The following is a 57,671-nucleotide window of genomic DNA, read 5'->3' on the forward strand; positions in this document are numbered from 1 at the left end:
ACGCTAACGTCCCAACTCGATGAATGATTGTTATACTACCCGTCTGCCAACGCATTTGAGCTTGCGTTGCAAGTTGCTCTAAAACTTTTTCGGTCATGCCCGGATAATGCTCTAACCGCATGGACTCTAGTCTTGCATCAGGTAACTCACGCACTAGACCACTAAAGGTCACGATGGCTCCACAGCTTGAGTCTCGCGCCAGGATTTGGTACTCCTCAGACACTGAAAAGTCGTCAGTTTGAATACGAATGATGTTACTCATTTCAACCTCCAGTGACCGGTGGAAAGAACGCAAGCTCATCACCAGCATAGACACGATCTTGCCAACCGCAGAAGCTAAAGTTCTTCGTACAAAGAATATCTTTGTCTTGTAACTCGGAGGTCCAATCAGGGTTGATTTCTACTAGCCGAACACGCAGCGTTGCCAATGTCTCATTTGGTCTGCAATCTATGGTCAACTCTGGGCAATTCAAACGTTCGCGTAATGCAGCGAAAAATTTTACTTTAACCATGTGTAGTGTGCTCCCGTCGCCAATGACCAGTTTTCCCGCCAGTTTTTTCCTGTAATTGAATACCGTTTATCGTCAAGCTCGGGTCGACTGACTTGCACATATCATGAATGGTTAACGCGGCAACGCTGACAGCTGTTAAAGCTTCCATTTCTACTCCAGTAGAGCCCTCAACAGCACAGGTTGCTTGCACGAACACTTGCCCCTTTTCTGTCAACAGCTCAAACTCAACTGCAACCTTGGTTAACGCTAATGGATGACAAAGTGGAATTAAATCACTGGTTCGTTTCGCAGCCATGATACCTGCAACCCGCGCGACAGCGAGTACATCTCCTTTGCGCAGCGCTTGTAGCTCTATTTGCTCCACCACCGCCGGAGTCGTTTGCACGGTGCCAACAGCTACCGCCTGACGATACGTAGTCGACTTTTTACCCACGTCAACCATGTGAGCTGAACCCGCTTTATCCAGATGCGTAAAATTTGACTGATTCATGGTTCGAACTCCTAACCGTGCTTACCGAGCAAACGCCCAACAAAGTTACAGGGACCTTGACCGCTATCGAGCTGCGGCTCAATGATCTCGCACCAGGCCAATTCTGCGGCAGATCTAGAACCCGGGATTGCAAATATTAAGGTGTTATTCGCGAGTCCCGCTAAAGCTCGAGATTGTAAAGCAGAACTACCGATTTCTTGCCAGCTTCGCTGCCTGAAGAGTTCACCAAAGCCATCGATGACCTGATCAAGTAGAGGTACAATCGCCTCCGGCACACAATTATGTTCAGCAAATCCTGTACCGCCATTCAACAACACCACATTCAAATTTGGTTCCGCAATCCAACGCGATACCACAGCACGCAGAAGGTACTTGTCGGTTCCGATAATTTGCCGTTGGTAACGATGATGTCCTGCATCAACAATTGCATCCGCAAGCCAATCACCAGTTTCATCACTGCTCGGAGTGTGGCGGTCCGAAACCGTTGCCAAGGCAACGTGCAGGGCACGTGGCGTTGTTGCATTCACGATACTTCTCCTAAATATTGAAGGGCTTGGCGCCACTGTTGTGGAGTATTGGTGTTTTGAAGCTGATAGGTGAGTTGCCATTCGAGTGACCGCGCCTGCATGTATTCGAGCAGCCCCCGAACCGAGCGATTACCGTCTTCAGCAGAGATCTGTTGCAGCAGATAATCAGCTAGCTTCTCATTATTTGGCAGTAGACAAGGTAACGGCGTGCAGCTGAAATAGCTTGCACACTTTTGCTCGATCAAAAACCGTAAAACCTCCAACGTCAGCAGCGGCATGTCGACTGGAACAATTACTACGTAGTCATAATTGCAGTAGGGCAAGCTACTTAACACACCACCTAAAGGGCCGCGGTTGGCAATGGTATCTTCGATAAAGCCTTGGTCATTTCGACTCACAATGACCTCTTCACAACCACTTGATTTCAGTAGCTTCATAGTGCGTTCTAGTTGCGAACGACCGTCGATTTCAAGTAAAGCTTTATCTTGCCCCATTCGAGAGGACGCACCACCAGCCACAATAACTCCAGTAACTCCCGGCATGCTAACCTCCGATCATCGCCAAATGGCGTGTAGAACCACTTTGTCCTTGATGTAAAAAATGCGTAGCCTTTTTGGTCAGTACCATCTCTTGCAAGGCTTGTTGGAGAGGTCGGGTGTCATCTTGCTGAAGATAATCCCGCAAGTTTTGATGTTGTTCCGTAAATAGACAGAGAAATAGCTGCCCACGACTTGATACTCGCAAGCGGTTGCAGTCATCACAAAAATCGCTGCTGTACGGCATAATGAGACCTAGCTTACCTTGGTAGTCTTGATGCCAAAACTCTTGTGCTGGTCCTGAGGTGGGGCCTTTCTGACACTGAGCCCAGTTATTATGAAGTAATTGCTGTTTGATATTTTCACCACTGATATGGTGACGCTGATAATAACCAACATTATCTGAAGTGCGCATCAATTCGATAAATCTCAGACTTACTTTACGGGTGCGAATGAACTCAAGAAATTCAGGAAGTGCGCCGCCGTTATAGCCCTTTAGCAAAACGCTATTTATTTTAACTTTAGGGATGCCTATGGCGATGGCTTGGTCAATTCCATCAAGAATGCTAGGAAGACGATTTTGGCCTGTAATCAAGTGAAATGTGCTTGCATCAAGACTATCTACACTCACATTTATCGCGTCTACACCTGCTGCATGCCAATCGCTGATGTCACGCTGGAGTCGATACCCGTTGGTCGTGATAGCGACTTCCTCGATACCTGGTATTGCTTTAACCGTTTGAATGACTTCTAACAGATCTTTTCGTAAGCAAGGTTCTCCGCCTGTTAGACGCACCTTACGAGTACCGAGCTGAGCGAACGCTGTAACTAAACGTCGAATTTCTGGGAGAGTCAGTTCTTCAGAACGGGACGTACAATCGGGTCCGTTTGGCAAACAATAGTCGCACCGAAAGTTACAACTCTCAGTGAGTGATAGACGCAAATAGGTAAAACGTCGTGCAAAGCGATCAACTAGCATGTGCTACACCTTTCCAAATTCGGGAGGTAGCCACGTTTCCGTGACCACCCGGTGGTCAATCAGACCACGGCACACTGCGCATCATGTTGCATGTTTATGAAGCAACACCTTAGCGCGAGAGGCTCGGCGTGTATGTGTTGTTCATACTAGAGGTGTAACTGCTAGATTGTTATTGCCATGAAGGGGGTGAGGAACTACCCCATAAGGGATAGTTCACAAAAATAAACCGTCGATTCACATTTTTGAAGAGCTGCGCACGTCTTCGATGCGCAAGCTGCCGGAGCCGCTCTCAATAACGTTCAGGTCGCCGACACTACGCACTACAATACCGCCTGAACCATCGTCAATAGTGACCTTGCCGACTACTTGCTCAATATCCATTGAGCCAGAACCGTCTTCAACGTTAAGGTTGCCGCTGAGATTGCGTACAGTAATCGAACCAGAGCCGTCGTCGATGTCGACATTGCCGGCGTTTTCGACATTGATACTGCCTGAACCGTCTTCAATATCGATATCACCCATAATATCGCGCATGACAATTGAACCAGAGCCGTCATTCACTTCAACGTCGAGCTCGGCGGGCACACGCACAACCAAATTAATATAAGGGCTGTCGCCGCGATATGAGTTGCGATCAAAGTCTGCGATTAACACTGCATCATCACCAGCTTGCTCGAGTGATAAGCGAATTTCATCAGCATCGCGATAGTAAATTTCCGCAACCACATCGATTCGGGTACGTCCCGACTCACCGATAATTTCTAAGCTACCTGCACCGGTGTCTGCTTTGAGCTCATCAATACCGCTTGTACTTAACGACAGGTTCCGCGTTTCATGCTGCAAGTCACTATTACCCCACATGCCACGATCGTCAGAAACATCTGCGTAAACGACGCAGCCAGTTAACATAGTCGCGGTGACTAAAGCTAGTGCTGTTGCTTTCATTCTGGTTTCCTTCTGCAATTTCATATCACTTATTATGGTCAGATTCAGAGTAGACGCAACGAAAGTACGAAAGGTTTACTTGCCGCACGTATTTCACGATTCGCGAATGAGTTTGGTTATATACACTGAAGCTAAAGCGCGTTAGTTTTATGTAGTCAAATGAACGCCTTCGGGCAGTATGAGGAGAGAACTACATGATTGTGCGAACGCTGGAAGATTGCCGTAACTCAGACCGCAAAGTAGACGGTGAAACTTGGAACAGTGTCAGAATGTCGCTCAAAGACGACAATATGGGCTACTCCTTTCATATCACCACCATCTATGCCAATACCGAAACTCCCATTCACTATAAAAATCATTTAGAGACTGTTTATTGCATTAGTGGCGAAGGCTCGATCCTAGATTTAGCAACCGGTATTGAACACCCCATCAATCCTGGCACCGTGTATATGCTGAACAACAACGATAACCACATTTTGAAAGCCAAAACCGAATTGCAGATGGCCTGTGTATTCAACCCGCCCCTAAACGGCAAAGAAACGCATGGGCCAGACGGTGCATACCCGCTTGAAGCAGAGGCTGTGACCGACTGATGACTCTAGACCAGTGGCTTATACTAGCAATTTTGCTGGCGACCGTGGTGATGTTTTTGCTGGGGCGCTGGCGGCATGACATGGTGGCATTAGCGGCACTACTCGCCTGCGTAATTGCTGGACTGGTGGATGGCTCAGCCGCATTCCAAGGCTTTGGACACCCCGCTGTGATTACCGTCGCCTGTGTATTAATTTTAAGTCAGGGTTTGCAGAATTCCGGTGCAGTTGATGCCTTAACTCGTGTTGCCCTACCGGCCAATGCCGGAGCTATTGTGAGTATCAGCGCTCTCGTTGGATTGGGCGCATTGTTGTCTGGCTTTATGAATAACGTCGGTGCCATGGCGCTGCTTATGCCTGTTGCCGTGCATGTTTCGAAACGACTGGAGCTAACCCCCGGACAGATTTTGATGCCTCTCGCCTTCGGCACTATTTTAGGCGGCATGACAACCCTAGTCGGAACCCCACCTAATATCATTGTTTCTGGCTTTCGCGCCGAAGCAGGTTTAGGCAACTTCGGTATGTTCGACTTCACTCCTATTGGCCTAGCCGTGGCAGCCGTAGGTGTCATTTTTATTGCAGTGATTGGCTGGCGAATAGTGCCAGCGCGCAAACAATCAGGCGTCGAAGGCTTTGAGTCCGGCGCCTATATTACTGAGGTTCGAGTTGAAGAAGGCAGCAAATCAGACGGTTTGGCGCTGCATGAAATTGAAGCAGAACTAAAGGATATTGATGCGCAGATTATTGGCATTGTTCAGCGCGAGGTAAAGATCATTGCCGCTAACCCCGGTCGCCGAGTGCATGCGGGCGATATATTAATGCTCGAAGCGGAAGCCGAAGCGCTTAAAGACGTACTCTCCATACTGGGTCTAAAGCTCGAAGAGTCGGTTGAAGATGACGAGGAAGCTGAATCGAAAGACGAAAAGAGCGAAGACGATCAAGAAGATAGCAAACAAAGCGAAATCACATTACTAGAGCTCGTCGTCCAGCCGAGCTCACGACTTGTCGGATATTCCGCGAAAGATATCCTGCTAAGAACCCGTTACGGCATTAACCTACTCGCATTTTCTCGAGAGGGTAAGCGTTCGATGAAGCGGCTACGCGCGATTAACTTCCAGTCTGGTGATTTGCTGCTAATGCAAGGCCCACCGGAGGCCATTGCTGAGTTTGCAGCAGACAATGGCTGCGTGCCTCTAGCACAGCGCGAGCTACGGATTCCAAACACTGCCAAAATTTGGCAAGCCAGTTTGGTCATGATTGGAGCTATTGCAGTGGCGGCGCTAGGCTGGTTGCCTGCAGCAGTCTCTTTCGCTCTGGGTGTACTCGCATCCATGGCACTGGGAACTGTGTCGCTACGTAAGGTTTATGAAGCGGTAGACTGGCCAGTGATAGTGCTCCTCGGCGCGCTAATCCCAGTTGCGGGAGCTATGGATTCTACTGGAACGGCTGCGCTTATTGCTACCTTCCTGGTTGATAGCGTAGCTCAAGGCAACGCCATTATCGGCTTGCTGGCCATTTTGCTAGTAACAATGTTCTTATCTGACCTCATGAATAATGCAGCCACCGCCGCGGTGATGTGCCCCATTGCGATTAGCATTTCATCAGTACTCAACGTGAATCCAGACTCGTTCTTGATGGCGGTTGCGATTGGCGCTTCCTGTGCCTTCCTCACCCCTATTGGCCATCAAAATAATACGCTGATTCTAGGCCCCGGTGGCTTCCGCTTTGGCGATTATTGGAAGCTCGGCCTACCCGTTCAAATATTAGTAGTCGTGGTCTCTATGCCACTATTGCTCATCGTCTGGCCACTTTAGTTGCGGTCGTTGAGGCGTGAAAATGCGTAGCTCGCGCAATAGATGATTTTTATCTATAGTCATTTCTGTAATGAGGAGTGAGCGAAAAAGGATTATCAAACATGACTACCCCCCGATTAGCTTTTGCAGTTGTGGCCTTTATAGTCACGGCTCCTGCATATTCGCAAAGCTGCGACGATTCGATTGTCCCACAAGCGCTTGAGCTGGTTAGACAGCAACCCAAAACAGGACAAGAGTTCTCCGAGCGCCTATCTCAAATGGATTCTTATTATCAAACGTGCCCAGAACACCCATGGGTAAACGCACTTGCTGCGGTAACCGACACTCAGGCATATGAACTGATTACTCGCTCCAATAATGGTCAACCCAACCAACAAGCCATTAGCTTTTTGAGTCGTGCTCTATTGCGCTCAAACGTCTATTTTGACACGCCAACAGTTGAACGAAAGGAACGCTTTAACCTTCAGTTAAGTAACGGTATGGGCAACTTAAGACATGAAGATATTGCCAAGAATAGAAATACTATTTTTGATCACTTAATGACCTTAGGCCGAACCAATCGCATCCATCCTTACCTATCTGGAACCGAAGCATTGCAATGCACGAGTGGACGAGAAGGCGATACTCAGCGCATCGGATTTGCCATCAAATCTAAGAATGACCTAGTGTTTTTACCATTCATCGATCAATTTGCGGAGGCTTGTCGTGCAACAGGCGATCCCAAACGGACGTTAGCGATTGCAGTACAAGCAAGAGTGTACCGAGATGTGGTCAAGAACCAACTTGTGACCGATGAAGTCTTGATTCGAGATTACCTGCAGAAAGCGCAACAAGCAGAATCGAATTATTTGGCCTCTCACAACTATGATATTCACTGGAGCGAGCAAGACTCGAAATCACTGCGCATTCTATTACGCGACTACCAAATGACCAACACGATACCTAAAGCACGCTGGTTTACCCCAGACGCTATCGAGTCGGCAGAAGTAACGGAATCGATAGCGCTCGAGATGAATAATCGTTGGTTAGAAATTACGAAGAGCATTGAGGACGATAATCCAGCAACTTCTGCTGTCGCTGGCCGGCAATTCAGTCAATACGTATTTAGCCTGATGAATGCTGGCAAAGAAGCAAATATGAACGAGCCGGCAAAGGCCGCTATTCACAAAGCATTAACCGCATTTGTGGCCGGCGATATCCGAACCAGCGCAACGCAATACTTGCCAATGCCATCACAGATGTTTTTAAACGTGTTATTTAACTCACTGAAACCACAGTAGCGGCGCGGAAGACGGCTAGCCTGCTGCGGCGTATGCAGCTTTGAGCCAAGCGGCAACTTCGGCATCAACTTGCGCAGGATCGGTGAATTTAACGACATAATTGCACATTTTACCGGTGCCTTGTGGCTCTAATCGTGGTGATTCCGGGAGCGCTTTTATATTTAACCCAAGTTCCACTCGCGTGTTGGTCGCAGGACCAATCATGGCAAACTGTTTGCTGCGGCGATAACTGACGTATTTTTGCTTGGGTGCTGTTTCATAAGCACCGAGAGCTTCCAGTTGCGCGAGCAAGCGCTCGTGTATAGGACGTAACTCCGCCTTAGCTCCAACATAGAGTGTATCTAGTGGATTATCCGCCGCTGCCGGTGACTGAACCCCGTCATTCTTGGCTAAATGCGCAATGGTATTGGCATCGCCATGACCCATACCTAGGTCAGACTTCAGCATCTTCACAATTTCGCCGTGCTTGCTCAGCCCGCTGTTTTGGACGAGAGCTTTGAGTTCGTCTACGGTTTTGCCCGTGCGAGTTTCAATATTCTTGAGCTGCGTTTGTAATGCTTGTTGTGGATCTGCCATGTTCACCTCCAGACATTTCTTAGCTTGCTGAGTCAGAAGCCAAGGAAAAGAGTTCCTCTACGGGCACATTAAAGTAGCTCGCGAGCTTCAATGCAATAACGACCGATGGCGTGAAACGCCGGGTTTCAACGGTACTGATGGTTTTGCGCGACACGCCAATGGCGTCGGCTAGATCTTGCTGCGACATACCGTGCTGAGCACGGTATGCCGGCAAGGTGTTTAGCACTTGATCATCCATTCGCATCGTCTCCTTGGTCACGCATTTCCCATAATACTGAAAGCGACCAAACAAAGGTTCCGACAACAATCAGTGACAAACTGTAAGTACTCACCGTTACATAACTACCAATAGCTGTGTCTGCTAGGTTCTCGCCAATTAGCACACCAGGAATAAGCACCACAATGAGACCGACAAATGCTCGCGCATTGGCTTTACGACTAGTTTCACGGGTAAATTCGTCATTGTAGATGCCGAACATTTCACGCCAACCGCCCACGAGCTTATGATTCCCAACACTCATGCGTGCAACCACACCAATAAAGAGCAGCGCCACCAGAACCATGAGAATGTTGGGCCACTCGCCCGCATTGATACCTGCCAACTCTAACCATTTCGCCGTCAACATAATGGCGAAGTACACACCACTAATTAAAGATACATAAGCGCCATATTTAAGCGATTTCGCCTGCGCTTCAGCTGACCATTTTGACATAGGATTATCCTCCATATAGGTACCGATATGATACCCTTAGGTTTCATAATATAACCCAAAGGTATCATATTGCAACCCTAAGGTATCAAATAATATTCTGATATTCTTTTCAGCCAATGTCACTTGTGATAGCTCTTTACATTCCTAGTCGCTTCGGCAACGATGGCGTATCAACCGAGGAAGCCGCATGAATTATCTCACTGCCACTGAAATAGCCCGCGCCATCGAAGCCGGAGAGCTCCGCTCAGAAGACATTACCGAGCACTACCTACAACGTATTGAGCGCTTGAATCCTGAGTACAACGCCTACGTGCAAATCTATGCAGAGCAGGCACGAGAGCAAGCCAAAGCATTGGATGGCAGCAAAGCAAAACGCGGTCCGCTGCACGGTGTGCCGATTTCGATAAAAGAATGCTATTTACTGGAAGGCACCGCTACGACCATCAATTACCCGCCGCTGAAGAACTATCTTGGCAAACAAACCTCACCGCTGGTGCAACGTTTGATCGATGCTGGCGCAGTGATTCTCGGTAAAACTAACGTGCCGCAACTACTGGCCGATGGACAAACCTTTGGTCCGTTGTATCCAACTGCCAATAATCCCTTTGACCCGACACGTACTCCGGGCGGCAGCACGGGCGGTGGAGCGGCAGCGTTGGCGGCTGACTTGTGCGCTTTAGAACTCGGCAGTGACATTGGTGGCTCTATCCGCAATCCCTCCAGTTTTTGTGGCCTCTTTGGCTTAAAACCGACTGAGAACGGGCATAGCCATGACAGTCACGTGCCACCGTTGCCTGAGCATCAATTAGGGATAAGTGTGATGAACTGCACGGGGCCATTGGCGCGCAGTGTTGAGGACTTAGATCTCGCGTATCGCGTTCTATACCCAGAGCAAAAACTAGCGAAACTCAGTAAGCCGCTAAGTGGTTACACCTTCGGTTATTTTGACACTTTTCATGATTTGCAGGCGGGCACTTCGGTCACGAGCGGACTGGAAACCTTAAAGAAGCTGGCGGGCGCTCAAGGTGCGAGCTTGAAGCCAATTACCATAGACTCCAAACTTGCAGCACGAATCATGCAGCTATGGGCTGAATTATTTGGCTATTCCATCGCGCAAAACTTACCTTGGTTGATTCGCAAAATATTCTATTGGAAGTTTCGTGGGACCTTGCGCGATAGCAGTATGGACCTGATTCCGTCGCTGAAACGAGGCTTGAACCTCGACTTCAAAACATTCAGTCACGCGCTGTACGAGCGCCGCGAGGTGGCGTCTGAATTGATGCGTTGCTTTGAAGGATGTGATGCGGTGTTGAGCCCCACGTCGATGGGGCCTGCATTCCCTCACAATCATCAGCATCAACGCATTGCATTAGACGGACAGCAGATCCCCTATATGGATTACTGTTTTGCCTTTGTCGCGCTCTACAATTTGAGTGGACAGCCTGTGCTCACGGTTCCCACTGGCGTTGATAATAATGGTCTACCGGTGGGTATCTCGATTGCTGCCAAGCATCATCAGGAAGGACTACTGTTGCATATTGGCAAGCTGCTCAGTGCTGCGGGACTGCAATTCAGTGCCCCACAGCTCTGAGCTCGTGATTAGTTAGGCTTGCATTTGCTGGCGTAGGTAATCGTCGTAGGTCCCGGAGAAGTCGCGCATGCCTTGGTCGGTCAGTTCAATAATTCGGGTGGCAACGGACGACACAAACTCGCGGTCATGGCTGACAAACAAGATGGTGCCGTCGTAATTTTCCAGCGCCAAGTTGAGAGCTTCAATAGATTCCATGTCCAAGTGGTTGGTTGGCTCATCCATGATCAGCACGTTCGGCCGCTGCATAATGAGCTTGCCGAAAATCATACGGCCTTTCTCGCCACCGGATAAAATGGTGACCGGCTTTTTGATATCGTCTTGTGAAAACAACATGCGCCCCAAAACGCCACGAATGGCTTGCTCGTCATGATGCGGCTGTTTCCATTGGCTCATCCAGTCAAACACGCTGATCTTGTCTTTAAACCAATCCGCATGATCCTGTGCGTAATAGCCAATATTCACATTCTCAGACCATTTAATGACACCGCCATTGGGTACATATTGTCCCATCAAGCACTTCAATAAGGTCGACTTGCCGATACCGTTAGTTCCCAAAATAGCGACTTTTTCACCGACTTCGATCATCGCGCTGATATCTTTGAGTACCTGATTGTCATCAAAGGCTTTATTGACCTTTTCCATTTCCAACGCGAGTCGGTAAAGCTTCTTTTCTTGCTCAAAGCGAATAAATGGACTGACTCGGCTAGATGCTTTGACTTCGGCTAATTGAATCTTCTCAATTTGACGGGCTCGTGAAGTGGCCTGCTTCGCCTTGGATGCGTTGGCCGAGAAACGACTTACGAACTGCTGCAATTCGGCAATTTTCTCTTTCTTCTTGGTGTTCTCATTCAGCAATTGTTCGCGCGCCTGAGTCGCAGCAAACATATATTGGTCATAGTTGCCCGGATACACTCGCAACTCGCCGTAATCAATGTCAGCCATGTGCGTACACACGCTATTTAAGAAATGGCGATCGTGCGAAATGATGATCATCGTTGCTTGGCTTTCATTCAGCGTATCTTCCAGCCAGCGGATAGTATTGATGTCCAAGTTGTTGGTCGGTTCGTCGAGCAACATGATGTCCGGCTCGGAAAACAACACCTGCGCCAGCAACACACGCAACTTGAGGCCCGGCGCTATTTCACTCATCAAGCCGTAATGTGCCTCAACCGGAATACCCACTCCAAGCAACAATTCGCCAGCGCGAGATTCTGCGGTGTAACCATCCATTTCCGCGAACTCGACTTCGAGATCAGCAACGCGCATGCCGTCGTCTTCACTCATGTCGGCTAGGCCATAAATGCGGTCTCGTTCAGATTTTACTTGCCACAACTCTTCATGACCCATAATCACCGTATCAACTACGCTAAATTGCTCGTAGGCGAACTGGTCCTGGCGCAACTTACCGACGCGCATATTGGGTTCAATTGAAACATTCCCAGCAGATGGCTCTAATTCGCCGCTTAAAATACGCATAAAGGTGGATTTCCCACAGCCGTTTGCGCCAATTAAGCCGTAGCGATTGCCACTGCCAAATTTCACAGAAATGTTTTCAAAAAGAGGTTTAGCACCAAATTGCATGGTGATGTTTGCAGCAGAAATCACGTTAGAGCACCCGAACAAAAATTAGGCGCGTAATCTACGTGTTTCCGCCGCAAAACACAAAGGAAGTTTACTAATTTACTTGCTTGCGGCCGATCAAAGCACGACCCATAGAACCCCACGTTGGCTCTTTGCCGTACATCGTAATGCCCAAGCTAAATAGCCGTACTGCTGCTGAGCGGATGAAATAGACGGTCAGCAGCAAGACACCAAAGCTACCCAGCCATTCCCACCAAGCCACGCCGCCGTCAGCCACGCGAATCGGCATGACTGCGAACGAGGTCAGCGGGAACCAACTCAAGATCTGCGCAAGCAGGCCTTGCGGGCTATCCATGACGCCAAATCCTGCACCGACAAATAATGCGGGTAATAGCATCATGGCGCTGCGTCCGGAATGATTCGGGTCATCAATAGTGGCGGCAAATCCAGCCATCATGGCATTGATCATGCCGAGACCAAACAACGCAAAAAGCAGAGTGACGATAATCAATTCAGCGCCAAACTCTGGGTAGGTCATCTCGTCGCCGCTGGCAACTGTCATTACCAACACCACTAACACAATCAAGATGAGCACGGTTGCCATGCTTTTCAGACAGTGCAGAGTGACTCCGAGAATTTTGCCATCCATCCACTGGCTTGGCGTAATTAACGTCAGTAATTGCTCGGTAACACGTTGCTGCTTCTCTTGAGTAATCGCGGTCATCATGAGGCCGAAACTACCGAACACCGCCACCATAATACTGACCAAGATCATCGTTGGTAATGCCTTGGTGGCGGAACTCCGCTCATTTTGTTCATTCTGAAGGGTGATTGTGAAAGCAGGCGGTTTATTCAGTAACTCAATTTGTTCGGCGGTGAGCGCCAAATCACCGAGCTTCCGTTGCTGCAAATAACCCTGAATGGATGCTTCGACCCGTGTTTGCCAACCGGCATTACTTTTCACAACAAGATCAGAGCGATAACCTGTTTCTGGGTCCTCAGTAATAGACAATACTCCAGCGTATTCAGCGCCGATGTCGACTAAAGCTTGCTCGCGGTCGCTGACCATTTGCCACTCAATGTTCGGCAACGCCGGCACTTCAAATGGTGCTATCACTGCAACGGTATGAGTCTCTTCCAGCGCGGATTTTAAGTGTCCCCAGCCCATAGAAACACCAAACAACACGCCCATCAGCACAAGCGAGAACAGCTCCTGCTTCCACTTGAAAAAGCGGCGGAACTCGAATCCACCAATGCGAATAACTTGTTGCCACCGGCTCATGATTGCACCGCCTGAAGATAGAGTTCGTGGAGATTTTGCTGTTGCCGACTGAATTGGTTCACGGCACCTAACTGCTGGAGCTGAGCCAATAGCTCGGCTCCAGTACTCTGTTCGCTACAATTAATTTCAAACTCGTGGGAGCTGAGACTGTTAGATGAAACAACGCCGGGCATCTTTGCCACTTGTTCCGCATCAACCGCGTCTGCAAATTCAACAAACAACACCGAGCGCTGCTGCAATTGTTCACGAACATCCGCAAGGCTACCTTGCGCAATCACCTGCCCTTTATTCATGAGTACGAGTTTATCTGCCATGCGCTCGACCAATGCCATTTGATGGGCACTGAGAATAACGGTACAACCGCGCTGCCGCAGTTCTTCGAGTACACTGAGCACAAATTCTTGGTTAACTGGATCTAATCCGGAGAACGGCTCATCCAACACCACCAACTGCGGCGAATGCAGCAATGTGGCAATGAGCTGAACTTTCTGCTGATTTCCCTTGGAAAGCTGACGCATCGGTTCTTTGGCGCGATCAGTTAGGAAAAAACGTGCCAGCCACTGCTCGATACTTTGTTCCGCATCATGCTTGGGCATGCCGCGCAAATTGGCGATGTAACGCAAGTTATCGATGAGCGTTCTGTCTTGATAGAGACCGCGGTCTTCGGGTAGGTAGCCAAACGCGGCTGTTTCCAATTGACTCGCTGCTGCTTGGTCATTGTAGAAATACTGTATAGTGCCGTTATCTGGGCGAGTCAGCCCAACCATCATGCGCACTAGCGACGATTTGCCAGCGCCATTGGGACCCAACAATGCCAAAATCTCTCCGCCCGTGGCTGTCAGGCTGACGCCATCAACCGCTCGTACGGTCGCATAATCCTTCACGACTTGTTGTACTTCAATCCGCATACCCATTCCCTAACGCTCAGTCTTTAACGATAAAATATCCTACTACCATACTTTAGTTTCACGTAATGACACCATGCAAAGCAGCCGCAAAACTGTATTCAAATGTTTCGAGTAACATGCTCCTTGCACTTACAAATTGGTACAAAAATAGTGACTTAGTCATACATCTTCAGCGTCTTTGTCTATTTATCAGAGTGGTGAGTTCTTGGTACTATGAAGCAGCTCCAAAGTATTCGGGAAAAATACTGAGCATTTCACTTTTACAAGGAATTTATATGAAACTCTTTTCACTCGCCGCGACTTCAATTGTCGCAGCTGTTGCGTATACTCCTGCTGCTCAAGCAGATATTAATCCATGGCAAGATTGCGGTATCGGCGCCATCATTTTCGAAGACAATGGTGCGGCTTCTGCCATTTCGAACATCATTTGGGACTTAGGTACCACTGCTGTTACGTCGGCAACTGTATCTGAAGACACCTGTAAAGGTGCAACTCTGGTTACTGCGACCTACATCAACGAAAACTATGCGCAAATCGAGTCTGATTTAGCCATTGGTGAAGGTGAACACTTGACCGCAATGTTAGATTTAATCGCGCCGCAAAACCGCGCACAGGTTGTTGCTGAATTGCGTCAATCACTGCTTATCGACGCTGATCTACCAGTTGCGAAGAAAGCTGAAGCACTTTACTTAAAAGCCCACGCTGCTGCATTTGCAGGATAAGCTTTGACCGCTTTAATGCTGTATAAAAAAAGGCCCGCCTGGTTGGCGGGTCTTTTTATTTTGACTCTATTGATGGTTCCTGAGGGCAAAGCTCAGGTATCCGCAGCGCAATTCGCGAATGAACGTTTGTGGCTCAAATTGTTGCAGTATGATGAGTCGGGGCGCAGTGAAATTGACAACGATTCCTTCTTTTTCTCGCCTCAAGGCCGCACTGATCCGCTGGCAGAATTAACCGCGACACGTGCTGCATTTGTATCGGACTCAGGATCAATTTGCCAGTTTCCTGCTCGACACATGGCAATGCAACGCGCTGGACTTGTTGCCCCCTTCGACTATCAAAACTGCACTGATCTGCAAGCCTGGTTGCGAACCGATTCTGTTGAATCAATTACTTTGGTATTTGCTGACGGTTACTTGAAAAACCCTGCATCATTTCACGGCCATTTATTTTTACGCATCGACTCGCCGCGAACGGGTAGTGGACAACTACTAGACACCAGCCTTAATTTTGGCGCAACCGTTCCAGATTCGGATGATCCTGTCACCTACATTTTAAAGGGGTTATTCGGCGGCTACCGTGCTCGCTATTCCGCACAGCCCTATTATCGCCATAACCTATCGTATGGTGAGTTTGAACTCCGCAATTTGTGGGATTATGAGCTCGCATTCAACGCTGACCAAAGCCAATTACTAGCAGCTCATCTTTGGGAGCTCTCACGAACTGACTATCAGTACTTTTTTACCAGTAAAAATTGCGCGTACTACGTGGCAAGAGCCATAGAGGTGGTGACCCAAGCAAATCTTGTCCATCATCAAGAGTGGACTGTATTGCCCACAAACATTATTCAACGTTTACATCACTCGCCTGAGAATCTCGTTCGTCGAACTGAAGTGAATCAAAGCGCACAGTCTCAACTACAAAGCTATTTTCAGGAGCTGACCGCGCCTGAACAAAATTTAGTACGCAGTTGGATTGAACAACCTAGCCATAGACACGCGCTGATAACGGAATATTCGGAGCAAGAAAAGAAACGAGCACTGATTACGTTATCGAGCTATTACTCATTTCTCGAGCGCCAAGAGAGCGATAACTCACAGATAAAACACGATAAAGCAGAAGTCCTCAGAGCTTTACTCCAGCTTGCCCCGGGCAACCCATTTGTGATGGCGATCGATGCAGAGCCTCCACACCAAGGGCAGCCGGCTAACCTTGCACGAATTGGCTATCGATACTTTGACTTCGATAGCGCCTCGGAAGCTGCTTGGACCTTCACCTTCCGACCGAGCTTTTATGACCGTCTGCAACCGGCTACTGGCAAACTCGAACACTCGGCGCTCTCCATGGGTGAAGTTGAACTCAGTTATAACAAGGATCTTGAGCTCGAGCGCCTCTGGCTACTCAACATCGAAGCTCTCAATGTCAGTTATTCGGGTTTACCCGGGGATGGTGGCTTATCTTGGATGATTCGAGCTGGCGCTGAACGACATCGGCTCCGTGATTACAATGCGAAATTGTCCTCTTTTGTTACCGCTGGGTTTGGTCGAGCCGTTGAATTTGGCGATATTACGCCGTATGGACTCATTCAGGGTCGTATTCATACCAAAGAACTCAGCGCTGACGAGCATTATGTCACCCTTTCGCTACGCACCGGATTTGACTTCGCTTGGCGCGGTTTTCAAGGGTTTTGCGAGGTTGAACAACCCCTGCAAGCCGGAGCCAGTTGGAACAAGCAACGTTTGATTAAGCGCTGTGCCACGTCACTTTATAGCAACCCAAGAAGTGATTTGAGGTTTCAGGCAACGGCACAACATGGAGCTGCATTCGAGCTCGCCTACTCAGCCTATTTTTAAACCGTAGGCACAAAAAAGCCGAGCGGCTGCTCGGCTTTTGCATTCAAACTCAATGAGAGCTTATTTTTTTCCTTTGCCTTTTGCTTTCGCAGGCTTACCACAACTGCTTTGACCCGCTGCGCTAACAATCGCGCCACCTTCGGCTTCAGTGAGTAAACCCATATTGACTTGGTCGTTCTTGGCATGAGCAACACAACTGACATACTCACCATGATTTTTCCATGATTGACCTTCAGTTGGGCCTTCGCATGCGCACAGGTTAGCGATGTTTTGCTCACCTGAACAACCGAATTGGTCGACGCTTGCACCAGCAGCAGTGTCTACACACTGATCACCAGAGTCATTCACACCATCACCATCAGCATCTGTAACTGGGAAATCACTTGCATCATTCGGGTCAGTACCCGCAGCAACTTCTTCACCATCCAAGAAACCATCGCCGTCAGAATCCGGGTTGGTTGGATCGGTTTCAGTCAGTACTTCTTCGGCGTCTGTTAGACCATCATTATCCGTATCTTCAAAGACTACGTTAACGTTCGTTTCAAGACGGAACATACCACCGGCTAAACCGCCGCCATCGAAAATCAGGAAATCAAGAGTGTGATCGCCATCAAGAGATACTGGGTATGAAGAGGCAGTGCTCGTTAATCCTTGGTATCCGACTAGTTGACCGTCGATATAGATCCATGAACAGTTGTCAGCTAACAGATTCAATACGAACTGACCATTACCTGAAACTTCTGTTGAGTAACGCGTCCAGTTGTGGCCGCTTGGTCCGCGAGAATTCAGGTCACTCCAAGCGTTAATCCAAGACGCACTGAGGCCAGCTCCAGGCTGCCATGGATGCGCATTCAGTCCAAAATCGAAACTAGGATGTGGATTTTGCCAATTGCTGTCTAATGTGACGTCAGGATTAATTTTACAGGCCTGAGTTGTCCAATCACTGTAAGCAGCAGCAGGGAGTATTTCATCATATGCTGTTACGGAGGAGTTGCTGGTATAAACTATCGTTTCTGCGTGAGCTACCGATAAGCAGGCGCTAACCGCAAGAGCGACCGTGAGCATTTTTGTTGTTTTTAACATGGTCTAGCCTTTAGAGGTCAGTTGTTGATGGAGGGATTGACTGATTTGGCGGCTTACTTCCATTCGTACCGCTTCCATAAACAACTTGAAACGCTTCAATCAGTTATCGCTCAATGTAACTAAATGTTTCAGTTACGTGCGCAAAGTTATAGTCCTATTCTAGACAACTCACAAATATCGTTTGTCGTAATTAATTGTTGATTTTTTAGTCACTTGCGTACCAAGTTTTAATCGCGCTTCGATGACACTTAGTCGATTAATTTTGCGGGGAGGAGTAGCAACCAGTAAACTCCATCTATCACCAACCGAGCGAACAACTGAGATGTACTATGGCAGCTTTTGGTAGCGTGTTTATGCCACAAATGGCCCTAAGCACTTTTGACGGCAAGAATTGGAGCGATGTCACCCGCGTTAGCGCCCAGCAGATTAGTCTGCACCCCGGTGCGCACGTGTTGCACTACGCCAGTACCTGTTTTGAAGGGTTAAAGGCGTTTCGACACCAAGACGGCAGCGTACATATTTTCCGAATGGACGCGAATATTCGTCGCCTTGCACAGAGCAGCCAGTTGTTATCCTTGCCCAGTTTCTCGCCCGAGCTATTGGAAAGTATGATCACGGGCATTGTCCGTCATTATGCTAGCGAAGTTCCTGCACCTCCGGGCTCCATGTACATTCGCCCTACGCACATAGGCACAGAACCAGCCATCGGCAAGGCTGCCGCACCCAGCACAACCTCCATGTTGTATATATTACTGTCACCAGTGGGTGATTACTTTAGCGGTGGCGCTCGTCCGTTACGCTTATTGCTTGAGGAAGATGGAACGCGTTGCGCACCGCACATGGGTATGGTGAAGAGCGGCGGTAATTATGCCAGTGCTTTGCAGCCTATCTTACAAGCTAGAGCATCGGTCAATGCGGACCAAGTATTGTTCTGCCCGGGCGGTGATGTGCAAGAAACGGGCGCCGCAAACTTCTTGCTCATTGATGGCGATGAAATTATCACCAAAGCACTCGATAGTAGTTTCTTGCACGGTATTACCCGTGATTCATTACTAACTATCGCCCGTGACATGGGCATGACCGTAAGTGAACGTGAGTTGAGCGTCGACGAGCTCCTCGAACGAGCCCAAAAACCGGGTACCGAAGCTGCTTTATCAGGCACTGCCGCCGTCATGACTCCAGTTGGCACGCTGATTCATAACGGCAAAGAGCACAACGTCGGCACGGACGGCGAGACGCCAACCATCACCAAATTACGAACAGCACTAAACGACATTCAGTGGGGTAAAACCCCCGATTCCCACGGTTGGCTCACGAAAGTCTAGTTAGCCAGGTTCAAGCAGGCTTGTAGGTGATGCGCCCAAAATTCAGGTGGGTGCATCAACGCATTTCTGCCTAGGCTAATCTCGCAAATACTCACACCGTTTTCGTAAGCTCTTGGGAGCGACAAAACCACTACATCGTGTTGCTCCGCATATCGCGTCACCGCTTGAATAAGCGCTTGTTGTTCTCGTGCGATATGAAGGTGAAACATGGCCGCTTGAGGTTTGGCTGGATTTACTGTTACACCCTGAATACTGGCAAGCAAAGGTGCCAATTCCTGAGCATATTGAGCAGCTTCCTTCACGCTTGCGAGGTTCTCTTCGAGCCCTTGTTCAGCGGCCAAAATGTAGGGGTAAAGCGAAATCAAATTACCGCCGGCGCGACGATTCCAAATACGTGCTTCCGCTATAAAATCCTCTTCACCTGCCAACACCGCGCCAGCAATTCCACCCAAATCTTTATACAAGCTGACATAAACCGAATCGGCTAACGCACTAATTTCAGCCAAGCTGCGTTGATAGAAGTTCGGACACTGCCACAGACGTGCACCATCAAAATGCACGGCAATATCGCGCTCCCGCGCCCACTCCACCTGCTGATTCAAATCCTCCCAGCTGGGTAATTGACCGCCAATCTCACGCATCGGTAATTCCAGCACTATGGCGGCTAGTTCATAGTCAGATAGCTGAGCGAGGTCATCGAACTCAAGCATCTTTCTCGGCCGCCCCAATAGCTTCCCGGTCAATCCCCACAGCTTTTGATAACCGTTTTGCTCATGCAGAACCAGATGAGAGGTCGGGTGCAATCCCACTGTCGACTTACCACGCCGCTCACTATGAATTTTTAGCGCCAGCGGCTGTGCCAAGGTCCCGCTGGGCAGAAATACTGCTGCAGGCTTACCCAGTAAGGCCGCAATTTTGTGTTCAAAGGTTTCGATGAGTTCGCCAGTACCATACACATCCGCATGCTGGCTTTCGGCTCGCGCTACTAGCTTCCGCAGCGTCGTAGCAATAGATTCGGCTGGGTGCCGAAGAATAGAATGCTCAGCTGTTCTGGCAGCATGTGTATAGGCCATGCGCAGCGCATCAGTCATGATTTTTCGCACTCATAATGAGTCCTTGTAAGTCACGGTAATAGGACTAAAGACGCCAACAGAATCCGGTGCGCGTTGTTCAGTGCCATCGAGATCCCGGTTAATAAATAGTTCATTGTCGGCAATCCAACGGACCTCAAATTCGAGTTCGCTTGGACTTCCATCGACCATGAAAAACCCTTCGCCAACATCCTCAATTGCTTCGTCAGTATCGATAATAGCGACTCGTGTAGCTGGACCCACTAAAATGCCACAATAGCGCTGGTAAACAACAGCCTTATGCTGACCATCGGGCGACAGGACTTGAGAATAAAGATAGTTCTCACAATCCTGCCCAATGAAGTAGGCAATCGTGATAACTATCACCAAGAAGGCAAACAATGGCAGCCCAAACACAGCTAAAAACACCTTCATTAGGTTCTTCAAAACACTAGTTCCCGAATTAGAGTTAGATACCCGTGTAATTGCAGACTGCGCTTTGCAGGCGTGCGTTCAATTCTAGACAGAATTTTGAGGCCTACAACCAGCCCTTTTGATGTGCAATCCGCGCCGCTTCGGTGCGATTACTCGCATGCATTTTGCTGATGGCTTCCGACAAGTAATTGCGAGCGGTTCCCTCGGCAATGAAGAGCTCTTTGGCTATAGCTTGCGTACTGAGGCCTTGGCCAGCCAAACGCAGTGCTTTACGCTCTTTATCCGTAAGCGGGTCATGATGACCTAACGCTTGCATGAGCAATTCGTTACTGATGACCTGCTTGCCAGCACAGACCTGTTGAAGGCTGCTGATTAAGTCGTGAATTGGCGAGTCCTTGAGCAAGAAGCCGCTGACTCCAGCTTCTAGCGCTCGTTTTATATAGCCAGCTCGATTGAAGGTAGTGATGATGACGGAACGCACTTGTGGTTGCTGCTGATGCAACCACTGCACGAGTTCAATTCCTGTCATGTTGGGCATTTCGATATCGCTCAGCAATACATCGTAAGAATCGTTTTGGAGTTTACGTTTTGCATCGGCACCATCGACTGCTTCATCCACGTGATAGTCGGCTTCCAGACGCAACAAGCTCGCCAAAGCCGTGCGCACCATGGTTTGATCTTCGGCCAGCAAAATTTTCATGCGTTTGATTCCAGCTGTTTGGGCAGTGTCAGTGCCACTTCATATCCTGCTTGGGTTTTGATTGCGACATCACCCCCAAGTTCTTGCAATCGTAACTTCACGCCTGCTAAACCGTTACCATCTGCTGCATTCATCGCACTGCCATTATCGGTGATGCGCACCTGGTAAGTGTCAGCCGACTCATTGAAATGAATCTCACAGTGCTCACCGCTGCTGTGCCGAATCACGTTGGTAACGAGCTCAGTAATAGCGAGTACTAGTGCCGTTTCACGCTGGGAATCAATCTGTGGTGGGGCTCCAGAAATAGTGGTGCTAAAGCCTGCATCCTGAAGTCGTTGCTCGAGTCGCCGCAGTTCTAGCTGCAGACCACCATGCTTGTATCCCGAAACACTCTGCCGCACTTGCGATAAGCTGTTTCGCGCAATATCGCTGAGTTCGGCTAGCTGTTTGGCCGCGTCATCATATTGCTGCTTGCCCAACTGCGCTTTGGCGAGATCAGACTTGAGAATAATGCTGGATAGCGTGTGGCCTAAAATATCATGCAAATCACGCGCTATTCGCTCGCGTTCGACGCTCGTGGCTAAGCGTTCAATTTCCTCAGCACTTTTCTCTTTTTCTCGGGCATGACGCTGCCGTAAACGTTCGACTCGTCCAAATATTGCTACGGTGACAACAATCACCACACCGTAATGAAGAAATAGATCCCAGTGTGTGCCGGGCACCAACTGAAACCATGTCATAGTAGCAACTACACCCAACACACAAGCCAATGCGACTTGCCAGCGATAGGCGAAACCGACAAAGAACCCTACATAACTGAACAAGGCGACCGAACCAGGATTCAGTGGAGTCACCGCACAACTAATCGCAAACATGCCAAAAATTGGCCACGCCATGCGGTCAGTGGGCAACGAGAAGCAGTAAAAATAAATGCCAATAAACACCAACATGGCGGCTAACATGACGATAACTTGGAACAATGAGTAGGGATACAACACGATCGGCAAGATATAGAACCCCAAGTTAAAGAGGTAAATCCAAGCATGTTTTTGGTCGTTCGAACGCAACTCTGACATCCCGCTATCTCATTCACTTATAGTTCCGACAGGATCTTATTATGAGCAGATCCTGCCAGACAAACCAGTGACAAATGTCACTCAACAGTCATGACAAACGCTACTACAGGGTCATGAAGGACGAGCCTAGACTGATATCCAAAATACATTACCAAAGGATATCTCTGATGAAGCAGCTTAGTTTAAAGGTTCGAGCCCTCAGCAAAAGCTATGATTCAACTCAAGCACTACAGAATCTGAATTTAGATGCCTACGCTGGCGAAGTTCTGGCCGTACTCGGCAAGAATGGCGCGGGCAAAACCACCTTTATTCACAGTGTGTTGGGTATGCAGAGCTATGAAGCGGATATCATGGAAATTCTGGGAGTACCTATGTCTGAACAATCACGGTCATTAGATATTCGTCAGCAAGTTGGTGTGATGATGCAAGTTGGGGCGCTCAACGCCAATTTAACGGTCTTTGAGCAGCTAGATTTGTTTTGCAGCTACTATCCGAATGGGGAACTTGCCGCCGATTTGATTGAGGACTTTGGTCTAACGAAGTTCGCTCAGCAACGATTCGGTAAACTCTCCGGTGGCCAGCGCCAGCAAGTACTTTTTGCTATCGCAGTTGCTGGTAAGCCAGAGCTATTATTTCTCGATGAGCCAACTGTCGGGATGGATGTTGAGGCTCGGCATGCGCTCTGGGAGCAAATTCAACAACGTCGTAAAAGTGGCTGTGCCATTGTCCTCACCACACATTACATTGAAGAAGCCGAACGACTTGCCGATAGAGTCGCGATTTTGCGGGAGGGTGAGATTGTCGCTAATGGCACGTTGACCGAGGTTATTGCGGATCACTCATCGCTAGAAGCGGCTTATTTGCATCACATCAAAAATGTCTCTGCTAAGGAGCAGGCTCATGCGTAATACAACGGCTATTTACCTCAAAGAAAGTCACTATGACTTGGTCAGTTTATGGCGTACTCCAGGCTTTTTCCTGCCAGCAATTCTCTTTCCAGTCGTGTTCTATATTTTCTTCGGTATTGTTTTCAATTTTAGCGCGGCTCAAGGCGAATATATGCTGGTGTCCTACGCCTGCTTCGGCATGATGGGACCTGCATTTTTTAACTATGCTACGGCCGTTGCGAGTGACCGTGCGCATGGCTGGCTGACGCTCAAGCGGGTTTCACCGATGCCACTAGGTGCATACGTCGCCTCAAAATTTTATAGCAGCCAAGTGTTTGCATTGTGCATTGCGCTGTTGCTGTTCATTACTGGTGCTGTATTTGCCGATGTTGAGATGTATTTGTGGCAGTGGGGAACTTTATTAGTCGTTCTCTTGCTCGGCACTCTACCTTTCGCCCTCATTGGTTTGCTGATGGGACTGTGTCTATCGGATAAAGCAGCTCCGGCGGTGGTCAATTTAATCTATTTACCCATGGCCTTTTTATCGGGGCTCTGGGTCCCTATTCAGTTTTTGCCCGATGCAGTGCGCTCTATCGCATTCGCATTACCTTCATACCATTACTCACAACTTGCCCATGCGGTTATTGGTACTAGCCAAGGTCAGAGTATTTGGCTGCATATCGCGTACCTAGTGCTATTCTGCGCGGGTATGTTTGGTGTGATTTACTGGCGCTACCAAAAGCTCTCTCGATAGGATGCACTCGATGAAAACGAAACTCATTATTTTCGGTGTCATTACTGCGGTTCTTGCTGTGGTGTTACTGCTGCCAACGCCAGTGCAGAAGACCGCAACTGATGACAATAGCTTTGTACTCGGTCCGGTGCAGATTTTTGACGGTGAACGCGTGCTTCAAGCAACTTTTATCGAAGTAAAAGACGGAGTGATTGTCGCCATGCATGATGACAAGCCTGACCGCTCAGTACGCTGGGTTGATGGCAATAATCACTGGATCATACCAGGCTTGATTGATGCACATGTTCATGCTTGGGGCGATGCATTGGAGCAATCGTTGCAACGCGGAGTCACCACTGTGATTGATATGTTTGGTGATCCGAGTTTTCTACAGCTGAACAAAAATCAGCGCTCAACCGTCCTATTTACTGCCGGCGCAGATATGTATGGTGCAGGTTTACTGATGACCGCGCCCGATGGTCATGGCACACAATACGGCATTGATGTGTCGACGTTGGAGTCGCCTGAACAAGCGACTCAATTAGTACAACAGCGCATTGATGCAGGTTCGGATTTCATCAAAATTGTGTACACGGCTGAAGGTGTCGGCTACCAACATGCTCCGTCAATTTCCAAAGCCAGTTTGGAGGCAGCCATTGCTGCCACACACCAAGCCAATCGTTTAGCGGTGGTTCATATTGCCGACTACAACTCGGCTGTTGATGCTGTCACTGCTGGTGCCGATGGACTCGTGCATAGCTTTTTTAACGAACCTATTAGCGACCATTTACTTGCACTCATGGTAGCTAACGATGTATTCGTCATTCCGACCACCGTGGTTTACGAGGGGATGTTACGCGGAGCTATCAATGATGAAGTGCTGTTTAAAAACCCTGAATTGAATATCAGTAGAAGCGCAACATCGACACTGCATCAGTCGTTCCCAAATACCGATCGATTTCCTGCACACTACTACGACAATTTGATGGCGACGACCAAACGTATGAATGACGCTGGCGTCCGAGTGTTAGCAGGCAGTGACGCACCTAATCCAAATACAGCACATGGTTGGTCACTAGTGGTCGAAATGCTGCTTTTACAGCAAGCAGGTATGACACCGGCTGAAGTACTCACCGCCGCGACTGCTGGCACCGCATCTGCATTTGGCCTGCCCGACCGTGGACGCATTCAAGTAGGCTACAAGGCTGATCTAATAGCGGTTACTGAGTCACCACTCGACAACCTAGAATCATTACTAACACCGGCAAAGATTTGGAAGAATGGCTTTGTGGCATCTTCCGAAAATTAAACTTTAATGCGGTACCACAAGGCATAGAGCGCGGGGACAAATAACAGAGTAATTACTGTGCCCACGCCAACTCCGCCAATAAGAACATAGGCAAGTGGTCCCCAGAAGCTATCCTGGGTTAGTGGCACAAATGCGAGCATGGCGGCGAGCGCTGTGAGAATAACTGGCCGAGCACGCTGTACCGCAGCCTCCACCACGGCACCAAATGTTTCCATGCCATCTTTCAGGTTATCGGACACTTGCTGCGTCAAAATCAAAGTATTGCGCATCAAGATGCCAGCTAAACCGGTCAAACCCAGCAACGCCACAAAGCCAAACGGTTGATTGAATACCAGCAGCGCCAGCACTGCGCCGATCAAGCCGAGTGGAGCTGTCGCAAAGACCATGAAGGTGCCGCTGAACGAGCGCATTTGCAGCATGATGAAAATGAGCATCAGCGCCACCATCACCGGCTGCAATTTCTGCAACGAACCTTCCCCACGACTCGACTGCTCCACCGAACCACCAATTTCTATTCGATAGCCCACCGGCAGGTTTTCACGAAAATCGGCGATTTGCTCCCACAGTTCGGCGGTGACTGTATTCGGCTGTGCGCCACGAATATCGGCGATGACGTTCAGGTAGTTGTCACGATTATAGCGGCGTATCACGGGCTCCTCGTAGGCCACCTTGAGCGTCGCGAGTTGCGCCAGCGACACTTTGTCACCGCGGCTGTTCAACACTTCCAAGGTTTTAAAACGTTGCGGCGTTAACGCCTGCCCAGCCTCACGGCCACGAACATTAATGCTGACTGAACGGATATCCTCATACATGGCACTGATTGAAGCGCCTTCGAGGAGCAGTTGAAGCTGATCGGCCAATAAGGTCGGTGTCAGTCCCTGCAGTTGCAGCGCACTATGATCAATATCGAGCTGGTAGATCGGTGTTTTTTCGTCCCATTCCAAGTGCGAATTATGCGTGTAGGGGTGCTCAGCCATCAGGTCGCGAACTTGATGCCCAATGTCACGCAACTGGCCCATATCGGGTCCCAGAATGCGGAAGGTGATCGGCCAATTTACCGGTGGACCATAGAGTAATCGGTAAACGCGCACTCGCGCTTCAGGGTATTGCCCGGCTTCCACTTCTTGTTCCAACGCTGCCATTAGCGCATCACGGCTTGCTTGATCGTCCATAACCGCAACCACTTTCGCAAATGCAGGATCTTGAGGCTCTGGCGCCAAACTAATAAAGAATCGTGGCGGTCCGCCACCGACATAACTCGCCAGCGATTTCACATGCTCTTGTTGATTAATAAAGGCTTCAAGACGTCGTACTACGGCATCTGTTTGTGCAATAGCAGTACCCTGCGGCATGTACACACTCACCAATACTTCCGTGCGATCAGAGCTCGGGAAGAACTGCTTCTGCACCAGAGTAGCCATGCCCACACCGCTCAACACGAGTAAACCGACTGTACCGAGAACAACCTTCTTCCGATGCACCACGCACCATTGCACCGTGCTGCGCAAACGCTTATACAGCGGCGAATTGTAAGCACCTTCACCGTCATCATGCCCACCCCGGCTAGGCTTCGAATTTCCGATGAGGCGAACGCCCAAATAAGGCACAAATATTACCGCTACCAACCAAGATACGATGAGTGCGATACCTGTTACCCAGAAAATATTACCCGCATATTCACCGACGCCAGACTGGGCAAAACCAATCGGGAAAAAGCCCGCGATGGTCACCAAAGTACCGAATAACATTGGCGCTGCAGTCACTGTCCAAGCATGAGCAGCGGCCTTCGTGCTCTGCCAGCCATCGTGGATTTTCACCAGCATCATCTCCACCGAGATAATGGCATCGTCCACCAGCAAACCGAGTGACAGAATCAAAGCGCCGAGCGTTATCCGGTCGAGATTAATGCCCATTAACAGCATGACTAAAAACGTGATGCCAAGCGTTAATGGCACCGCTAAACCCACAATCAAACCCGCCCGAAAACCGATAGCGATAATACTCACCAGCATGACGACCGCGACCGCCATCAGGAACTTAATCTGAAATAGTCCAACAGCTTTATTGATGGCATCACTTTGATTCGTGAGTACCTCAAGCTGCACACCAACTGGTATCTGTTGCGTTTCCGCTGCAATAAATTCAGCTAAATTGGCGCCTAACTCTTGGCCATTGAAGCCTGCCTGCATGACCACACCAAGCAGCAGGGCGTCATCACCGCGCGAGCGAACGAAATAACTGGGTGGGTCTTCATAACCGCGCCGAACCGTAGCGATGTCGCCTAGCGGAACCACACCGTTGGCGGTCGGGATCGGTACCTGCGCAAGTTCTTCAGGATTCTCAAGCACGCTATCAACGCGGATATACAAGCGGGGTCCACGTGTCTCGATTCTGCCGGCAGGAGTCACTTCATTCTGCTGCTGAATGGCAGCAAAGATGTCCTGAGGATTAACGCCCAAATTCACGAGTCCGGCGGGATCGAATTCCACATAAACACGTTCTGCGCGCTCAGCCAACACCAAAGCTTTGTGTACACCTGGCACTCGCTGCAAGCGATCACGAATGCGCTCTGTCTCGCGCGTAAGTTCCCGCATAGGTAGCGCTGATTCAGCTGACCCTCCGGTCACTGCTATCAGGCTGAAGTACACATCATTGAAATCATCTAACACAATCGGACCTATTACTCCGGCTGGTAAGGTCCGTTGTTCATCAATCATCCGTTTGCGAACTTCATAAAACAGTTCGTCTACCATCTCGGCGGGCGAATATTCCTGAAATTCGATGATAATCGACGCAAATCCCGGCCGAATCGTAGTATCCAACCGATACACGTACTCGACTTCTTGAATACTTTTTTCGAGCTTGTCGACCACTTGGTCTTGCAGTTGCTGCGTGGTCGCACCCGGCCAAATTGCCTGGACGCTCATGGCGCGCACAGTGAAGGCTGGATCTTCAGCGCGTCCCATCGACGTAAAAGCAATAACGCCGGCCAACACCGAGAGAATTAGGAAAAATAGCGTGATTGAACGCTCGCGAACGGCAATGGCGGATAAATTAGGGAAGCTCATTGAGGCAGAACTCGCACAGCCATGTCTGGTGTCAGTACATGCGTACCCGCAGCGATAATCATAGTCTGCTCCGCGAAGTCTCCGTTGATGTACGCATATTCACCATCTACCGCAACCACAGTTATTGGCAGCGGATAGGCCTTACCATCACGGACCTCCCACACTTGCGTAGTTGTGCAGGTTTGCGTTTCGTCACTGCAGCGTCCATCAATAGCAGAAATCGGTACCTTGCCATTCGCAGCCGTAGACTCTGCGAAACGAACTTTGACAACACTATTAAGTGGTAGATTAGCCGCTGCTTCAAGCGCATAACGGGCACGCAAGGTGCGTCCAGAAGCATCCAATGCTCCGGCTGTTTCTCGCAATTGGAGTGGAACCACAGAACCGTCTACCAACAACAACTCTGCCGTTTGTAAATTGTCGATAGGCTGCGATTGCTGTGGTGGTAGCAACACTTCAATTTCGGTCTGGTCTGCAACCGCAAAGGTTGCCACAGCTTGGCCGCGGCTGACTACTTGCCCGCGTTCGGCAGTAAATTCAATCAAGATACCGTCAGCCGGCGCTAACAACTGGGCGTCTGCAAATGCCTTTTGCGCTAACTGCAATCGCGCCTGTTGCGCAGCCCGTTGTTGCTGCGCTTGAGTCAGTGCTAACTGAGCTTGGTCACGTTGTTGTTCGCTTACTAGCTTCGCATCAACGAGTTCTTGAACTCGCTGCAACTCAGCTTCTGCATTTGATGCTGCGGCAGTAGCCGCGGTTAAAGCTGCTTGCTCGGCTCGTAATTGCTGCTCAAGGTCCGACTCCACCAGTTGCATGAGCGGTTGCCCCTTGGTAACCATTGCACCCGCATTGACGAGACGCTCACCCACTCGACCATTCACCTCAAACGCCAAAGGCAGTTCGGTGCGTGATTTAACAATACCGGAGAGCAGCATAGGTCGCGGTGCATTCGCTAACGGTTTGACCACACGCACAGGTTTCGCGTTATCTTGATTTTGTTGCTCGGACGCAGGACTACAGGCACTGAGTCCAAGTCCCAAAAGTACTATCACTGCCAGTTGTGCGCGCATAGCTATCCCTAATGTCCAAGCTGATGGTCTTGAGTCTATCTACTATAAATGGCAATAGCGTGAATCACACCCGTTAGATCAAAGAAACCATGCCTAAATGCGATCATTTAGCTGCGAGATCACGTAAATCAAGTATAACTTGCGCGAGGTAACTTATGTCACTGACTTACGAAGCGGAGTTTGGTTGCCCTTACTGCATGGCGCCAAACTCAATTGAAATTGATGCGGCTAATGATGTTGGCCAGCAGCAAATTGTTGATTGCCAGGTTTGCTGTCAGCCGATCGAGGTATGGGTTGAAGAAGATAGTATGGGCGACTTTACAATCGTCGCTCGCACTGATGATGAATAAAAACTAAGCAGCGTGATGGCGCTGATAATGCGCCTGAGCCACATCACGGTGAGAGCGCAGCCGGCCTTTGAGAACATTCTCGCCGACTTGATAAAACAGCGGGTTCTCTGGATCGCTGGCTGGTCCCTGCGCTAACGCCGCCAACTCCGGTGGTAACTTCAATAATGGAACCTCTGCGTCCAACTGGGCAGCCATAAAGAACGCACACGAGAGTCGCTCCTCGGCAACAGGTGGGCTTACCACACGATGGTAGGTGGCTTTGAGATACCCATCGGAAGCCAACTCCAATAATTCACCGATATTCACCACAAATGCGCCAGCAAGAGGTTGCGCGGAAATCCAACCATCGGCAGTTTCGACTTCTAGACCCGACTGGTCGTCCTGCAGAACTAAAGTTAGATAGCCCGGATCTTTGTGCGCGCCAACGCCTTGGGTTTGCTGCGCGCTAGTGCGACGTGGATAGCGGATCAGCTTCATATGTGTGTAAGGGCCGTCTTTGATGGTCGCCTGAAATGCGTCCGCTGGCTGCTTTAATGCTAAGGCAAAAGCTTCTAACAAAATCACCGTCAAATCGGTCAGTTGTTGCTGCCATTCCAACAAAGTTGCCCGCATTTCCGGCAATGCATCTGGCCATTGATTTGGACCGATGATCTGCTGCCAATCCGCTTTAAGGTGCTGTGCCTCGACAGTTTGCTGCTCGCGCATGATGTCGAACTGCTCACGAAAATCCGGTTGCCCACCAGTCAGCTCGCCCTGCAACTTCGTGTAACCGCGAAAGTGTGGGGAGTTGAGCATTTGCACCGACTCTTTCGCTGCAGCGGGTAGCTGGAAGAAGCGCTTGGCAAGCATCATCACTTGTTGCTGTTGCTCGAGCGAAATACCGTGATCAGTCAAATAGAAAAAACCAACCTCTCGAGCTGCTTTGCCAAGTTCGTCAACAAATGCCTCACGCGCACGTCCACCCGCAAACCATTGCGAGAGTTTGATTACCGGTAATGATAGGTTTCGTGATTCTTGCCGCATAGTTAGTCACTATTCAAAGAGACGAATGTGACTACATCATAAGCTGCGAAGGGTCCTACGCTTAGGATTTGATTTCTCTTAGATAGTCCAATCGGCTATATCAGAACGTCTGGACGTCTAAATATTCTTACTAGTTAGCGGTAGGCGGGAATGGGTTCGTTAAGTTGCGACTGCGGGGGTTGCTGAAGCCAGTTTTCGAACATCAGACCGGGAACACGCTCAAACTCACGAACATCGTTGGTTACTACCGTCAAGCCAAGCGATCTTGCATGTCCCGCAATCAAAGCATCATAAGCACCGATTGGTGTACCGCACTGGCGCAAGTGGGCTCGTATTCGAGCAGCATGTTCAGCGGCCGCCGAATCAAAATCAAGAATGGTTAGTCGGGATAAAAAACCGGCTAACTTTTCAGCATTGCTAACCTGTTGTTGAGAGCATGCGACACCGTATTCGAGCTCCATGACCGTAATAGAGCTGATACATAGCTCGCGTGCATGCTGTGCAAAAATCGGAGCTAAATACTGAGGCCGATTCTTCATAATATAAATACAGATATTGGTGTCGAGTAAGTAGCGCAAGTTCATAAGGTCTCACGCTCCTGCTCGGCGGGTTGCTCGCGATCTTGCATGAAGTCGTCACTCATCGACTCTGCCATAAACCATGTTTCCCAACTTGAGCGCGCTGGCGTGATAATTCGGCTTTCACCAACTACCAGAACTTCAACTTCGGTCACGTCATCTGGGAATGCGACGTCTTTCGGTAATCGAACCGCTTGGGTTTGGTTATTTTTGAATACCTTGGTTTTGGTCATGTCTTGAAGCCTATGTATATCCAATTAGGATATACATAGTGTAGTCAAATCTTTTTTAAATTTCCATTCGTTCAATCAGCGCCGAACAGGTGACCGGTTTTAACGTAGATGATGGTTTCTTGTTCGACACGCGGATGATGCTCACTGGCATGGGGACTGCGCAGCCATGAACCTGCTGGGTAGCGGCCGTGCTCGTCAATAAATTCACCAGAGAGCACGAAAATTTCCTCGCCACCAAAATGGCGATGCGGTTTGAATACTTCTCCGGCTGGCCACTTCACCAGAGCAACGTGCTCACCCTCGAAGCTATGCAACGGCATCACTTGAAGCCCCCCATAACCCGGCAGCCATTCGGCCTCGTTGGTGTTGATACGAATAGTCGCAGTATCGGCTGGATCGAATTGATGCAATTTAACGAACAGAACACAGCCGTTTTCACTAAAAGGAGCATGTTCAGAGTCAGGTGGATTGCGAATATAAGTGCCAGCGGGATAGTCACCATTTTCATCAGAAAAGACGCCATCTAGAACGAAAATCTCTTCACCTGCTGGATGTTGATGGGTTTTAAAGTGAGAGTTTGGCGCATAACGCACGACGCTCGTTGCGCGACCGCGCTCAGCTTCTTCGCGCTCTAATAGTTTTCTATCGACTCCAGCAGCGGGGCTTGGAACCCACGCTTCGTCAGCGGTTCGCACCACCACCCGTTTCGAGAAATCCATATTCAGCATCAACGTACCTCTTTCTTGTCACAAATCATGTCGCACTTCAGTTATGTTGCGAATGTACGAAACAACTCAAATTATCGACCACAAACTATGTGTTCGCGTCACATTATCTGACCATTTTGCATCTACATTGGTGGAATCGGAACAATAAGGATGTTTTGGTATGCAGCAAATAATTTTACTAGTCGCAATGACACTTATCCTAACAGCATGTGGCGGCAGCAGCTCTGAAGAACCCACTACGCCCCCACCTCCCCCGGTGTCAGATAAAGTTTCGACCATTCTTAGTGGCTCTCAAACTGTCGAACGATTTTATCTAGATGGTGATGCTCAACTTGCGGGCACAACCACAGGTCTCTTTTGGCGTGCGGACGCGAACTCGGATTGGCAGAATCGGTCACCGGAAGACTCTGGGGTGGCAGACATAGTTGTGCTGGGTTCAGGGCAATATATTATCGCCATGACACCAACCGAAGGCACAGAGAATAGTGAAGCTCACCCTCTTTATCGAACCTCAGATAGTGGACAAACTTGGGATCGAATTAGTCACAATTTTGGCGGAGAGTTTTTTAGCGTCATTCGTTCATTAACCTATGATATCAGCACGGATTCTATCTATGCCGTCAGTCTTGGCGCTTTAGCAAAAGCTGACAGTAGTGCGGAGAACTGGACGCTACTCGATGGCGATTGGAGTACATTCGCAACAGGTTTGCGCTTGCTGGAATATAACCATGCTAAACAAGCGATTTGGTTTGGTGGCCAAGGGGCTATTGAGAATGGCTATCTGAAACGCTTCAATATAGCCGACGATTCTGTGGTTCGGTGGGACGACTTACTACCCAACCCACATTCCTTTATGGGCGGTCTTATTCACCCACATGAACCCAACACGGTAATGTTTGGTGGTGAAGGTGGAATCGCAATCAGTTATGACCACGGAGCATCTTGGGAGCGACCACTCGGGGACGTAAATCACCGTTTTTACTGGGACATTGTGATTGATTCAGCTGGCGTTTTGTATACCGCTGGTTGGGATAAGGGCGGTTCTGAACAACCGCTCATTATTGAATGCAGCAGTGATAACGGATACAGCTGGAAATCCCATCATTTCGGCAATGAAGTCTCGCGAGGTGGCGTCAAGAGTCTGTCGCTTGTCGAACATGAGGACGAAACTATGCTGTATTTAGGACTTGAAGCAAACGGCATCAAGGCCATTTCTACTGATGACCTTGAGTGCCCATAAACGGTTTATTTTGCGAAGCGGCTGGGTGTGCCCTGTGCTGTTTCATCTGCGGGGGTCAAGCTGGCAAGGCGACTACCGACGGTGTAAAGCCGCTCAACATGCTGCTCAAAAGCAATCAGTTCATCGCCATTCAATTGCATGCTTGATGGAGCTTTCAAATTAAGCGGATTAATAGCCCGGCCGTCTTTATGGACTTCGTAATGCAAGTGACGACCTGCAGACAAGCCGGTATTGCCAAGGTATCCAATAACGTCACCTTGCTTAACCTTATCACCTACCCGTAGGCCTTTTTTAAAGCCGTTCAAGTGTGCATAGAGGGTTTCGTAACCGTTGCCATGGTCGATTATTACGGTATTGCCGAAGCTACTAAAACGATTCGCTCGTTTCACCACTCCGCGACCTGCAGCCATTATCGGCGTGCCGACTGGTGCGCTAAAGTCGATACCTTTGTGAGCCCGGTTGTAACCCAAAACGGGATGACGACGGTTACCAAAATAGGACGACAAACGCGCTCCATTTAACGGCGTCTTTAACAAGAAACTCTCGGCTAGCTTGCCATCGGGACTATAAAAGGAATCGTTAAAGCGAATTAAACGGTGGTCTTCACCTTCATTCGTGAAGCGCAAATAAGTCAATTCGAGCGGCGTCTGCAAATGATTGAAGAGGGCATGATCAGCTTGAACCAATGTGCGTTGATAACGCACTTCCATTAAATCATTCGCCTGTACTTGGCGTTGAAAGTCGATGAAGTGAGACAACGCCATAATCGCACTACTAATAATATCGAGCGGCACACCAACCGCATCCGCATCACGGTACAAGCTGTGACGTATGGTAAATCCACGCTCATCGACTTCTTGATATGTGGGCACTTCGGTCAAAGCGACAGACCAACTGTCATCTTTATATACGGCTTCAACAACTTCACCATATTCCCGTGCTAATCGGAGTTTAAGTGGTTGCTCTTCAGTTGCCTGATGAAAATCAATCACAATACCGGCCTGCAACTTACCGACATTGAGCAGCGGTCTTAGAGCCTGCGCCAATAAGGTCACTTGTCGTGACGTCACGCCCTGTTGACCAAGTAAAGTCGACAGGTTTTGTCCCGATTTCAGAGTATTGAGTTCGCCCATTGCTGTAGGCTCAACAACCTTGCGTTGAGCTTCTACATGGCGAAACGTTGTATTGGGTTCTGGTAATACTAGCATGGCGTCAAACGGTGCTAGTGCCTGCGGTATCTTTGCGGTAGCTTCAGAGCTTACTTCTTCATCGGAAGTTAGCATCCAAGCACTCGTGATGATCACAGCAAAAACTGCAGCAATATGCCAACGATAATTTGTCATCATTCTCCAGTCCCTGTGATTAATTGATTGAGGTAGGACAACCGTGTCGCAATTTGGTTCTCAATAACCTAAATTGCAACGCGCTGGTCGTAATGGTCGAGCAGCAACAGTTGCGCCTGGGCCAGCGGCTCGTCGGCTGACGTGATATCCAGCTCATGCTCGGCGAGTAAACGCATCATGACCTCGTTATCTTCTTCACCGTTCCACATCTTGATGTAAGTGCCCTGCTTATAGCCACGTTGCTGTCGCAAATTGTTCAGCGCGTTTTTACCGATGTAGGTCAAGTACACTGTATTGGCATCACCATACGCATTTACTAGAAGCGCCATCAACGCATTGAAGAACTCACGCCCGCATTGCAATGGCTTGCCGCCCGAGCCGTCAATGGCCAACGCGGAAATGAGTTCTTTCCCATCCGCTGCCGCTTTGTTTGCTTTCGCACCATCAACAATAAGGCTAGCTACATAACGCGACGCTTGCTCGGTGCTATCACCAGCATCACAAGCATTTTCGACCGCATCAGATATCGCAAAATGGAGGATGTCGATCAGCTCCATGTTCGCCTGACTCCAGTCTGGTGTTTGCTTCTTCCACCACTTATAAGCCGTATGCTCAAAGTATTCGCCCAGCTCAACCAAAATAGCTTTGACGTCGTCACGCTGAACTTGTGGGTTCTCCGGATACGCAGGGTCAATCACTTGATTAAATGCAATTTGCATACGCACGAGTTGTTGAGCTTGTTCTGGTGTCATGGGGTCCCTGCGTGAACGGTTGTGTTTAAAAAATGAAGAATACCTGAATTACACTGATTTTTGGAGTATTGTTTGTTTCTATCTAAGCTTCTCTCAACCCTGCATCAATCGCAGTTTCAAATCACAAATAAACGCACTGATAGATAAAATCTATTAAGCTATTCGGAAAAAGACACTGCAAATAAGCGCAAACTCTGTCTATAGTCTATGCTCTAAAGCTACAAATAGTAGTTTGTCAGATTCGTTCGAACCTATCATCAACTACAGTCAACTGGAGTGATCTATGGAAAAGAAAGGTATGGGTGGCTGCCCCGTCATGCACGGCGCACAAACCAAAAAGAGTGGCAACGGTGCCACCAATGCGGATTGGTGGCCAAACCAATTAAACCTTAACATCCTGCGTCAGCATTCAAGCAAAGCTGACCCTATGGGTGAAGATTTCAACTACGCTGAAGAATTCAAAAAGCTCGATCTCGACGCTGTTAAAGCTGACCTTCACGCGTTGATGACAGATTCTCAAGACTGGTGGCCAGCAGACTACGGTCATTACGGTCCGTTCTTCATCCGAATGACTTGGCACGCTGCGGGTACCTACCGCGTAGCTGACGGTCGTGGGGGTGGCGGTACTGGTAACCAACGCTTTGCGCCATTAAACAGCTGGCCAGACAACGGTAACTTGGACAAAGCTCGTCGTCTCTTGTGGCCAATCAAGCAAAAATACGGCAAAGCATTATCATGGGCTGACTTGTTCATCCTTACTGGTATTGTTGCGCACGAGTCTATGGGCCTGAAAATGGTCGGATTCGGTGGCGGCCGTGCTGACATTTGGCATCCAGAAGAAGACATCTACTGGGGTACCGAATCAGAGTGGCTTGGCGACAAGCGCTACAGCGGTGACCGTGACCTCGAAATGCCATTAGCAGCTGTGCAAATGGGTCTGATTTACGTTAACCCAGAAGGTCCAAACGGTAATCCGGATCCAGTGGCTTCAGGTCGCGATATTCGCGAAACCTTTAAGCGTATGGCAATGAATGACTACGAGACCGTTGCGTTGGTCGCAGGTGGTCACACCTTCGGTAAAATGCACGGTGCTGCTCCTGACTCAAACTTAGGTCCAGAGCCAGAAGGCGCACCAATTGAAGAGCAAGGCTTGGGTTGGAAGAACAAGTTCGGTAAAGGTCACTCAGAAGATACGATTACTTCTGGCCTTGAAGGTGCTTGGACTCCGACACCAACTCAGTGGGATAACAGCTACTGGGAAACCTTGTTCGGCTATGAGTGGGAATTAACGAAGAGCCCTGCTGGCGCAAATATTTGGAAGCCAAAAGATGGCGCAGGTTCAGACTCAGTGCCAAGTGCACATGAGAAAGGCGTCACCTATGCTCCAACTATGTCGACTGCTGACATGGCGTTGCGTTATGACCCAATTTACGAGCCGATTTCTCGTCACTTCATGGAAAACCCAGCGGAGTTTGCTGAAGCATACTCAAACGCATGGTTTAAACTGCTGCACCGTGACATGGGTCCAAAAGCGCGTTACTTAGGTAAAGACGTACCTGCTCAAGACTTCGTCTGGCAAGATCCAGTACCTGCGGTTAACCATGAGTTAGTGAACGCTGCAGATATCAAATCTTTGAAAGACAAGATTCTGGCATCAGGTTTGTCAGTGAGCCGTTTGGTGAACACTGCATGGGCTTCTGCATCAACCTTCCGTGGTTCAGACTTCCGTGGCGGCGCAAACGGTGCACGCATTCGTTTAGCTCCACAGAAAGATTGGACTGTGAACGAGCCAGCACATTTAGCTGAAGCGTTGAAAGTGTTTGAAGGCATTCAGTCTGAGTTCAACAGCTCAGCTGGTGGTAACAAGCGCGTATCGATTGCTGACCTCATTGTACTCGGTGGTGTTGCCGCTGTTGAGAAAGCGGCGAAAGACGCTGGCTACAACGTTGAAGTGCCATTTACTCCAGGTCGTACTGACGCAACACAAGAACAAACTGATGTTGAGTCATTCGAGTACATGGAGCCAGAGGCTGATGGTTTCCGCAACTTCCAGAAAGCGAAGTTCACCGTAGCAACCGAAGAAATGTTGGTTGATAAAGCACAATTGCTGGGCTTAACCGCTCCAGAAATGACTGTGCTGGTTGGTGGAATGCGCGCACTGGGTGCGAACTACCAAGGCTCTAAGCATGGCGTATTCACGTCACGTGTTGGCCAATTGACCAACGACTTCTTCGTGAACTTACTCGACATGGGTACCGTATGGTCGCCTGTCGATGACCAAGAAGAAGTGTTTGAAGGTCGTGACCGTAAAACTGGTGCAGTGAAATACACCGGTACACGCGTTGACTTGGTCTTCGGTTCAAACTCTGAACTGCGTGCTTTAGCTGAAGTATATGGCTCAAGCGATGCCGGTGAGAAGTTTGCAAAAGACTTCGCTAAAGCCTTCGCGAAAGTGATGGACGCAGACCGTTTCTAAGATTTTAGACGGTATGCAGAAGGGCGCTCATTGAGCGCCCTTTTTATTGTCTATTTCTCCATGGCTTGGCCGAGCTTGGTGAAATAAGATAAGAACAAAGTCGATAATTCACCAGCGAGTTCTGAATCTGGATAGAGACCGGCTTTTGCGGTTGCACTTTGAAGTGTGCCGGAAACGAGAAAGTGATTTTTCAGTGATTGACGTTGAATCACACACTCGAAGGCTCGGGCTGCCATCTCCTCCGGCTGGGAATAGTAGTGCGTACCCGTAGCTAGGTCATATTCCGCACAATGCTTAAAAAATGCGCTGGGCTCACGACCATTCGACGCCAAAAACAGGCGGCGATAAGCCAGATGCAGAATTTGATTCAACGGATGACTATTCAATGGTGCATGCGTGAGCCAATGACGGCTTGCAAATACAGAGGTTGCTGGCGGCGTTTCAAACAGTTTAGCCGCAATATAATGGTCAAAAGCGTGGAACCATTCGTGCGCTAAACTACCCCCACCCGCATTCTTTGCTAGTGCCAGCACACGGCCATTAGAAAGATAGTGAGCACTTGCTCCAGGGCGTCCACCGATACCGAAATGCAGTGCTAAAGCACCACGGCAGGAAATCACCGGCGATGGTACCTGCAGAATATCTTGTAAGTCACAAAACGCATCGAAAAACAGGTTTGCCGCATACTGCTGTTCGGCAGCCGTCACCCAACGCCCAATACGAATGGAATAAAACCCAAAAATAGACCGGATATCTTGAAAGGACACGTCGGCACCGGCGCGGTGTGGCGGACCGTTACGAAAGTACTCACGGGTAATAATCGACATCGAAACCGCTGAAACCTTGTGATAGCTTTACTGACATTACGCGTATAGTAAACGAAACGATTACCGCAGTAACCACACAAGGATTGACTATGAAACTTTATGAAACGGCTACCGCACCGAACCCGCGTCGGGTGCGCATGTTTTTAGCAGAAAAAGGACTATTGGATCAGGTTGAGTGTATTCAGGTTGATATCGCCAAAGGCGAAAACCTCACCCCTGATTTCGTTGCCATGAACCCGATGAAAAAGGTTCCAGTGGCGCAACTCGACGATGGGACTTGCTTGGCGGAAACCATGGCGATTTGCCGCTATATTGAGGCCGCACATCCAGACACTACGCCTTTATTAGGCAACGATGCCAAAGAACAGGCGCTGATTGAGCAGTGGTTGCGATGGATTGAGTTCTACTTCATGACTCCTACCGGAATGGGCTTTCAACACACGAGTGGTTACTTTAAAGACCGCATGAAGGTATTTCCTGATTACGGCGCCGAATGTCTGAATCAAGTTCGCGAGTTTATGAAGTTTCTCGACAAGCATTTGGAAGGTAAGGACTATATTTGTTGTGACCGCTTCACCGCAGCAGACATCAATGCCTACACTACAATTGCATTTGCTCGCGTGGTGAAAATTCGCATCGGTGATGATCAAGCCAATTTGAAGGCCTGGTTTGACCGCATTAATGCCCGGCCATCGGCAAAGGTCTAAGGTTCGCTTGATTTAATCAGGTATTCAGTGCCGCAGTGTCGATAACCAGACAATTGCGGCCATCACCTTTCGCATGATACAGCGCGCGGTCGGCTCGAATCAGCAGTTCTTCAGCAGATTCGTTGCGCTGTAGTTCAGCAATACCGATACTGACCGTGACATGAGCGTCACGATCAAACTCTTCGAATTGCGCTTCCTCAACGGCAATCCGAACGCGCTCTAATATCCTCCGCGCTTCGTAAACATTCGTATGAGGCAGGATCACCGCAAACTCCTCGCCACCCCAGCGCGCTACCACGTCAATGTCACGAACGTTTGCTTGGATGACTCGGGAGATTTCCTTCAATATTTGGTCACCACCGGTATGCAAATAACGGTCGTTAATGGCTTTAAAGTGGTCAAGGTCGAGCAAGCCAATCGTGAGATTTGCCTCATGTCGCTTGCCGCGGCGCACTTCCTCGCCCAAGCGCTGGTCGAAGGCTCGACGATTTGCCAATCCAGTAAGCGCGTCTTGAAGCGCTAGCGTTTCCAGCTCCTGAGTTTGCTCTCGGACCATTTTTTGTAGACGCTTACGGGTGTTTTCAAGTGCTCGAATACGCCAATGCACCGAGGTAATGGTTATTGTCAGCACGCTTATCACTAGCACAAACCAGAACCAAGGCTGTTGATAGAAATACGCAGATTTATGGAAATGAAAATCAGTGGGCAGAGACCATTGCCCGCCCGGGTATTTGGTACGCACTGAGAAGGTGTATTCACCCGCAGGTAAAGCTGTGTATTCCGTGTTTAACACACGTCCGCGGTCTATCCAGTTGTCGTCAAAACCGCGTAGCCGCACTTGGTACAAAATGTGCTCAGGCATGTAGTAACCCAAGCCGACATACCGAAACTCAACGCGACTACTATTGGGGTCGAGCTCATCCCCAGAATTAAGCAGGCCCATATCCGTTCGCACCGACTCAATGACGGCTGGAGGCGATTGCACGCCATGATCCTCAACCTGATCGGGGTCAACCGCTACCGCTCCCAATGCAGCCGCAAACCAAATATGTCCGTCACGATCGACAACTGACGCTGGCCCGCCAGTAGTCAGCTGACGAGTAATCATGCCATCGGCTTCGGTAAATAATTGATAGCTTACGGTATCAACTTCACTCTTCAACCACGCCTGCAAGTCTTCTGCGGGAATTCGTAGAATCCCTCGGGAGCCGCCTAACCAAAGGTTATCGTTTGCATCAAAGTTGATCGTGAAACTTTTATCAAATGGCAGTCCATTACGACGCGATAGCCAGCGCCAGTTGGCCGTTTCGATAGATCGCGTTAGTAACCCCTGATCGGTAGCAAACCAGACGCTACCTTGGTGGAATACGCCAGCAAAGGTATTCCGTGCATTGGTGAATGCCTCGAGGTCCACAGGCTCGGGACGCCATGAGTAGGGTTGCTCGGTAGATTTAAAATAAGTCATTGACGAGGTCGAAGTCACCCACAACGCACCGTCACTATCTATAGTGATTGACGTGACAAAATCTGACGCCATGCCATCAGCGACCGTATAGCGTTTCACCAAGCGAATACTGCCGGGCATGCCCTCAGCGAGCATCAAACCATTCGGTGTACCTAACAATAATAAGCTCGTTCCCGGGATACTTTTCACAACCCGAACTTCGCTGTGCGTGAGGCCTTGCTGACGTCCCAATTGGGCAGTCACCTGACCGTTAGTCAGCTGCAAAACACCCTCGGTATAGGTACCGACATAAACAATATTTTCGCCCACTGGTTCAATAGAAAGAACGGATAATGCCTTCAGTAACGGGTCATCCTCAGCAGCCTCAAATCCGCGTGCAGCCCGACGACTGACACCATCATTGGTACCGACCCACATGACCCCATTGTCATCAACATTGATACTACGCACGTAGGAGCCCTTCAGGCCCTGATTCGGCGTAAAGCTGGTAAAGAGTGAATCTCTCAGCTGCGCAAATCCACCGTGGGTGGATACCCACATGTTATTTTCGCGGTCTTTAAAAATATCCAGAACGTGGGAATTGGGTAGGCCATCGGCAACACTAATCCAGTCCTGTGAATCTGAGCAGACACGCCCTAAGCCGTACTCAAAGGTACCTACCCATAAGCACCCCTCAGGCCCCTCTTCTATTGCGGTGATGGGACCATTGACTGGCTGCGGCCACGGGCGAAATGGCTGGTCGGGTTGATTCTGATAGAACAATCCATCGTCAGATGCGATAACCATCATGCCATTAGAGAGTAAGCGCAGTGCACGAATTTGCACGTTCGGTAACGAGCGTTCGGGGATAAATTGGTCGGACACACCATCGTAGTAAGCAACACCGCTCTCAGTGCCCACCCATAGCCGAGGTTGGCGTTTACCTAAGTCAGGCGCTGCATAGAGTCGAAATGAAAAGTCAGCGGGAAGGCCGTGCTCGGTGGTGTAATGAGTGTGGGAACCATCTGCAGCAATTCTAAATACGCCATTGGCTGTTGCCGCCCAACGCTCGCCTAAATCATTGATGACTGTCTCGAAAACATAACCGCTATCGAGGTTATTCGGTTGCCATTGCTGTCCATCAAACGTAACCAAACCACCACGTGGGCCGCCAACAATGACTGTATTTGTATTCTTATCAATCGCTAAATCTAACGCACCTTGCTCAGGCATTTTGGTGACATCGATGTCATCGAAGACCACAAATTCTCGGCCGTTATAGCGAACGGGGCCTTCCCAGGTAGCTAACCATAGATAACCTTCATTCGATTGCGCAATACGATTAACAGAGTTGTGCGGAAGACCGTCGCGGGTGCTCCACGAACGCAAAGCGTGTTGATTTAATGGTTTGGAGGCCACCGATGCAACCAGTGGTGAGAAGTCCGATGTAGTGGCTTCTGGAGAGTCTGACGACTGGGCAAGTAACGGAGCGGGAACGAAAACGAGTAGCAGAGCTATGCTAAGCGCAAGCCATCCAATGCCACCATCTCGCATCCGTTCTACTCCATTGTATTAAGCAGTCAGAAATATTTAGGCCATAGCATTTGCTTCGATGTCTGCAAATGGGACCGTTACTAGCGCCTCAAACGCAGGCTTTGCTAGATAGTACCCTTGGAAGAGGCGAATGCCTAGTCCTACCAAGAAGTTGAATTCTTCTTTGGTTTCGACACCCTCAGCTAGAACTTGAGTACCTTGCAGTCGGCATTGGTTGAGCGCTTTAGCGACAATTTCCTGATTATCTGGATGATTTGGGATATTGCGGATTAAATCCATATCTAGTTTTAAGATATCAGGACGTAGGTCGGTCAACCAATCCATGCGAGCAAAGCCAGCGCCATAGTCGTCAATGGCTGTTTTGAAACCGCGCTTCGAATAGCTACTAAAAATGCGCTGGAGGTGATTCTTATCAATAATTTGCTCACCTTCGGTGACCTCGAAAACTAATTTAGTGAGGTCAAATCCGTACAAGTCAGCAGCTTCTATCGTCGCCTTAATGCAGCTCTCTGGGGTATATACAGCATTGGGTAAGAAATTAATATTGAGGTAAGTAGTGCAGCCAAGTCGAGCCGCCGTTTCGATCGCTTTAACACGGCAGGCCTGGTCAAAATAGTAGCGGTTGTCGTCATTAATACGCTCAAAAACCCAGCCAGCACCTTGTCCCTCTGGACCACGAACTAAGGCTTCGTACGCCACAATAGTCTTGTTGCTCCAGTCAATAATTGGCTGGAACGCCATTTTAATTTCAAAGCCTAATGACTTACCGCTCAAGCAGTCACGGCAGGTTTGTTGTTTGATCGACTCTGGAAAGTCCATGCAGTGCTCATAATTATAGAAACCAGAATAAGGTTATCGTCATAAACACGTCATACTTTAGTAAAAAGATCACTCAAACCGTAATGTAATTCCTAAACGCAGCTGGTGATAGGCCTCGCTGGCGAGGTCGGCGAGCAGGGTTGGATTTGCTCTGCCCTGCGGCGTCAAGGTGAGTAGCAGCACATCTTTACTCGCCTGAGTTTTTAAAAGGAGTTGGGACGTTTGACGATCGGTATTAAATAATACCGCGAGTCTGAGCAGCGCCAGCACGCGCACGACATCAAACTGATGATAGAGCTGCAATGGTGGGATGTCTTCAATAAAAACCTTCTTCCGGAAGTGCCGGACTAGAGCAGCTAAAAGCTTTTGTTGCTCCTTATTGAAGCCGGGCATGTCGGTATGCTGCAGAATATATCCGGCGTGGCGCTGACGAGAGCTGAAGTTGATGTGTAAGCCAACCTCGTGCAGCAATGCCGCCCAACTCAGCAACAGCCGCCATTCGGGATCGAGCAATCCCCATTCAACGGCCACTTGCTCATATAAGTCGAGCACGGTTTGTTGCACTCGCGTGGCTTGCTCGCGGTCGATGCTGTAGCGAATCGCAATGCTTTCAATGGTGCGCTGACGTACGTCGTCGTGGTAGAGCACCTGCTCGGCAAGCTCATAGAGCACGCCCTCACGAAGCGCTGCGTCATGAGCTTCGAGCTCCTCAATATTCAGCTCTTCCATTAACCCAATCAAAATGGCGAGGCCACCCGCGACAATAGGCGCACGCTCTTCATCCAACCCAGGTATTTGGAGTTGCTGAATACTTTTAAACTGCAGTAACTCTGCCCTGCATTCATAGAGATGCTGCAATGAAATGACTGGTAAAACCGACTGGGTTTTATGTTGCACCCAATTCGCAATTGCTTTGATTGTACCCGAGGTGCCGTATATCTGCGTTTGCGTATATTTCCGCAAACCTTTGGCAACCGATTCAAGTTCACGTTTGGTTGCCACCACGGCTTTGTCGAAACGCTTTGCTGAAATGGCTCCCTTTTTGAAATATCCCTCGGTGTAACTAATACACCCCATACTGAGCGAAACCAGCTGTTGGGTCTGCAAATCACTGCCGCCGGCAAATTCGGTACTACCGCCGCCGATATCAATCACTAGTCGCTTACCCTCGCCGGCCGTCGTCTGTGCCACCCCAGCGTAGATCAAACGCGCCTCTTCATGGCCTGAAATAATTTCGATAGGAAATGGCAAAATACTTGCTGCTTTGGCGAGGAAAATATCGCTATTCTCAGCTTCGCGTAACGTGTGCGTGGCTACCACACGAACTTGGTCAGGACGGAACCCTTGGAGCTTTTGTGCGCAAATGGCGAGTGCTTCTAGACCTCGCTGCATGGCTTTGTTGCTCAGTTTGCCTTGCTTGAGTCCGGCAGCTAAGCGGACTTTCTGCTTAAAACGAACCAACGGCTGCAAACTATGGTTGTCGACACGTGCAATCAGCAAATGAAAGCTATTTGAACCCAAATCCAGCGCTGCAAATTGAGGCAGGTCCGATTCTGAGACAGGCGCTAGATGCGGGTCATTCATTTGGCTTTTTGCTCCGCTTGCAGATATTTATAGATCTCAACTTGTGAGCGCAATTTCTTGCGATTACCACGCTTCACATAGCGATTGATTTGCTCTGAATCGATAATGCGTGCTTTTTGATTATCCTTCCACTGCAACTCGAAAATATCAAGAATCATCTGCTTGGCCGCATCATCGTGTATGGGGCACGTTGCCTCAACGCGGTGGTCAATATTGCGGGTCATAATATCCGCAGAAGAAATAAAGACTTTCGGCTTGCCTTGGTTATGGAACACATAAACCCGCGGGTGCTCAAGAAACCGATCTACGATACTTCGAACCTGAATCGTTTCACTCAAGCCGCTCACACCTGGCCTCAACGCGCACATACCGCGGACAATGGCACGAATCTTTACTCCAGCGCGACTAGCTCGGTACAACTGAACAATAATTGCTTCATCAACCAAATTATTGAGCTTCAAGAAGATTTCACCCTTGCCGCCCTCTTGCACAGCTTTGATCTCATCTTCTATCAAACTCACCAGCCGGTCACGTGTATTTAACGGCGACACTATTAACTCGCGAAACTCATAGCGACGATAGGGCTGGTCGAGATACTGAAATACCTGTTCCACTTCTTGGCAAATGGTCGGTGCACAGGTCATTAATCCAAAATCGGTATACACTTGCGCGGTTTGCTCGTGGAAGTTACCAGTGCCTATGTACGCATAACGGCGCACCAGCTGACCTTCGGTGCGATGCACCAACAAGAGTTTTGAGTGAACTTTGATGCCTTGGATACCAAAAATGACGCGAATTCCGGCGTCGGTCATGTCTTTGGCCCATTCGATATTCGCCTCTTCGTCGAATCGTGCCTGCAACTCAACCATCACCACAACTTGCTTACCGTTATGCACGGCATCCATCAGCGAATGAATCAATCGCGAGTAGCGAGCCACCCTATATATGCATATGTGTATAGTTTTCACAGCAGGATCATAAGCTGCTTGGCGCACCAACTCCGAGACGTGTGCAAACTTGTGATAGGGGTAGTACAACAGGATATCGCGCTCAGCTATCGCATCAAAAATATTGTCAAACTTAGCAAAGCTGGCGTGCTCAATAGGCGGCAACAATTCATTCTCGAGTGACTTGCGGCCAATGTTCGGAAACTTGGCAAAGTCTCGCGTATTTCGATAACGCCCGCCACCCACAAGCGAATCATAGGCATCCATATCGAGCTTGTCACAGAGGAATCGCAACATCGCTCCAGGCATTGCCTTATCAAACACCAAGCGCACTGGGTCAGCTTTTACGCGCTGCTTTAAGCCTTCTTCCATGCGCTCCAAGACACTCTGTTCGATGTCATAGGTGAGTCGATAATCTGCATCTCGAGTCATTTTGAAGGAGAAGGCACGAATTTTGTCAAACGCGATGATGCCGCGGAAGAGTTCGCTTAAGAACATCAGGATAATGTTATCGAGCAAGATCACATCTTTGCGTCGCTTACTGCCATGATAGGGCAGCAGAATGAAACGACTCAGCTCGTCAGTAGGTACTTCCACAGCAGCGTAATGGGTAGTGCCATTTTGTTCCAGTTGCACACAGAAGTAGATATGGTCTTCTTTCAAGACTTCGACCAAGTTGGTGCGGTCGGTAATCAACAGCGGGACGATGTGACGTTTGATCTTGTCATGGAAGTATTGCAGCAACCACTTTTGCTGGTTGGGCTTGACCTGCCCTTCCTCAATAACGTAGATATTCTTTTTCGCAAGCGCAGCCATGACCTGCACTTGAATGCGATCGAACTGTTCTTGCAGCGTAATGACTTTTTGTTGAATTTGAGTCAGCAGTGCGCTGGCGTGGTCGCGATCTTCAGCGAGCTTTTCGAAATGAATACGACGTCTGACATCTGCGACTCGAACCTGAAAGAATTCATCCATATTGCTGGAGAAAATGCCGAGGAACCGAATGCGTTCAATCACTGGAACATGGTCATCAGCAGCTTCTTGCAGCACCCGCTCATTAAACGCTAACCAGCTCAGTTCTTTTTCGAAAAACTTCATGACACCGCAGACCTCATCGTTTGCCTGCTAGCATCCTAGCTGTTTCCAGTCTCAAAAGTATGACGGTTTTATGACATTTGCACTGTTTGCCTAACGCAGCAACCACAACAAGGAACCACCGGCAATAAAGAGCCACAGCAAAGTTGCCAGCAACATAGGTTTACCTGCAGCTTGCCGGATTTTGGCGAGGGTTAAATGCGTGCCAACCAAAAACAAACAAAAGACGAGGACGAGCTTGCCACCACTGAACAAAACGCTATAGATCGGCTCGCCCTGCGGTAAGTAAGTGGCAATCAGCATCGAGATAACATAGCCGACCAAGAACCACGGCACCGACGTTTTACTGACAGCGCGTTCGGCAACCGACTGTTGACGTTGATACAGCCAAGCCGCACCAAATGCGAGCGGAATAATCCACAGTGCCCGCGCCAGCTTCAAGGTAGTTGCGGTAATCAGGGCATCATCATGAAATGCCTCAGCGGCACCAACTACCGACGATGTATCGTGGATAGCTACCGCAGCCCACACACCAAAGGTCTCCGGACTGAGTTCGAACAGCCGACCTAACACCGGGAACACTAACAATGCAACGGCATTGAGCGTGAATACGCAGCCAATGGCGATAGCAATTTGATCGTTGCGCGCACGGATTGCAGGCGCAACTGCGGCAATAGCACTACCGCCACAAATAGCCGTGCCCGAGCCAATCAGCACACCGGTTTTAGCGTCTAAGCCAAGCCAGTGCCACAGGACCCATGCGGCCAATAAAGTCGCCACAATCGACACCACAATCAGACCAAGATAGTCGCCGGTGACTTGCAGCGCGGTATCCACTTGCATGCCAAACCCCAGCGCCACAATAGCAATACCAAGGAGCCGTTTGACCCAAGCGCTGGTATCAATACCCACTGGAACGCCAGTGGTCGCTGCCACCACCATACCCAATAACATAGCGACCGGAGCTGATAGCCAAGGCGTAAAACAAAGCGCGCCGAACAACCAAAACAGAAAATGAGCCAATGGCTTGTTCATCGCGAGTCCTTGCTTAGAGTTGGTTAATGGGAATCTTTAAGTAGACCGTACCATTCGCTTCGGGCGGCGGCATTTCACCGGCACGAATATTCACTTGAATGGAAGGTAGAATCAACCGCGGCATAGCTAATGTCGCATCGCGCTCTTCACGCATTCTCACAAACTCGGCTTCGGTGATGCCATCACGCACATGCTTACTATGAGCGCGCTGCGCGGCTACTGTGGTACAACACTCATGTTCGCGACCCTTCGGTGGATAGTCATGGCAAATATAGATTTCTGTGGCCTCTGGCAACGCCAATAATTTCTGAATCGATTGATACAGCGTCTTAGCGCTACCACCCGGAAAATCACAGCGTGCAGTGCCGACATCTGGCAAAAATAACGTATCGCCGACAAAAGCCTTCGACTCATTGACGATATACGCCAAATCCGCAGGGGTATGACCTGGCGTGTGCATGACGCGAAATTCCATGCTGCCCACGGTAAAGGTGTCACCGTCTTGAAACAGACGATCGAACTGATGACCGTTTGGAAGAAACTCTTTTTCCAGATTGAAGATGGTCTTAAAGATTTTCTGCACATCTTTAATGTGCTCACCAATCCCAATTTTGGCGCCTAACTGCTCGCGTAGGTATGGTGCTGCAGATAAATGGTCGGCATGCGCGTGCGTTTCTAGAATCCACTCCACTTGGAGTTGATGCGAACGGACAAACGCAATGATCTTATCAGCACCAGCAGTAGCGGTGCGTCCTGACTTGATATCAAAGTCGAGCACTGGATCAATAATCACCGCATGTTTAGCCGACGGTTCATACACTACGTAGCTAAAGGTCTCACTATCGCTATCGAGAAATGCTTCAACCTGTATGTCGTTTTGACTCATTTTTGGATCCTTGGTCGATCATTCAACACTTATGCTGTACTTTAGCGGAAACTGAAATGCGAGAAAAGTTTACCTCAGTCATCGCTTACGTATAAAATTGCGCCTTTCTGAATCAGATATCGAGAGTAATGTATGGGTCGTGCCTACCAAAACCGTAAAGAATCTATGGCGAAAACAGCCGCCAGCAAAAGCAAAGTTTACAGTAAATATGGCCGCCAGCTGTATGTAATTGCCAAGCAGGGTGGTATTGATCCTGCTGGAAACTTGGCATTACGGAGCATGATTGATGCCGCTAAGCGTGATCAAGTGCCTGCTCACGTTATTGAAAAGGCAATCGATAAAGCCAAAGGCGGTGCCGGTGAAGATTATTCACCAGCGGTCTACGAAGGCTACGGTCCAGGCAACTGCATGGTCATGATTGAAGCGTTGACCGATAACCCGAACCGTACCATCACCGAAGTTCGCAATTGCTTCACCAAAACCAAATGTAAAATTGGCGCTCCTGGAAGCGTTGCGCACATGTTCGATCACTGCGCCATTTTTGTCTTTGCCGGTGACGATGAAGATGCGGTATTAGAAGCATTACTCATGGCCGACGTGGAAGTGACCGACATTGAAAGCGATGAAGGCAAAATCACGGTATTTGCCCCGCATACTGAGTCACATAAAGCTAAGTTAGCATTACTAGAAACCTACCCAGACCTCGAGTTTGAAGTCGATGAAATTCAGTACCTTCCGCAAATGCATACCGACATTAGTGGCGACGATGTTGCCGTAATGGAGAAGTTCTTGGATATGCTAAATGACTGCGATGACGTGCAAAATATATACCACAACGCACAGTGGTAATCTTAACAAGGGAGCTAATTTGTAGCTCCCTTTTTTATTGACCTTTGACCGTATTGCGCCCTGCCTTCTTCGCCTCATACAATGATTTATCAACGCGCCTAAGCACCGTTTCCGGCGTGTCATCAGTTTCAATCAAAGTAACGCCAATACTCACAGTAATCGTTTCATAACTACTCGTTGAGTGTGGAATGGTCAGATTCTGTACAGCGACTCTGAGTTTTTCCGCACGCTTCATTGCAGCATCGAAACTGGTTACCGTGGCAAGCGCGACAATCTCCTCACCGCCGTAGCGATAGACTCGCCCACCCACGATTAGATTCATAAATACTCCAGCGATGCGTTGGAGAGCGATATCGCCCGCTTCATGCCCAGAGGTATCGTTATAGGGCTTAAAGAAGTCGACATCCGCCATGATCACGGCAGTTTTCTGCTCGACACCTTTGCGGCAAATGGTCTGTAGATCCCTGTCCAAAGCGCGCCGGTTCAAGAGCGCAGTGAGTCCATCGACGTGCGCCATCATGGCCAGCTTTTGGTTCGCCTGTTCCAATTCTGCAGTACGCTTTTTCACTTCGCGCTCAAGGAACTCTTGTTCCGCGCTAATATGGCTAGACATGTCCACCACGGTATTCGCTAGCAAGCCAATTTCGTTATTGGTTTTTAATGGCAGTTGAATCTCGCGATTGGCAATACTTTCGTATTTGCCTTGTTTGATGTAGTTGGCGGCCTGCTCAAGCTGTCGAATCGGTTTAGTGATTTGATTCCGTATAAAAATCCACGCAATCAAGACAGTCGTCAGCAGTATAAACGCACCTAGTGCGGCTACCCACAATGACGCCTCAAGAGCTTCGCCCTGCAGCGATTCTTTCGACGTTCGGGTCACATGCCACCATTGAGTACCGGGCACATAGACGGCTACCAAAATATGATCTTCGAGTTCATCCTGATATACCTTGACCGGATTCGCCGCAGTTGGCGCTGCTTGCGCAATAACCTGATAAACGGTCATAAGTTCATCAAGTTCGGTTTCTTCAAGCTCTATCACACCCACATATTCTTTGTTCTTCGTTAACTCCGGCGAACCAGCGACGAGTTGCTTTTGTTGGTTAAAAACAAAATGGTCTGCGGTAGAATTTGCTATGAAAGTTTCAATAACTGCAGTCAAAAAGACATCATGAGAAGGCGTCAGCAAATGTCGCCCTTCGTGGTCTATCGGTCGCTGGAAAGTGATGACCCAATCTAATGCGGTTTCATCAAAATATAAACCCGTCCAATTCGGACGGCGTTCAGGATTGTTTTGTTGTAAGGTCGAGCCTACCACCGAGTAGGCAGTCATATCGAGATCAGCTCGTGCGCTTTGTCCCCAATTGCTTTGCGGCCAATAGTTCAACAACACGTTTTCCGGCATGCTGACATGTGTGTTGGCAAAATTATGCTCCCACGCCGGCCCAAATTCTTGCAGTACCGACAGGGTGATCATAATTCGGCTTTTACGTTCAGCGTCAAGTGGTGCATCAGATCGACCGACAAAACCCGATAAATACTGCCACCACCTATCAACCTCAAAGGTGCCGTCAAAGTAGGGAGTGCGTAAACGCCACACACCTGGTTCACGTTCTTCAAACCAAGTATCGAAGCGTTCAATCAAATGTGGCTGGGTTGCTTGCTGTTGAAAGCGCGTTAAGAATCGATCGGCAAATACTTGAGTGGTTTTCTCCGCCTCAATAAATACCGATGCGCCAGCGCTCACTCGCCGTTCTGCGGAGTCAACAAGCTCAGCTACCTGTTCTGCACTCTCGCGCTGATAAGTATTCCAAAACGCAAAACCCGTGGTCAGCGTAACAAGCAATGCCGACCACAGGGTAATACGTAATAGCAGCTGAGTGCTAAGTGTACGCGCCATACTCACAATTATTCAGATTGCTCAGGCTCTTCGAGTAAGTCGAGAATGAACGCATACTCTTCGGCGACTTCCTTCAAGCGCGAGAAACGGCCTGAACTACCACCGTGACCAGCGCTCATATTGGTCTTGAACATCAACGGATTTGCATCGGTTTTGTTCGCACGCAACCGCGCTACCCACTTGGCAGGCTCAAAATACTGCACTTGTGAGTCATGCAAACCAGTTGTGACCAGTAAAGCTGGATAGTCTTGCTCTGCTACTTGGTCATAAGGAGAGTACGACAGCATGTATTCATAAGACTCTTTGGTGGTGATTGGGTTACCCCATTCGTCCCACTCATTGGTCGTCAATGGAATACTTGGGTCTAACATGGTCGTGACCACGTCCACAAAAGGAACATGGGCTACCAAACCACGGTATTTCTCAGGAGCCATATTGGCCACAGCACCCATCAATAGACCGCCGGCACTGCCGCCCATGCCAAATACTTTATCTGCATGCGCGTATTTCTCATTGACCAAGTGCTCGGTCACATCAATGTAGTCGGTAAAAGTATTCTTCTTATTCATCATTTTACCGTCTTCATACCAAGCACGACCCATCTCTTGACCACCGCGAATATGCGCAATTGCATATACAAAGCCGCGATCGACTAGAGAGAATACGGTAGAGCGGAAGTATGGGTCAGATGACGAACCATATGAGCCATATGCATATTGATATAAAGGTGCGGTACCGTCTTGCTGGAAACCTTTCTTATACAGCAGGGTGACAGGCACTTTGACACCATCACGAGCCGTTGCCCACGTGCGTGCAGTTTCGTACTGCGATGCATCGTAGTTCGGTACTTCTGATGCTTTCAGCGTTTCCCGTTCTTGCGTCGCCATATTGTAGGCATAAACCGTGTTTGGCGTGGTTAGGCTAGTATAGGCATATCGCAAGACATCGGTATCTTGCTCGACGTTGCGCTCGAAACGAGTGACATACGCCGCTTCATCCGATGCAATCACGGTTGAATTATCGAGGTCATTCCAAGGCACAATGCGAATATGACGCAGACCGTTGCTGCGCTCATTCAATGCCAAATAATTTTGGAATACCGTGAAGTCGTTAATGAAAACATCTGGATTATGCGGAATCAGTGGTTGCCAGTTGTTCTTATCACCAATCTGGTCAGCAGCGACTTGCATGATTTGATAGTTTGGAGCATTCCAATCAGTCGAGATGATCCAACGACCGTCAATATGGTCGGCATAGTATTGGAAATCGCGCTCGCGTGGCGCCATCACCACGAAATCACCGTCCGGCTCATTGGCGTCTAGCACGCGCATTTCAGTTGAGACGGTTTGGTTCAAGTTAATGACAACGTACTCATCATCGGTGGTGTTATAGACCGACATGTAAAACGTTCTGTCTTGCTCTTCATACACTAACTCAGCGTTTTCTGCTGGGTCACCGAGCTTGTGCTTGAGAACGCGAGTAGACAGTAACGTTTGCGGGTCATTTTCAATAACGAACAGCGTTTTGTTGTCTTGAGCCCAGGCAATTGAGGCTGACAAGCCATTTAATCGGTCCGGTAAGTCTTCCCCAGTGGTCAGGTCACGAATGCGTAATTCGTATTGGCGTCGACCATTGTTATCCACAACATAGGCGAGCAAATTCTGATTCGGGCTCACCTGCATATTCGACACTGACATATACGGCTGGCCTTCGGCGAGCACATTCACATCCAGTAAAATTTGCTCTTCACCAGTTTCTATATGCGTTCGCGTATGAATTGGATATTCTTTTCCTTCTTCATAGCGGGTGGAGTAGCGATAGTCGCCTTTGGTATAAGGCACTGACGCATCGTCTTGCTTAATGCGACCGATAATTTCCTGTTCGAGTTCACCAGTTAACGCGCTGTAATCTTCACGATAAGCATCGTAATACGCATTTTCTTCCTCCAGATAAGCCAGCACTTCGGGTGCTTTACGCTCATCGTCACGCAACCAATAATATTCATCTTGGCGGCTACCAAATTCGGCCTCAACAACGTATGGGATCTGTTTCGCAACGGGAGCTTTTGATTCGACCGATTCTGTTGTTTTCTGCTCGGGCTGCGGCGAACAAGCGCTGACGGTGAGCAATAAGCCACCCAGTAGCGCATGTAAATAGAGTTTCCGGGATACCATGGGTTTCATCATTATTATTCTCTTGTTGAACTGTGGGACGAACGGACCAAAGGTTTACTGTTCATACACTAACTTACACTAAGATAGGTGATTGTCCTTTGAAAAATCAATCCATTGCGGTGGGCTGTTCGATGCTGTCGAGTAACAACACAATTGCCAACTTTCATAGCGATGCCAATACAGGTGAGGCTCTAATCCAGCCAACGGTGATGCTAACGTTGGCATTAGCGCGCCGCGCTTTGCTTTAGTCACTGCTTCGGCAGCTGTCCAGCGCTCAAAGAATTGCTCTAAAGAACTCACTCCCTGCATATACCCATCTGCGAACCGCTGCTGCAAGCGCACTCGTTGGCGGCGTTCGAGAATACGCTCGCAATCAATACCCAACTCACCCGTACGAGCAATCGCAACCGCGCAACAGTCGTCGGTATGGCTCACCGATACACTCCATTGCTTTTTGCCAACCCAAAGTTCGACAGCACCATGCTGATCTCGACTAAAACTCACTTGTTGTGCGGGCAACGACCAATATTTTTCGAGACACCAACGCACCAAAGCTCGCGTTACTTGAGATTGCGGACGCAGTAGTTGCGGTTGGTTATCGCTGTCGTAACAGTAGGGTCTTAGGTATTCATCAACCTCTGTTAGATTTGCGTATACGCAGACAACCTGTGGTTGCAACCGAGCTACTCCATCTTTTTCAAATAAAGGGTCAGTGAATCTTCCTGACCTTCTACTTGCTGCATAATAGTGACAAACCGCTGGTCGTCCCAACTCGCTTGGAACACCGCACGACTGAGCTCTCGGGTAAACACAGATGGGTCTTCAATGTCATCAACAAAGGTGAGTCGGCAGGTGTCTGTTTTGCACTCCACATTACCAACTGAATATTTCCGTAACCCTTCATCGGTAATCATCAAATCGATTAAACGTTGCTCATGCTCTGCAGACCAAACAGGATCTACCTCTTCTTCATCAAACTGGGTATGAACATCACGCGCATCCATCAACGGTCGCGCACCCTCAGGAAATCCACTTGGCGCCGACATCACGGTTGATGAGTTACTGGTACCACGGTTTACTGCTTCTTCCGTCTGCTCGCTGTCTTCTCGTGCCATCATTTTACTTTCTAGTTCACGACGGAGATTACTGATCTCGATTTCAAGTTGTGCGATATATTCAGCTACTTCTGGCGCCACTCGTTCCATTGAAACTTGCTCTGCAACCTCAGCCATTGCCGCCTGTGGCTCGGGCTCACCGAGAATATTTGAATTAGATTGAGACCACGCGAAAACCGCTAATATAGCAATTACCGCTAAGTACAAAATGTGACTTACAGGCTTCATGGACGACTTCCCGATTCGATTAACTTATTGTAATAAATGTAAAGAATATAAGCCAAAACAGCAAGCAAAGCCTGTTTAAATCGGTCAACAATAGCTTTACACGTTTACTAGCTTGGATGTATAGTTCAGGGTCAATATAAGTACAAATAAAGATTGTTTTCTGTTCGCTTGCTGTTCGCTTTGATAGCGATACCGCGGACGGAGCTAGCCGCGGAGAAAGCATGTCAGGAGTCATTCACTCACCTACTAAATCTCGTTGTAGTCGAGTTCATGCTCTCGTGGCTGGATTTTCCTTCGTTTTGCTTTTGGCCCTCAGCACGCCTGCCCCAGCACTTGCACAAATTGCACCGCCAGTTGATGAACGTATTGAGCAAGAGCTTGATGGGCTGCTCAGCGAGACCAACTCGGCTGCTCTTAAGCCTGAGTATCTTAAACTTCTCTCTCAAGTTGACGAGTCCACGCCACTCGCAACACGGGTTCGCTTGTATGCCTATTTAGCATTTGAAGAGGCATATGCCGAGGATTACCAGCGGGCTTGGAATTACATTGAGATGGCTGAAGCTCTTACCAATGAAACCACGTTAGCTGATATCACGACAGAAATTATTGCCAGTCGTATCGAGATTCATTTGCTCGCAGGCGAGCGGAACAAAGCGTTTGCCCTATTGAATGATATTGATTTAGTGCTCGTTAATGCCGTAACGCCACGGATTCGCTACTACGCCAATAATCTTTTAGCTCGCATTTATGCTGACCGAAACCAGTATCAGCGGGCGCTTGAATACTACATAGCTGCCAATGAAGCAGTGGGCGAAACCAATAACGACCGCACGCCAATTCGACGTTTGTATCTCAAGCAAAGCATCGCAACCATGTATACGGAATTGAAGAAATACGATGCTGCATTGGAGGTCATTTCAGAGGGTTTAGCAGAGACCACAGAGCAGAATCTCGACCATATGTATTATGGCAACTTCATGCTGCTCAAAGGTTTTGTCGAAACCTCTCTGAAACGCTATGAGACGGCACTGACCACTTATACTAATCTTGAACAATATGCGACGCGCACTGATTCCAACGAGTTGTTAGTCATTGTTTTAAACAATATTGGCGACATCGACATCCGCACTGAAGATTATGATGATGCTCGCGATGTTCTAATGCGAGCAAACCGTATTGCTGAAGAATTGGGCGACCAATATACATTACAGTTACTTCAATTTAATCTCGGCATGGTTGATGTCAAACAGGGACGCTTTGAAGAAGGCTTCCCGAAAATGACCGAAGCTATGGACTACTTCCGTGAAAATGCAATTCGTATAGAGGTTGCTGAGACTTTAGGTGAGTTGGCAGACGCATATGGCACCGCCGGTTTATATCAGCAACAAGCGGAGGCTTTATTAGAGCAGCGTGAGCTCCGTGAGATTATTTATGACACGGAACAGCAGCGGCATATTGCTGATATGCAGAACCTTTACGACACCAAAGATAAAGAACAACAAATTAAACTACTCAAACAACAGAATGAGCTGCGTGAGCAATTGCTCGAAAATGAGAAGCAACGACAGCTGATTCTGGGCTTGTTTGTATTGGTGGCCGCATTCGCAATCGTGATTGTGTTTATGCTGTATCGATCTGCGCGCCGCGCTAACCTCAAACTTGCTGAAGCAAATACACAGCTCGCAGACCAATCCATCCGTGACCCACTAACAGGTTTATTGAATCGTCGTGCGCTGCAGCAAGAGCTACAGCAGAAGCAACGGCGTAGTAAAGACAATGCGACCGAAGATGCGATGATCTTACTCGACGTCGATCACTTTAAACGAATCAACGACCATTATGGCCATGCTGCAGGTGATGTGGTGTTGGTAGAGGTGGCGAACCGACTGCGTGAAATATCACGAGATACCGACAAGATTATTCGCTGGGGTGGTGAGGAGTTTTTGATCTACCTGACCGAAGCTGAGCACGATGCCTTACCGCGTTTAACGAAACGTGTTCTCGATGCTATCGGTGCAAAACCTATCGATTGCGAGGGCACGCCACTGCGCGTTACCGCAACCGCGGGCTTTATTAGTTTTCCATTTGCTGACTTGAATAATAATGAAATGGATTGGGAACAGACTCTCCA

At 49.0% G+C, this 57,671-nt stretch carries 53 protein-coding genes and 1 riboswitch (2 of these 54 cut by a window edge); of the genes, 16 read left to right on the forward strand and 37 right to left on the reverse strand.

Features of this window, described 5'->3' with window-relative positions:
* The 7 genes from moaE to ACN0S4_RS08505 form a co-directional block, all read right to left on the reverse strand.
* A protein-coding gene (moaE, locus tag ACN0S4_RS08475; RefSeq protein ID WP_417657255.1) for a molybdopterin synthase catalytic subunit MoaE crosses the window boundary here: on the reverse strand, positions 1-262 show its 5' portion. Its footprint begins 188 nt before the window's first position; 262 of the gene's 450 nt are visible here — the first part of the coding sequence; it begins with the start codon at positions 260-262; its stop codon lies beyond the left edge, outside the window.
* A gap of 1 nt (position 263) precedes the next feature.
* Positions 264-512, reverse strand: coding sequence for a MoaD/ThiS family protein (locus ACN0S4_RS08480; protein WP_417657256.1), 249 nt, complete (start codon positions 510-512; stop codon positions 264-266).
* A complete protein-coding gene (gene moaC, locus ACN0S4_RS08485; RefSeq protein ID WP_417657257.1) occupies positions 505-1,002 on the reverse strand; it encodes a cyclic pyranopterin monophosphate synthase MoaC in 498 nt (165 codons plus the stop codon). The genes ACN0S4_RS08480 and moaC overlap by 8 nt, the downstream gene beginning before the upstream one ends.
* 11 nt (positions 1,003-1,013) lie before the next feature.
* A complete protein-coding gene (locus tag ACN0S4_RS08490; RefSeq protein ID WP_417657258.1) occupies positions 1,014-1,529 on the reverse strand; it encodes a molybdenum cofactor synthesis domain-containing protein in 516 nt (171 codons plus the stop codon).
* Positions 1,526-2,071, reverse strand: coding sequence for a molybdenum cofactor guanylyltransferase (gene mobA / locus ACN0S4_RS08495; protein ID WP_417657259.1), 546 nt, complete (start codon positions 2,069-2,071; stop codon positions 1,526-1,528). The genes ACN0S4_RS08490 and mobA overlap by 4 nt, the downstream gene beginning before the upstream one ends.
* Position 2,072: 1 nt before the next feature.
* Positions 2,073-3,044 (reverse strand): GTP 3',8-cyclase MoaA, encoded by a 972-nt coding sequence (moaA, locus tag ACN0S4_RS08500; RefSeq protein ID WP_417657260.1) that lies wholly within the window; start codon positions 3,042-3,044, stop codon positions 2,073-2,075.
* Positions 3,034-3,185: riboswitch (molybdenum cofactor riboswitch) on the reverse strand. It overlaps the preceding gene by 11 nt.
* A gap of 93 nt (positions 3,186-3,278) precedes the next feature.
* On the reverse strand, positions 3,279-3,989 hold the full coding sequence (locus ACN0S4_RS08505) for a hypothetical protein (RefSeq protein ID WP_417657261.1): 711 nt from the start codon (positions 3,987-3,989) through the stop codon (positions 3,279-3,281).
* 194 nt (positions 3,990-4,183) lie between these two features.
* Here ACN0S4_RS08505 and ACN0S4_RS08510 point away from each other — a divergent pair, with 194 nt between their 5' ends.
* The 3 genes from ACN0S4_RS08510 (at position 4,184) to ACN0S4_RS08520 (ending at position 7,673) form a co-directional block, all read left to right on the forward strand.
* Complete coding sequence (locus ACN0S4_RS08510) at positions 4,184-4,582, forward strand: ectoine synthase (RefSeq protein ID WP_417657262.1); 399 nt, start codon at positions 4,184-4,186, stop codon at positions 4,580-4,582.
* Positions 4,582-6,393, forward strand: a complete 1,812-nt coding sequence (locus ACN0S4_RS08515; protein WP_417657263.1) for an SLC13 family permease — start codon at positions 4,582-4,584, stop codon at positions 6,391-6,393. Before ACN0S4_RS08510 ends, ACN0S4_RS08515 begins: the two co-directional genes overlap by 1 nt.
* A gap of 101 nt (positions 6,394-6,494) precedes the next feature.
* A complete protein-coding gene (locus tag ACN0S4_RS08520) occupies positions 6,495-7,673 on the forward strand; it encodes a hypothetical protein (protein ID WP_417657264.1) in 1,179 nt (392 codons plus the stop codon).
* Between the two features lie 15 nt (positions 7,674-7,688).
* On the opposite strand, the gene ACN0S4_RS08525 is transcribed toward ACN0S4_RS08520, so the two are convergent.
* Genes ACN0S4_RS08525 through ACN0S4_RS08535 form a run of 3 tightly spaced genes read right to left on the reverse strand, consistent with a single transcriptional unit; the run spans position 7,689 to position 8,962 of the window.
* Complete coding sequence (locus tag ACN0S4_RS08525; RefSeq protein ID WP_417657265.1) at positions 7,689-8,249, reverse strand: DUF4287 domain-containing protein; 561 nt, start codon at positions 8,247-8,249, stop codon at positions 7,689-7,691.
* Positions 8,250-8,268: 19 nt separating this feature from the next.
* The gene (locus tag ACN0S4_RS08530) at positions 8,269-8,487 is read right to left on the reverse strand and encodes a helix-turn-helix transcriptional regulator (protein ID WP_417657266.1); all 219 of its coding nucleotides are present in this window, start codon (positions 8,485-8,487) and stop codon (positions 8,269-8,271) included.
* Complete coding sequence (locus ACN0S4_RS08535; RefSeq protein WP_169930749.1) at positions 8,480-8,962, reverse strand: hypothetical protein; 483 nt, start codon at positions 8,960-8,962, stop codon at positions 8,480-8,482. The genes ACN0S4_RS08530 and ACN0S4_RS08535 overlap by 8 nt, the downstream gene beginning before the upstream one ends.
* 187 nt (positions 8,963-9,149) lie before the next feature.
* On the opposite strand from ACN0S4_RS08535, the gene ACN0S4_RS08540 reads away from it, so the two are divergent.
* Entirely contained in the window at positions 9,150-10,553 is a 1,404-nt protein-coding gene (locus ACN0S4_RS08540; RefSeq protein WP_417657267.1) for an amidase, read from the forward strand.
* A 12-nt stretch (positions 10,554-10,565) separates the two neighbouring features.
* Here ACN0S4_RS08540 and ACN0S4_RS08545 read toward each other — a convergent pair whose 3' ends face one another.
* The 3 genes from ACN0S4_RS08545 to ACN0S4_RS08555 all read right to left on the reverse strand — a co-directional run bounded on the left by ACN0S4_RS08545 (position 10,566) and on the right by ACN0S4_RS08555 (position 14,324).
* Complete coding sequence (locus tag ACN0S4_RS08545) at positions 10,566-12,158, reverse strand: ABC-F family ATPase (RefSeq protein WP_417657268.1); 1,593 nt, start codon at positions 12,156-12,158, stop codon at positions 10,566-10,568.
* 70 nt (positions 12,159-12,228) lie between these two features.
* A complete protein-coding gene (locus tag ACN0S4_RS08550; protein ID WP_417657269.1) occupies positions 12,229-13,416 on the reverse strand; it encodes an ABC transporter permease in 1,188 nt (395 codons plus the stop codon).
* Positions 13,413-14,324 carry an ABC transporter ATP-binding protein gene (locus tag ACN0S4_RS08555; protein WP_417657270.1) on the reverse strand — a complete coding sequence of 304 codons (912 nt, stop codon included), beginning with the start codon at positions 14,322-14,324 and terminating at the stop codon, positions 13,413-13,415. Before ACN0S4_RS08555 ends, ACN0S4_RS08550 begins: the two co-directional genes overlap by 4 nt.
* Before the next feature lie 275 nt (positions 14,325-14,599).
* On the opposite strand from ACN0S4_RS08555, the gene ACN0S4_RS08560 reads away from it, so the two are divergent.
* Positions 14,600-15,046, forward strand: coding sequence for a DUF3015 family protein (locus ACN0S4_RS08560; protein WP_417657271.1), 447 nt, complete (start codon positions 14,600-14,602; stop codon positions 15,044-15,046).
* 3 nt (positions 15,047-15,049) lie between these two features.
* The gene (locus ACN0S4_RS08565; RefSeq protein ID WP_417657272.1) at positions 15,050-16,897 is read left to right on the forward strand and encodes a DUF4105 domain-containing protein; all 1,848 of its coding nucleotides are present in this window, start codon (positions 15,050-15,052) and stop codon (positions 16,895-16,897) included.
* A 60-nt stretch (positions 16,898-16,957) separates the two neighbouring features.
* On the opposite strand, the gene ACN0S4_RS08570 is transcribed toward ACN0S4_RS08565, so the two are convergent.
* Positions 16,958-17,980: a hypothetical protein gene (locus ACN0S4_RS08570; RefSeq protein ID WP_417657273.1), complete on the reverse strand. Its 1,023-nt coding sequence runs from the start codon at positions 17,978-17,980 to the stop codon at positions 16,958-16,960.
* 317 nt (positions 17,981-18,297) lie between these two features.
* Here ACN0S4_RS08570 and ACN0S4_RS08575 point away from each other — a divergent pair, with 317 nt between their 5' ends.
* Entirely contained in the window at positions 18,298-19,305 is a 1,008-nt protein-coding gene (locus ACN0S4_RS08575; RefSeq protein WP_417657465.1) for a branched-chain amino acid aminotransferase, read from the forward strand.
* Here ACN0S4_RS08575 and ACN0S4_RS08580 read toward each other — a convergent pair.
* The 4 genes from ACN0S4_RS08580 to ACN0S4_RS08595 form a co-directional block, all read right to left on the reverse strand.
* A complete protein-coding gene (locus tag ACN0S4_RS08580) occupies positions 19,302-20,408 on the reverse strand; it encodes a threonine aldolase family protein (protein ID WP_417657274.1) in 1,107 nt (368 codons plus the stop codon). The genes ACN0S4_RS08575 and ACN0S4_RS08580 overlap by 4 nt on opposite strands.
* A complete protein-coding gene (locus tag ACN0S4_RS08585) occupies positions 20,409-20,810 on the reverse strand; it encodes a hypothetical protein (RefSeq protein ID WP_417657275.1) in 402 nt (133 codons plus the stop codon).
* Positions 20,811-20,913: 103 nt separating this feature from the next.
* Positions 20,914-21,510, reverse strand: coding sequence for a response regulator (locus ACN0S4_RS08590; protein ID WP_417657276.1), 597 nt, complete (start codon positions 21,508-21,510; stop codon positions 20,914-20,916).
* A complete protein-coding gene (locus tag ACN0S4_RS08595) occupies positions 21,507-22,586 on the reverse strand; it encodes a sensor histidine kinase (RefSeq protein ID WP_417657277.1) in 1,080 nt (359 codons plus the stop codon). The genes ACN0S4_RS08590 and ACN0S4_RS08595 overlap by 4 nt, the downstream gene beginning before the upstream one ends.
* Before the next feature lie 167 nt (positions 22,587-22,753).
* Between ACN0S4_RS08595 and ACN0S4_RS08600 the strand changes: the two genes are divergently transcribed.
* From ACN0S4_RS08600 to ACN0S4_RS08610, 3 genes are read left to right on the forward strand one after another with little or no spacing between them, the layout of a single operon-like run.
* Positions 22,754-23,494, forward strand: coding sequence for an ABC transporter ATP-binding protein (locus ACN0S4_RS08600; RefSeq protein WP_417657278.1), 741 nt, complete (start codon positions 22,754-22,756; stop codon positions 23,492-23,494).
* Positions 23,487-24,227, forward strand: a complete 741-nt coding sequence (locus ACN0S4_RS08605) for an ABC transporter permease (protein ID WP_417657279.1) — start codon at positions 23,487-23,489, stop codon at positions 24,225-24,227. The genes ACN0S4_RS08600 and ACN0S4_RS08605 overlap by 8 nt, the downstream gene beginning before the upstream one ends.
* A gap of 10 nt (positions 24,228-24,237) precedes the next feature.
* Positions 24,238-25,515 (forward strand): amidohydrolase family protein, encoded by a 1,278-nt coding sequence (locus ACN0S4_RS08610; protein ID WP_417657280.1) that lies wholly within the window; start codon positions 24,238-24,240, stop codon positions 25,513-25,515.
* Here ACN0S4_RS08610 and ACN0S4_RS08615 read toward each other — a convergent pair.
* Positions 25,512-28,583 carry an efflux RND transporter permease subunit gene (locus ACN0S4_RS08615; RefSeq protein WP_417657281.1) on the reverse strand — a complete coding sequence of 1,024 codons (3,072 nt, stop codon included), beginning with the start codon at positions 28,581-28,583 and terminating at the stop codon, positions 25,512-25,514. The two genes, ACN0S4_RS08610 and ACN0S4_RS08615, sit on opposite strands and share 4 nt — an antisense overlap.
* The gene (locus ACN0S4_RS08620; RefSeq protein WP_417657282.1) at positions 28,580-29,653 is read right to left on the reverse strand and encodes an efflux RND transporter periplasmic adaptor subunit; all 1,074 of its coding nucleotides are present in this window, start codon (positions 29,651-29,653) and stop codon (positions 28,580-28,582) included. The genes ACN0S4_RS08615 and ACN0S4_RS08620 overlap by 4 nt, the downstream gene beginning before the upstream one ends.
* 155 nt (positions 29,654-29,808) lie before the next feature.
* On the opposite strand from ACN0S4_RS08620, the gene ACN0S4_RS08625 reads away from it, so the two are divergent.
* Positions 29,809-30,003 (forward strand): CPXCG motif-containing cysteine-rich protein, encoded by a 195-nt coding sequence (locus ACN0S4_RS08625; protein ID WP_417657283.1) that lies wholly within the window; start codon positions 29,809-29,811, stop codon positions 30,001-30,003.
* A 3-nt stretch (positions 30,004-30,006) separates the two neighbouring features.
* Here the strand turns inward: ACN0S4_RS08625 and ACN0S4_RS08630 are convergent, their stop codons facing one another.
* The 4 genes from ACN0S4_RS08630 to ACN0S4_RS08645 form a co-directional block, all read right to left on the reverse strand.
* Positions 30,007-31,026 carry an isopenicillin N synthase family dioxygenase gene (locus ACN0S4_RS08630; RefSeq protein WP_417657284.1) on the reverse strand — a complete coding sequence of 340 codons (1,020 nt, stop codon included), beginning with the start codon at positions 31,024-31,026 and terminating at the stop codon, positions 30,007-30,009.
* Between the two features lie 134 nt (positions 31,027-31,160).
* Positions 31,161-31,610, reverse strand: a complete 450-nt coding sequence (gene vapC / locus ACN0S4_RS08635) for a type II toxin-antitoxin system tRNA(fMet)-specific endonuclease VapC (protein ID WP_417657285.1) — start codon at positions 31,608-31,610, stop codon at positions 31,161-31,163.
* Complete coding sequence (gene vapB / locus ACN0S4_RS08640) at positions 31,607-31,837, reverse strand: type II toxin-antitoxin system VapB family antitoxin (protein WP_417657286.1); 231 nt, start codon at positions 31,835-31,837, stop codon at positions 31,607-31,609. The genes vapC and vapB overlap by 4 nt, the downstream gene beginning before the upstream one ends.
* 71 nt (positions 31,838-31,908) lie before the next feature.
* Positions 31,909-32,565 carry a cupin domain-containing protein gene (locus ACN0S4_RS08645; protein WP_417657287.1) on the reverse strand — a complete coding sequence of 219 codons (657 nt, stop codon included), beginning with the start codon at positions 32,563-32,565 and terminating at the stop codon, positions 31,909-31,911.
* A gap of 160 nt (positions 32,566-32,725) precedes the next feature.
* Between ACN0S4_RS08645 and ACN0S4_RS08650 the strand changes: the two genes are divergently transcribed.
* Positions 32,726-33,805, forward strand: a complete 1,080-nt coding sequence (locus tag ACN0S4_RS08650) for a hypothetical protein (RefSeq protein WP_417657288.1) — start codon at positions 32,726-32,728, stop codon at positions 33,803-33,805.
* Between the two features lie 5 nt (positions 33,806-33,810).
* On the opposite strand, the gene ACN0S4_RS08655 is transcribed toward ACN0S4_RS08650, so the two are convergent.
* Complete coding sequence (locus ACN0S4_RS08655) at positions 33,811-35,151, reverse strand: M23 family metallopeptidase (protein WP_417657289.1); 1,341 nt, start codon at positions 35,149-35,151, stop codon at positions 33,811-33,813.
* Between the two features lie 65 nt (positions 35,152-35,216).
* Positions 35,217-35,900, reverse strand: coding sequence for a dUTP diphosphatase (locus ACN0S4_RS08660; protein ID WP_417657290.1), 684 nt, complete (start codon positions 35,898-35,900; stop codon positions 35,217-35,219).
* A 283-nt stretch (positions 35,901-36,183) separates the two neighbouring features.
* Between ACN0S4_RS08660 and katG the strand changes: the two genes are divergently transcribed.
* Entirely contained in the window at positions 36,184-38,376 is a 2,193-nt protein-coding gene (katG, locus tag ACN0S4_RS08665; protein ID WP_417657291.1) for a catalase/peroxidase HPI, read from the forward strand.
* A gap of 50 nt (positions 38,377-38,426) precedes the next feature.
* Here the strand turns inward: katG and ACN0S4_RS08670 are convergent, their stop codons facing one another.
* Positions 38,427-39,203, reverse strand: coding sequence for a CLCA_X family protein (locus ACN0S4_RS08670; RefSeq protein WP_417657292.1), 777 nt, complete (start codon positions 39,201-39,203; stop codon positions 38,427-38,429).
* 89 nt (positions 39,204-39,292) lie between these two features.
* Between ACN0S4_RS08670 and ACN0S4_RS08675 the strand changes: the two genes are divergently transcribed.
* Entirely contained in the window at positions 39,293-39,910 is a 618-nt protein-coding gene (locus ACN0S4_RS08675; RefSeq protein ID WP_417657293.1) for a glutathione S-transferase family protein, read from the forward strand.
* 16 nt (positions 39,911-39,926) lie between these two features.
* On the opposite strand, the gene ACN0S4_RS08680 is transcribed toward ACN0S4_RS08675, so the two are convergent.
* The 6 genes from ACN0S4_RS08680 to ACN0S4_RS08705 form a co-directional block, all read right to left on the reverse strand.
* The gene (locus ACN0S4_RS08680) at positions 39,927-42,908 is read right to left on the reverse strand and encodes a diguanylate cyclase (RefSeq protein WP_417657294.1); all 2,982 of its coding nucleotides are present in this window, start codon (positions 42,906-42,908) and stop codon (positions 39,927-39,929) included.
* Between the two features lie 36 nt (positions 42,909-42,944).
* The gene (locus tag ACN0S4_RS08685; protein WP_417657295.1) at positions 42,945-43,727 is read right to left on the reverse strand and encodes an EAL domain-containing protein; all 783 of its coding nucleotides are present in this window, start codon (positions 43,725-43,727) and stop codon (positions 42,945-42,947) included.
* 69 nt (positions 43,728-43,796) lie between these two features.
* Positions 43,797-45,311, reverse strand: coding sequence for an exopolyphosphatase (locus ACN0S4_RS08690; RefSeq protein WP_417657296.1), 1,515 nt, complete (start codon positions 45,309-45,311; stop codon positions 43,797-43,799).
* Positions 45,308-47,356 carry a polyphosphate kinase 1 gene (gene ppk1 / locus ACN0S4_RS08695; RefSeq protein ID WP_417657297.1) on the reverse strand — a complete coding sequence of 683 codons (2,049 nt, stop codon included), beginning with the start codon at positions 47,354-47,356 and terminating at the stop codon, positions 45,308-45,310. The genes ACN0S4_RS08690 and ppk1 overlap by 4 nt, the downstream gene beginning before the upstream one ends.
* Before the next feature lie 90 nt (positions 47,357-47,446).
* Positions 47,447-48,388 (reverse strand): YeiH family protein, encoded by a 942-nt coding sequence (locus tag ACN0S4_RS08700; protein ID WP_417657298.1) that lies wholly within the window; start codon positions 48,386-48,388, stop codon positions 47,447-47,449.
* Between the two features lie 13 nt (positions 48,389-48,401).
* Positions 48,402-49,274, reverse strand: coding sequence for an MBL fold metallo-hydrolase (locus ACN0S4_RS08705; RefSeq protein ID WP_417657299.1), 873 nt, complete (start codon positions 49,272-49,274; stop codon positions 48,402-48,404).
* Between the two features lie 132 nt (positions 49,275-49,406).
* On the opposite strand from ACN0S4_RS08705, the gene ACN0S4_RS08710 reads away from it, so the two are divergent.
* Complete coding sequence (locus ACN0S4_RS08710) at positions 49,407-50,123, forward strand: YebC/PmpR family DNA-binding transcriptional regulator (protein ID WP_417657300.1); 717 nt, start codon at positions 49,407-49,409, stop codon at positions 50,121-50,123.
* Between the two features lie 34 nt (positions 50,124-50,157).
* On the opposite strand, the gene ACN0S4_RS08715 is transcribed toward ACN0S4_RS08710, so the two are convergent.
* The 4 genes from ACN0S4_RS08715 to ACN0S4_RS08730 form a co-directional block, all read right to left on the reverse strand.
* Positions 50,158-52,023 (reverse strand): diguanylate cyclase, encoded by a 1,866-nt coding sequence (locus tag ACN0S4_RS08715; protein ID WP_417657301.1) that lies wholly within the window; start codon positions 52,021-52,023, stop codon positions 50,158-50,160.
* Between the two features lie 8 nt (positions 52,024-52,031).
* Entirely contained in the window at positions 52,032-54,209 is a 2,178-nt protein-coding gene (locus ACN0S4_RS08720; RefSeq protein ID WP_417657302.1) for a S9 family peptidase, read from the reverse strand.
* 66 nt (positions 54,210-54,275) lie between these two features.
* Complete coding sequence (locus tag ACN0S4_RS08725) at positions 54,276-54,875, reverse strand: 4'-phosphopantetheinyl transferase family protein (protein WP_417657303.1); 600 nt, start codon at positions 54,873-54,875, stop codon at positions 54,276-54,278.
* A gap of 5 nt (positions 54,876-54,880) precedes the next feature.
* Positions 54,881-55,540, reverse strand: a complete 660-nt coding sequence (locus tag ACN0S4_RS08730) for a hypothetical protein (RefSeq protein ID WP_417657304.1) — start codon at positions 55,538-55,540, stop codon at positions 54,881-54,883.
* Positions 55,541-55,761: 221 nt separating this feature from the next.
* Between ACN0S4_RS08730 and ACN0S4_RS08735 the strand changes: the two genes are divergently transcribed.
* Positions 55,762-57,671: the 5' portion of a diguanylate cyclase domain-containing protein gene (locus ACN0S4_RS08735; RefSeq protein ID WP_417657305.1), read on the forward strand. The gene runs 184 nt beyond the window's last position; only the first 1,910 of its 2,094 coding nucleotides appear in the window; its start codon is at positions 55,762-55,764; the stop codon falls past the right edge of the window.

This window comes from Pseudidiomarina aestuarii (assembly GCF_048263735.1).
GTDB classification, from domain to species: Bacteria; Pseudomonadota; Gammaproteobacteria; order Enterobacterales; family Alteromonadaceae; genus Pseudidiomarina; species Pseudidiomarina aestuarii_B.

Excerpts from the sequence above, each read along its gene's own strand:
- ACN0S4_RS08480 (WP_417657256.1), bottom strand. The coding sequence starts at position 512 with ATGGTTAAAGTAAAATTTTTCGCTGCATTACGCGAACGTTTGAATTGC.
- moaC (WP_417657257.1), bottom strand. The coding sequence starts at position 1,002 with ATGAATCAGTCAAATTTTACGCATCTGGATAAAGCGGGTTCAGCTCAC.
- mobA (WP_417657259.1), bottom strand. The coding sequence starts at position 2,071 with ATGCCGGGAGTTACTGGAGTTATTGTGGCTGGTGGTGCGTCCTCTCGA.
- moaA (WP_417657260.1), bottom strand. The coding sequence starts at position 3,044 with ATGCTAGTTGATCGCTTTGCACGACGTTTTACCTATTTGCGTCTATCA.
- ACN0S4_RS08505 (WP_417657261.1), bottom strand. The coding sequence starts at position 3,989 with ATGAAAGCAACAGCACTAGCTTTAGTCACCGCGACTATGTTAACTGGC.
- ACN0S4_RS08510 (WP_417657262.1), top strand. The coding sequence starts at position 4,184 with ATGATTGTGCGAACGCTGGAAGATTGCCGTAACTCAGACCGCAAAGTA.
- ACN0S4_RS08515 (WP_417657263.1), top strand. The coding sequence starts at position 4,582 with ATGACTCTAGACCAGTGGCTTATACTAGCAATTTTGCTGGCGACCGTG.
- ACN0S4_RS08520 (WP_417657264.1), top strand. The coding sequence starts at position 6,495 with ATGACTACCCCCCGATTAGCTTTTGCAGTTGTGGCCTTTATAGTCACG.
- ACN0S4_RS08525 (WP_417657265.1), bottom strand. The coding sequence starts at position 8,249 with ATGGCAGATCCACAACAAGCATTACAAACGCAGCTCAAGAATATTGAA.
- ACN0S4_RS08530 (WP_417657266.1), bottom strand. The coding sequence starts at position 8,487 with ATGGATGATCAAGTGCTAAACACCTTGCCGGCATACCGTGCTCAGCAC.
- ACN0S4_RS08535 (WP_169930749.1), bottom strand. The coding sequence starts at position 8,962 with ATGTCAAAATGGTCAGCTGAAGCGCAGGCGAAATCGCTTAAATATGGC.
- ACN0S4_RS08540 (WP_417657267.1), top strand. The coding sequence starts at position 9,150 with ATGAATTATCTCACTGCCACTGAAATAGCCCGCGCCATCGAAGCCGGA.
- ACN0S4_RS08550 (WP_417657269.1), bottom strand. The coding sequence starts at position 13,416 with ATGAGCCGGTGGCAACAAGTTATTCGCATTGGTGGATTCGAGTTCCGC.
- ACN0S4_RS08555 (WP_417657270.1), bottom strand. The coding sequence starts at position 14,324 with ATGCGGATTGAAGTACAACAAGTCGTGAAGGATTATGCGACCGTACGA.
- ACN0S4_RS08560 (WP_417657271.1), top strand. The coding sequence starts at position 14,600 with ATGAAACTCTTTTCACTCGCCGCGACTTCAATTGTCGCAGCTGTTGCG.
- ACN0S4_RS08570 (WP_417657273.1), bottom strand. The coding sequence starts at position 17,980 with ATGTTAAAAACAACAAAAATGCTCACGGTCGCTCTTGCGGTTAGCGCC.
- ACN0S4_RS08585 (WP_417657275.1), bottom strand. The coding sequence starts at position 20,810 with ATGAAGGTGTTTTTAGCTGTGTTTGGGCTGCCATTGTTTGCCTTCTTG.
- ACN0S4_RS08590 (WP_417657276.1), bottom strand. The coding sequence starts at position 21,510 with ATGAAAATTTTGCTGGCCGAAGATCAAACCATGGTGCGCACGGCTTTG.
- ACN0S4_RS08595 (WP_417657277.1), bottom strand. The coding sequence starts at position 22,586 with ATGTCAGAGTTGCGTTCGAACGACCAAAAACATGCTTGGATTTACCTC.
- ACN0S4_RS08600 (WP_417657278.1), top strand. The coding sequence starts at position 22,754 with ATGAAGCAGCTTAGTTTAAAGGTTCGAGCCCTCAGCAAAAGCTATGAT.
- ACN0S4_RS08605 (WP_417657279.1), top strand. The coding sequence starts at position 23,487 with ATGCGTAATACAACGGCTATTTACCTCAAAGAAAGTCACTATGACTTG.
- ACN0S4_RS08610 (WP_417657280.1), top strand. The coding sequence starts at position 24,238 with ATGAAAACGAAACTCATTATTTTCGGTGTCATTACTGCGGTTCTTGCT.
- ACN0S4_RS08615 (WP_417657281.1), bottom strand. The coding sequence starts at position 28,583 with ATGAGCTTCCCTAATTTATCCGCCATTGCCGTTCGCGAGCGTTCAATC.
- ACN0S4_RS08620 (WP_417657282.1), bottom strand. The coding sequence starts at position 29,653 with ATGCGCGCACAACTGGCAGTGATAGTACTTTTGGGACTTGGACTCAGT.
- ACN0S4_RS08625 (WP_417657283.1), top strand. The coding sequence starts at position 29,809 with ATGTCACTGACTTACGAAGCGGAGTTTGGTTGCCCTTACTGCATGGCG.
- ACN0S4_RS08630 (WP_417657284.1), bottom strand. The coding sequence starts at position 31,026 with ATGCGGCAAGAATCACGAAACCTATCATTACCGGTAATCAAACTCTCG.
- vapC (WP_417657285.1), bottom strand. The coding sequence starts at position 31,610 with ATGAACTTGCGCTACTTACTCGACACCAATATCTGTATTTATATTATG.
- vapB (WP_417657286.1), bottom strand. The coding sequence starts at position 31,837 with ATGACCAAAACCAAGGTATTCAAAAATAACCAAACCCAAGCGGTTCGA.
- ACN0S4_RS08645 (WP_417657287.1), bottom strand. The coding sequence starts at position 32,565 with ATGCTGAATATGGATTTCTCGAAACGGGTGGTGGTGCGAACCGCTGAC.
- ACN0S4_RS08650 (WP_417657288.1), top strand. The coding sequence starts at position 32,726 with ATGCAGCAAATAATTTTACTAGTCGCAATGACACTTATCCTAACAGCA.
- ACN0S4_RS08655 (WP_417657289.1), bottom strand. The coding sequence starts at position 35,151 with ATGATGACAAATTATCGTTGGCATATTGCTGCAGTTTTTGCTGTGATC.
- ACN0S4_RS08660 (WP_417657290.1), bottom strand. The coding sequence starts at position 35,900 with ATGACACCAGAACAAGCTCAACAACTCGTGCGTATGCAAATTGCATTT.
- katG (WP_417657291.1), top strand. The coding sequence starts at position 36,184 with ATGGAAAAGAAAGGTATGGGTGGCTGCCCCGTCATGCACGGCGCACAA.
- ACN0S4_RS08670 (WP_417657292.1), bottom strand. The coding sequence starts at position 39,203 with ATGTCGATTATTACCCGTGAGTACTTTCGTAACGGTCCGCCACACCGC.
- ACN0S4_RS08675 (WP_417657293.1), top strand. The coding sequence starts at position 39,293 with ATGAAACTTTATGAAACGGCTACCGCACCGAACCCGCGTCGGGTGCGC.
- ACN0S4_RS08680 (WP_417657294.1), bottom strand. The coding sequence starts at position 42,908 with ATGCGAGATGGTGGCATTGGATGGCTTGCGCTTAGCATAGCTCTGCTA.
- ACN0S4_RS08685 (WP_417657295.1), bottom strand. The coding sequence starts at position 43,727 with ATGGACTTTCCAGAGTCGATCAAACAACAAACCTGCCGTGACTGCTTG.
- ACN0S4_RS08690 (WP_417657296.1), bottom strand. The coding sequence starts at position 45,311 with ATGAATGACCCGCATCTAGCGCCTGTCTCAGAATCGGACCTGCCTCAA.
- ppk1 (WP_417657297.1), bottom strand. The coding sequence starts at position 47,356 with ATGAAGTTTTTCGAAAAAGAACTGAGCTGGTTAGCGTTTAATGAGCGG.
- ACN0S4_RS08700 (WP_417657298.1), bottom strand. The coding sequence starts at position 48,388 with ATGAACAAGCCATTGGCTCATTTTCTGTTTTGGTTGTTCGGCGCGCTT.
- ACN0S4_RS08705 (WP_417657299.1), bottom strand. The coding sequence starts at position 49,274 with ATGAGTCAAAACGACATACAGGTTGAAGCATTTCTCGATAGCGATAGT.
- ACN0S4_RS08710 (WP_417657300.1), top strand. The coding sequence starts at position 49,407 with ATGGGTCGTGCCTACCAAAACCGTAAAGAATCTATGGCGAAAACAGCC.
- ACN0S4_RS08715 (WP_417657301.1), bottom strand. The coding sequence starts at position 52,023 with ATGGCGCGTACACTTAGCACTCAGCTGCTATTACGTATTACCCTGTGG.
- ACN0S4_RS08720 (WP_417657302.1), bottom strand. The coding sequence starts at position 54,209 with ATGATGAAACCCATGGTATCCCGGAAACTCTATTTACATGCGCTACTG.
- ACN0S4_RS08730 (WP_417657304.1), bottom strand. The coding sequence starts at position 55,540 with ATGAAGCCTGTAAGTCACATTTTGTACTTAGCGGTAATTGCTATATTA.